The sequence below is a fragment of the Acinetobacter sp. B-6 genome, from assembly GCF_056930735.1.
In genome coordinates, this window is record NZ_JBXPBY010000017.1 from 1 (window position 1) to 57671 (window position 57671).

Below are 57671 nucleotides of genomic sequence, written 5' to 3' on the forward strand. Positions count from 1 at the left end.
GCAGCAGTCAGTAAGGTTTTTTATAGTGTAGCAAACTTTATATATTTAGCTATACTGGATTACTTGCGCCTTTTTTGCGATAGATTTCAGGAATTCTTTTACCTAAATAATATTGTTGTAATTCAAGTGAAGCTTCTTTTCCAATGAAACCATATCTATTATTTCTTTTGGATTTATCATCTGAGTTTTCATCGATTAGCTTGAAATTTGGAAAATTTTCATCGGTAGCTTCTAACCATTTTTCAGCGGTAAAAACACCTTTTATAATTCCCTGAACAGTTGCTAAAATAATTTCAGCATTTTCAGCTTCGGTTTTACTTAATCTCCATGCAAATCTAACAGCATCATAAACATCTCTCTCAGCAGAACTTTTATTTACTGAAATAATTAAAGCTTTATGCTTAATATCAACAGTTTCAGTTTTATACATATTTATAATTTCCTGAACATGAGCTATACCATATTCGTTGCTTCCTTCGCCATTAACAATATTAGTTAACCCAGGATAAGCATCAATTAATGCAGCTTCAATTTGAGCAGCGATATCTTGGTTTTCTAAACCATGTCTATGTATCACATGAATTATGTCAAGATTTGCTAATTTAATGTCTCTAATTTGCTTCATTTTAAGACTTAAAAATTCGTCATATTGTTCTTCTATTAATCCATTAATATGATCAAATACACGATTTCCTCTTCCTCTGCCAACATAGAAGGTTAGACCATCACGAGGATCAATTAAGCGATAAACATACCATTTTAGTTGTTCAATAATTTCTGAAGAAAATTTTTTTATTGTCATCTATGCCTCTTATAAAAAACCTCACTTAATGTGAGGTTTTTTATAACATAAAATCAATTAATTATCGAATAAATCAACCAATCAATTTCTTCATCAATTCATTGACTTGAGCAGGGTTGGCTTTACCACGAGAAGCTTTCATCACTTGACCGACTAGACCGTTAAATGCTTTCTCTTTACCAGATTTATACTCTTCAACCATTTTTTCATTGGCAGCAAGTACTTCTTTGATAATAGCTTCAATGGCACCTGTATCAGTTTCCTGTTTCAAGCCTTTTTCAGCAATAATGGCATCGGCAGTTTTGCCTTCTTCCCACATAAAGCCAAAGACTTGCTTGGCAATCTTACCGCTAATCGTGTTGTCGACAATACGTGCGATCATACCGCCTAACTGTTCAGCAGAAACAGGAGAGTCAGCTAACTCTAAGCCAGCTTTATTTAAAGCACCTGAGAACTCACCCATCACCCAGTTTGCAGCAACTTTACCTTGAGCGGCGCCACCAGAAGCTGCAACAACCGCTTCATAGAAGTCTGCTAATTCACGAGAAAGTGTTAATACATGTGCATCATATTCAGTCACAGCGAAATCTGCGATAAAACGTGCACGACGTGCTTTCGGTAACTCAGGAAGAGCCGCACGTGCCGCTTCAATCTGTTCATCCGCAATGATCACAGGCAACAAATCAGGGTCAGGGAAGTAACGATAGTCGTTGGCTTCTTCCTTAGAACGCATTGAACGTGTTTCCATTTTATTTGGATCGAACAAACGCGTTTCCTGATCAATTGAACCACCTTCTTCCAAGATGTCCATTTGACGTTGGATTTCAACATTGATGGCTTGTTCGATAAAACGGAATGAGTTGAGGTTTTTTAACTCACAACGTGTACCAAATGGTTGTCCTGGACGACGTAATGACACGTTACAGTCAGCACGGAATGAACCTTCAGCCATGTTACCGTCAGAAATTCCTAACCAACGCACCAAAGTATGAATAGATTTGATATAGGCAACAGCCTCTTCCACAGAGCGCATATCAGGTTCAGACACGATTTCAAGTAAAGGTGTACCAGCACGGTTTAAGTCGATACCAGACATGCCTTCAAATTGATCGTGGATTGATTTACCAGCATCCTCTTCCAAATGTGCACGAGTTACGCCTATACGCTTGACTGTGCCATCTTCAAGCTGGATGTCGATATGACCTAGCCCAACGATAGGATTGTCCATCTGGCTGATTTGGTAGCCTTTTGGAGAGTCTGGGTAAAAGTAGTTCTTTCGTGCAAATACCGATGCTTGATCGATATAGGCATCAATACCCAAACCAAAACGAATCGCAAGATCAACCACTGCTTGGTTGAGTACTGGCAATACACCCGGCATCGCCAAATCAACAAGGCTGGCTTGGGTATTTGGATCTTGACCAAATTCAGTCGAAGAACCTGAGAAAATTTTAGACTGAGTTGCAAGCTGAGTATGAATCTCAATCCCGATAACAACTTCCCATCCGTCAATCAACTTTGAAGGTGCTAATTTTTGAGCTTCAGTCATTATGCATTCTCCTCAGCAATTGCCGCACGTTTGGTATGCCAGTCCGTGTTTTGTTGATATTGATGAACAATCGACAACAGTTGTGATTCTGACCAGTAGTTACCAATGAGCTGTAAGCCTACAGGTAAGCTGTCTTTGTCAAAACCAACAGGTGCATTGATAGCTGGTAAACCTGCCAAGTTTACAGCAAGCGTATAAATATCGCCTAAATACATTTCTGTAGGGCTGAGGTTTGCGCCAATTTTGTAGGCTGTGGTTGGTGCAGAAGGTGCAGCAATTACATCAACATTTTCAAATGCAGTTAAGAAGTCTTGTTGAATGAGACGACGTACTTTTTGTGCTTTTACATAATAAGCATCGTAATAACCCGCTGAAAGGGCATAAGTCCCAATCAAAATACGACGTTGCACTTCAGCACCAAATGCTTCAGAGCGAGAGCGTTTATGTAAATCTAAAATATCTTTTGGATTTTCACAACGATAGCCATAACGAACACCATCATAACGTGACAAGTTTGAAGATGCTTCAGCAGGCGCAATCAAATAATAGGTCGGTACATAAGCTTCAGTCATGTTGAGATCAATCTCAACCAAAATGGCGCCCATGCTTTCCAATGTTTTTAACGACTCTTCAACACGTGCTTTGACCTCAGCATCTAAACCTTGAACATTGAAGTATTGTTTTGGAATACCAATACGCAAGCCTTTCACTGCTGTTGCATTTAAGTTTGCAACATAGTCATCTACTTCTTTGTTGATTGATGTTGAATCTTTTGCATCATGACCTGCGATGGTGTTCATGAGAAAGGCACAGTCTTCAGCAGAACGTGCCATAGGTCCACCTTGATCTAATGATGATGCGAAAGCAATCATCCCGAAACGAGAGACACGACCATAAGTTGGTTTTAGACCTGTCAAACCACAGAATGATGCAGGTTGACGAATAGATCCCCCTGTATCTGTGCCCGTTGCAAAAGGTGCAAGATCAGCGGCAACAACTGCAGCAGAACCACCAGAAGAACCACCCGGAACATGTTCTAAATTCCATGGGTTTTTCGTCGCACCATAAAATGAACTTTCAGAGGTAGAGCCCATGGCAAACTCGTCCATGTTCACTTTACCCAACGTCACTAAACCAGCGGCTTTTGCTTTGGCTACAACCGTCGCATCATAAGGTGAAATAAAATTATCCAACATTTTTGAACCCGCAGAAGTTTTAATTCCTTGAGTACAGAAAATATCTTTATGTGCCAGCGGAACTCCAGCCAAAGTACCCGCCGTGCCATTTTTTAATAAATTGTCAGCAGCATCAGCCTGAGCCAAAGCATATTCCGGAGTAACCGTTACATACGAATTAACACGATCATCAAGTTTCGCAATACGGTCTAAATAATGTTGAGTCAACTCGCGAGATGAAAATTGTGCAGATTTTAAACCTTCTGCCATTTCACGAATCGATAAACGGTGTAAATCAGTCATGAGTACAATTCTTTACGATTAATTTTTAAAAATAAGTTTAATTGATCAAATATTATTCAATCACTCTCGGAACAAGGTACAAACCATCCTGAACTGCAGGAGCAATGGCTTGATATTCTTCACGATGGTTGCTTTCCGATACAACATCTGGACGAAGTGGTTGTGGATGATCGAATGGGCTCTTAAGTGGCTCAACACCATCGGTATTGATTGCTTTTAAGGTCTCCATCATCCCTAAGATTTTATTTAAACTTTGAGCATATTCAGCAGATTGCGTATCATTCAGCGACAATCGAGCAAGATTGGCGATTTGTGATACAGTTTGTGCATTTAATTCTGCAGAATGCTGAACATCTGAACTTGACATGATGTCTCACCTAATCAGTTTTAAAAAAATTCAAAATATCGTGCGTTATAATAAGCGATTGACTTGTTCAAATCATCACATTTAGTTAAAGTTGCCATCTTGCGTCCATATAAAGTTTAAACTGAGAACGACCCGTGATTCTAAAACGACTAATTGGCTTGTTTTCGCCAGATCTAGCCATTGATTTAGGTACTGCAAATACACTTATTTATGCACCAGGAAGGGGCATTATATTAAACGAACCGACAGTTGTGGCGATTCGTCACAGTGGTTCGCAGAAAATTGTTGCAGCTGTGGGTTTAGATGCTAAGCAAATGCTTGGTCGTACCCCAGCCAATATTTCTGCAATCCGTCCGATGAAGGATGGTGTTATTGCTGATTTCGAAGTCACTGAAACCATGTTAAATCAATTTATTGGTAAAGTGCATGAAAAACGCCTATTCCCACCTGCGCCTCGTGTTGTGGTTTGTGTACCGTGTAAATCAACTTTGGTAGAGCGCCGTGCGATTCGTGAAGCTGTATTCAATGCTGGTGCCCGTGATGTACGTTTGATTGAAGAGCCTATGGCTGCTGCGATCGGTGCGGGTATGCCTGTAGAGCAAGCATGCGGTTCTATGGTCGTTGATGTTGGTGGCGGTACAACTGAAATTGCCATCATTTCCCTACAAGGGTGTGTATACGCAGATTCTTTACGTATCGGCGGTGATGTGTTTGATGAACAAATTATTAATTATGTACGTAAAGCACATGGTTGTGTAATTGGTGAAACGACTGCTGAGACCATCAAAAAAGAAGTTGGAATGGCAGTAGCAGACGGCAAGACTTTAGAAATTGAAGTTCGTGGTCGTAACCTTGCTGAAGGTGTTCCACGCGCGATTACAGTGACTTCTGATGAAATCACGCAAGCGATAGCTGATCCATTACAAAGTATTGTATCTGCTGTGAAATCTGCACTTGAACAAACTCCACCAGAATTATCTTCAGATATTGCTGAACGTGGAATAGTTTTAACAGGTGGTGGAGCATTATTGCGTAATCTGGATAAATTACTTGCCCAAGAGACAGGTTTACCTGTTGTTGTTGCTGAAGATCCTTTAACTTGTGTGACTCGTGGCGGTGGAAAAGTCTTAGAATTCTTTGACAATCCAAACCATGATATGCTTTTTGTAGGCTAAACTATACTCGATTAAGTTTAAGGATGAGGCGGTGCAACCGAATCTCTTTTCAAGACAACCGCCATCTTTTCGCTCTTTTATCATTGCGGTCATCACTTGCTTGGTAGTGTTGTTCTTTAACTGGCGCATGCCTCAAGTGATTCAACCTGCAAGAGAGGTCTTGTATGCGGCATATAATCCAATTTATGCCTTAGCAAGTTATCCTGTATTGTCGAAAGAATGGCTGAATCAACAAACAAAATCTGAAGCTCAGTTGCGTCGCGAAAACACTGCGATGCAAGCTGAATTGCTTCAGGCTCAGGTTCGTCTGCAAAAACTCTCAGAACTTTCTGCTGAAAATACCCGTTTACGAGGATTACTCGATACACCGTTAATTATTGATGGACGTATGGAGATTGCGGAAGTGATTGGAACAGATGCTGATCCATTACGTCATATCATTATCATCAACCGTGGTTCAGCCAATCATCTTAAAGTCGGTCAAACTGTTTTAGATGATAAAGGGATCATGGGGCAGATCATCAACGTTTATCCTCATAGTAGTCGTGTAATGCTGCTTTCTGATAAAGAACATTCTTTATCTGTACGACTTGAAAGCTCAGGTATGCGAGCCATCGTGACAGGTACAGGTGATTTAGGGCATTTGAAAATGGAATATGTTCCAACGAGTGCCAACATCAAAGTGGGTGATAAGGTTTATAGTTCTGGTTTAGGTCAGCATTTTCCAGCGGGCTATTTGGTCGGTGCTGTGTCTAAAGTGATGCGACATAATACTGGAGAGTTTGCACAAATTGATGTTGTTCCAGCTGCACAGTTAGCCGGTGGGCATCACGTTGTAGTACTTTTCTCGGATTCATTAGCGATGGAGCAGCCAAATGTTGATCGCTAAAAAGTTACCATCAGAAAAACAACGTAAAGATCCGCTATGGATTATCATTGTTTCAATCGTAATTGCTTCGATTTTGGTGGTCTATCCGATGTCCTATGCAATAGCAGGATGGCGTCCACTTTATATGTTTTTAATCATGCTATTTTGGGTGCTGTGTCAGCCAACTTGGTGTGGTATCTGGTTTGCATTTACGCTGGGTCTGTTTACTGATCTTTTGCTAGATGCACCTTTGGGCATGAATGCATTAAGTTATGTGCTGATTGCTTTTTTAACACGTTATTTTATTCGAGAGAGACGCGTGCTGACATTTAGTAACCTTTGGGTGATCACTATGTTGGCGATTCTTGCACATTTAACCTTTACCTTTATGGCGCAAGTGATGGCAGGAACGCATTTTTCGATAACACGTCATTGGCAAACTTTGATTTCCAGTATTTTTTGCTGGCCAATTCTTTATTATTTATTAAAAAGATGGCGCATTTAATTCTTGCTTCAAGCTCGCCAAGGCGTCAAGAACTGTTGTTACAACTGGGCTTGGCGTTTGACGTGCATAGCCCGGATGTTGATGAATCTGTAAATGAACATGAGCAGATTGATCACTATGTGTCGCGTTTGGCAAAAAGTAAAGCGCAAGCAGTTCTAAGCTTGTATCCTGAGGCGACCATCGTTGCTGCGGATACCAGTTTGGTTGTTGCTGATCAAATTATAGGTAAGCCAGCATCCAAACAGCATGCTTTCGAAATTTGGGGAGTATTGTCAGGGCGGAAACATGAGGTGCTGACAGGAGTTTGTGTTGCAAATGCCAATCAATTATTGAGTACCGTGGTTCGCACAGAAGTTGAGTTTCAAGCGTTAAGTCTCAAAGATATGGAAGACTATTGGGCAACAGGTGAACCTCTAGGCAAAGCGGGTGGATATGCAATTCAAGGCATTGCTGCGAAATATGTGACACGGATAAATGGTAGTTATAGCAATGTGGTTGGGCTACCATTACATGAAACGATACAATTACTTGATCGTCTAGATCAATGCAGTTGAGGCACGAAATTAACTGCAAAAAAGAATTTTTATAATGTTTTGAGTTGAGTTATGTCTGACGAGTTACTGATTAACGTCACACCTATGGAGTGTCGTGTGGCGTTAATTCAAAATGGTACGGTCAATGAACTGTTTGTTGAGCGTACTGTTAAAAGAGGGTTGGTCGGTAATATTTACAAAGGAAAGGTCGTGCGTGTCCTACCTGGGATGCAAGCTGCTTTTGTGGATATTGGCTTGTCTCGTACTGCATTTTTACATATCAATGATATGATTTGGCCACGTCATCAGCCCACGCCGAATGTTTTTGAACTCTTACAACCCGGTCAGATTCTAACAGTACAAGTGATGAAAGATATGTTAGGCACGAAAGGTGCACGACTGAGTACGGATCTTTCTATTCCTTCACGTTATCTGGTTTTGATGCCTTATGGTAGTCATATTGGTGTATCACAACGGATTGAATCTGAAGAAGAACGTGACCGTTTGCGTTCAATGATTGAAAGGATTCAAGAAGAGCATAAGCTTCCTGGTTCAGTCATTGTCCGTACTGCAGCTGATGGAATTGATGAAGCATCTATCGCGCAGGATATGGCTTATTTAGCGAAGCTTTGGGAATTTATTCAGAAAAAGCAAAAAATTATTGCGGTTCCCTCACTGATTTTTGAAGAACTTCCATTACCTCAACGTGTGATTCGTGATTTGGCAAATGAAGATACTGCCACGATCTATGTTGACTCTCGTGAAATACATGCCAAGTTACAAGAGTTTGTCGCTGAGTTTGTTCCGAGTATGGGTAGTCGTTTACAACATTATCCAGGAGAGCGCCCACTTTTTGATTTGTACAATGTTGAAGAAGACATTCAAAAAGCATTACAAACTCGGGTTGCATTAAAGTCTGGTGGTTATTTGATGATTGACCAGACGGAGGCAATGACCACGATTGATGTCAACACAGGTTCTTATGTGGGTGGTCGTACGCTTGAAGATACAGTCTTCAAAACCAATATGGAAGCCACCCAAGTCATCGCTCGACAGTTACGTTTACGCAATTTAGGCGGCATTATCATTATTGATTTCATCGATATGCAGGAAGCTGTACATCGTGAAGAAGTCATGAACCAGTTTGAGAAGATGCTTGAGCGTGATCATGCCAAGACAAAAATTACCCAAGTGTCTGAACTTGGTTTGGTGGAAATGACACGTAAACGTACACGTGAATCACTGGAACATTTGTTATGTGAATCATGTCCAACCTGTCAGGGGCGTGGATTTGTGAAAACAGCAGAGACAGTGTGTTACGAAATTTTTCGAGAAATCCTTAGATATACACGAGCTTATGAATCTCAGAGTGGCTTTACTGTTATCGGTCATCCATCTGTGATTGATCGGCTGTTAACTGCAGAAGCCCCAGCTGTCGCGGATTTGGAGCATTTTATTAATCGTGTGATTAAATTCCAAGTTGAAAATTTATACACGCAAGAGCAATACGATATCATTTTAAGTTGAAATTGTAACAGGATGTCGTTAAACAGTTGTTACATCTGAAATTTTACTTTTTGAGCTGATTTCACAATACTAGATTACAAAGGTAGCCAAAGACTCTCTCCCTACCAGTCTTAGCAAGTGAGGTCATAAAATGAGCGTAAGTGAACAATTAATAAGTCGCGGTATCAAACATGTATTAGAAAACCAACCAAAGAATACATGTGTAATGTTGGATGACAATGGTCAAGAAGTGAAAATTACCAAAGACATGGTTGTAAACGTCTGTCACCAATTACTCAATAAGTGTCGTAACGTAAAAGATTAAGGGGCATTAATAAGCCCCTTAATTTTTTTAGCATTAAATTTTCGTGAATTGAATCTAAGAACAAAAATAAATCTAAATAGAAGATTGAGTAGATAAGCCTAAGCAGGCTTTTCTACTGTGTTGGACTCAACAATCAGATCTTGTGCATAGACTTGTGTATCTTCGGTTTTTTCAACTGTCTTTTCAGTAGCTTTTTGCGTGACATTTTTCTGAGTAATCAGCTGTTCAAACTTTTGAATCTCATTCTCTAAATGTGTCAATAGGTTTTGCAACTTCGGTAAAGATTTACGGCAGCCAGTTAAACCCACTTCCAACTTATCTAGATAACTGGTCATAGTAATATTTAATGCCTGACCATCTAGCACGATTGATGCTGGGTAGAGGGCATCCAGTTTAGCACCATTCCAATATAGTGGTTCTCTTGGACCAGGTACGTTAGAAATAATCACATTAAACGCCTGGCGCTTAGGCATAAGCCCTGATGCAATGTTGATTCCTGCAGCACCAAAAACAAAAGCACTATAGTTCAGAATTTGGTCTGAACTCATACGTTTAAAGCGATTCTTTGCATTTTGCACACTACGTCGAATGATGTCTAAACGTTCTAATGGATCTTCTTTATGCGTGCCTAAATTCGCTAAAATCATGGTGATACGATTACTCATATCTGAATCATCATCACGAAGAGAAGCAGGCACCATCGCAATGAGCGGTTTCTTAGGAAGTGCGTCTTGAGTAATTAAATAATCACGGATTGCGCCAGAGCAAACTGCGAGTACGACATCATTGATGGTTACACCCAGTGCTTTTGAAATATTTCTAAAACGATCTAGTTCAAAAGATTGGGCTGCAAAACGACGAGAAGAGCTTACTCGTTGATTAAATAAACTGCTCGGGGCTTGAAAGCTTGAAACATAATCAGGATTTTTCCCCATTTCTTTAAAGACTGTTTGAAATAATTCCTGAGTTACTTTTGGTGCTGCTTCGACTTGTCCCTTTAATGCAGCAAAAACTTTTTTGACTCGTCCAAGTTTGGTTTCTTTAAGACGTTTGGCACGTTTGCCTTCAACACACCAAGGGGGAACAATGGTTTTGGAATGCTCATCTTTAGAGAAAGACTTTTCTAAAAGACGCATACCTGCTACACCGTCAATCATTGCATGGTGGATCTTAAAGTACATGGCAAAACGATTGCCTTCGATCCCTTCAATGATATGACAGGTCCAAAGCGGTTTTGCACGATCAATCAGTGCGCTATGTTCTTGTGAAATATAAACCAATAATTCACGGATACGCCCGGGATGAGGTAAGGCGATATGACGGAAATGGTGGTCGATATCAAATTCTTCATCTTCGTCCCAAAATAAGCCATTGAGACGATTGTTAAATGGTGGAACCGGAATAGACTTTGAATTGCGAATATCAGCGACAAGGTCTTGTATAAACGTCGATGGTGCATGTTCAGGTATTTGGAATAAGAACAATCCACCAACATGCATCGGTTGTTGTCTTTTTTCTAAATTTAAAAAAATGAAATCAATGGGGTGTAATGGGCGCATGGTCTTGGATTGCCTCACTGCAATTTCTACAACAACTCATTTATGAGTGTTAGATTGTTAGAATTATAGAACCGAGTAAATAGTATAAAACTTTTTCAGGGATAAAATCCAAGCATTTCGATGAATGTAAAGTTTACAAAAAGTCATTAAATTTAATGACTTTTTTTTTACCATTATTTTTTTAAGTTACCCGCATGTAAACCGCATTCTTTATGCGTTGCTTCTTCCCACCACCAACGACCTTCACGTTCATGCTGATTCGGAAGCACTGGGCGAGTACATGGCTCACAACCGATTGAAATAAAACCTTTTTCATGTAAAGGATTATAAGGAATTTCCATCATGCGAATATAGTTCCATACATCTGCACTGGACCAGTTCGCCAAAGGATTGTATTTGATCAGCTGTTTTCCTTCACCTGAAAAACCTGCATCAGCTTGAATGACAGGAATCTCTGTACGTGTTCCTGGGCTTTGATCTTTACGTTGACCTGTAATCCAACCATCTAAAGTTGCCAGTTTTTTACGTAAAGGTTGTACCTTTCGGATACCACAGCATTCTTTATGATCGTCTTGGTAAAAACTGAATAAGCCTTTTTCATTGACCAATTGCTGAACAGCTTCTGATTCAGGAAAGCAAATCTCAATTTTAATATCGTAGTGCTTACGCACAGTATCGATAAACTGATAAGTTTCAGGATGCAAGCGTCCAGTATCTAAACTAAATACACGAAATGGCTTGCCTAAATTATGTGCCATATCAATCAGAACAACATCTTCTGCGCCAGAAAATGAAATTGCGATTTCACCCTCTTGAGAAAGTGCAAGTTCTAAAATTTCAGAAGGGGATTTATCTGCATACTCTGTTGCTAGCGCGTCAACAAGATCTATGGTGGGAATGGCGGTCATATCTGCTCCTGGCAGTTAGCTTGAAGCTATGTTGTTCATCAACATTCTTAAAAGATATTTTAATTTAAGCATTTTAGCAAAAATTAAAGCAATTCAACTTTGTGTGAATGTTATCTTTGAGATGTGCAGATATTTTAAAGTAAATGAAATATCGTGCTTAGCAGATTAATTAAAATACTTATGAATAAAAAAGATTTAATCGATGGATTCATCTGAAGGATAAAGTACCAAAGATACTTAATCGGATATGGATAAAAGCAGCATAATGCTCTCACCAACACATGCTGTCATTGATCAATGATTCGCTATCTCATTCTACAGCAAGGTTTTTATTAATCAGTGCCTTGTTAAGCTGTTTCACAGTCTTATTTTATAAGTATTTGAATATTCTTTTAGGAATCTGATCAGATAATCCAGATTTTTTCATTTTATTGGCATAAATCAAATAATTTGACCGAGCTTGGCTTTGATTTTTTAAAGCCAAATAAACATCAGCTAAATTTAGATAAGCGACTGTCCTGTTTGGGGCGAGCTGTATAACTTTTTTCAAAATTTCTAAAGATACTTTAGGATGACCCAATTGATTTAAATAGAAAGCAGCATCATTGAGTTCAACCACATCATCAATGTTATAGAAGGAAAGTTGGCATTGTAGTGTTGTAATTTGTTGTTCTATCTCGTGTATGTTGTTTTTGTTGAGATTTTTTAAACTATTTGAGGTGTTGTAATGAAAATATGTGACTAAACCTCTACCCCCAGCAATATCATCAACCCAAACAGGTGTGTTTTCTTTCTTATCCCACATTCCACCGCAAGTGTTTGAAAGCATTTTAGGAATAGCGTCAACAATGACCTGATTTTTATCATTGATAATTAGACAGTAATTTTCATTGCCTTTTGCTATAGGTAGACTGAGAAAGGAGTAGTGCTGTGTGCGATATATATAATCCTTTGGAATATCTTTTAATGAGAGACTGACTTGAGCATGGTCGAGATCTAAAGCACTACAATTTGTATAGCTCAGAAAACTATCATTCGCATATACGTAAGTACATATGCTACTCAAGAGAAACGGTGCTATTTTTTTCATAGTATTGTTTGCCTAAATTAATTTTTACATGACTCAATGATGCGGTGCTTTTGTTCCCCTTTTTATAAGTGTAACAATAACAGTTAAAGCTGAGAGAGTCTCTACATGCAGTTGTTGTACTAAGGATGAATTGTGCTGGTACGATGATCTATGACTATTCAAAATGAATTGAGTTTAAAAAACTTTCAGCATTTTTTTTAAACTTTAGTGCTATGATAAGCCCAAAATTTTTAACCGACATTGGGAGAACCCATGGAAATCGTATGTCTTGATCTTGAGGGTGTATTGGTTCCAGAAATCTGGATCAATTTTGCAAAGAAAACAGGGATCAAAGAATTAGAAGCAACAACGCGTGATATTCCTGACTACGATGTGTTGATGACTCAGCGTTTAAACATCTTGAAGCAACATGGTTTAGGTTTAAATGACATTCAAGCTGTGATCGCAGATATGGGACCATTTCCGGGGGCAAAAGAATTTGTTGAATGGATTCGTACACACTTCCAATTGATCATTCTTTCAGACACATTCTATGAGTTTGCACATCCGTTGATGCAGCAACTAGGTTGGCCAACAATTTTCTGCCATAAATTAGAAACTGATGAAAATGGCATGATTACAGCATATAAATTGCGCCAACCAGACCAAAAGCGTCAAGCTGTAAAAGCATTGCATGGTTTAAACTTCCGTGTGATTGCAGCAGGTGACTCTTATAATGATACAACGATGTTGGGTGAGGCGGATCATGGCTTCTTATTCGACGCACCTGAAAATGTGATTCGTGAGTTTCCTCAATTCCCACCAATTCACGGTTATGAAGCTTTAAAAGAAGCGATTCGTAATGCGTCAATTCGCGATATCCCGGCTTAATTTTAAGTAAAATCAAAAGGCGCTTAATGCGCCTTTTGATTTTTTTAATGTGTCTCGTCCTGAAATAAGTGTCAACCTATCTCAGGACTAGACAAACATGAACAAAGCCAAAGAGTTAAACGTACTCAGAGGGATTATTCTTTTGCCTGTAAAATGATGGTGATACAGGAAGTTGAAAAAGAGCAACTTACTTACAAGCAAGTTTAGGCAAAATATGGTATTCAAAGAAGATCAACAGTTCTTGTCTGGCTTCGTAAGTTTGAACAACAAGATTGGATTTCGAAGACCACGCCAAAATCCTCTAAATGTCAGTTGACTCCACAGTAAATAATCTGTCAATTAGAAAAACAATTGGTTGAAGAGAAATTGAAGACTGAATTAGTAGATGATGCCATTTGCCATCTAGATAAAGAATGTAGGACTGACTTTCAAAAAAGTATATCGAGCACGTTTCGAAGATTGGAAAAGCAAAAGACGATTAAGTGTTACTCGTTTATGCCAATGGCTTAAGATTTCAACACAAGCTTGCTATCAATCTGAAAAAATGAGCTCAAGTTAGGGCACCACACTTGGAGAAGTATTCGAACGACGCATTAACGAATATTCAGGAATGGCAAAATTGCTAATGAACATACAGCTGATGCAGAAAGATTGAGTGAAACATGTCCTTCAAGTTATGAGCAATTCAGATAACCACTGAAATGTTATGTAGAGGTATCTTCATGATATATTCTTCTAGCCGTAGTCTTAATAACTTGTTCTATTGTTCGGACATTTGATACGCCTCATACTCAATTTGTAAATGGTCAAGTGTTGGTTTTCCTGCTTCACGGAAGTTAAAAAGTATTATTCAGGTGTACCGATGATTGTTTGCAAAATGTTAGAGAAAAAATGGCTTTATAGAAAATTTTTGCTCACCATAGATGGAAATTCTTATTGTATAGAATATCATGGGCGAGGAGCAGGATATGAATATGTTACGCTTGATGGAAGTGCTGTAGCTGGTGGAACAAGTCAGCCTTGGTTTATTCCATCATTCACTTTTGAGATTGAACAGCATAGAATCGTATTAAATATTCGTGTTTGGGCGTGGCTTGCGATTAGGAGTATAAAGATTACTCTCGATGGAATAGAGGTTTTTTCCATTTAACGTTAGGTCAATAATTTTGAAAGTCTAAAATTAAAATAATAAAGCTTGTGTGAAAATTTAGATAATTTTTCAAAACTCAAAACCCTTAAAACTTGAGTCAGGGAAAGGTAAAGAAATCACACTTTGGATTATTGGTATTGCCTAAGTACAATGAATGCGGTGTTTTGAATGATGCGAAGAGTAGAGCGCTTAGCTGAGGACTATGATTAATATAACAACATCAATCTAAAAACTTATTTTCATCGGTTTTTTATCCTTTGCTTATTTTTTTATTCTATATTTTAACTTCACAATTAAAAGGAAATTAGAATGAAAAAACTAACAATAGCTTTATTAACAGGGTTAATATGTGAGAGTGGATGGAGTGCCTGTACTTATGATTTAGATGTTACACAGGCTACACTAGATTCAAAACAATCAGGATCAACAGTTTTTCCAAACGTAAATGGGCAGACAGCTTCATTTAATATTAGCTCAACTACAACCTCTACAAATAATCAAAAGTATTACGTTATTTCAAATAATAAAGATATGTTGGGTGTAAGAAAAGGTATAAATGTTCCTCAAAATTCCATTTTTGCATACGAATTTAAGTTTAAATTACCAACGAATCAATTTACTGGTACTGAGCAAATCATTTTTTTCCCTATAGTTAGCACTGGACTCAATTCAAGTGGTTCTCAAAATACCATGATTAGTAATTTAGGTTATTTGAATTCAAGTATATTGGCTCCATCCCCAGTAAACACGATTTCAATTAGTAATGGGGAGGCATCTGAAATTTTGGTAAATCATAATGTAACAAATACACCTGATGGCTATCAACATATTGGAGTATATGTAAATCCTACATCAAAACAGGTTGGGTATATTATAAATGGAGTAAATAAAGGGTATTTAGCTAATTATGACTTTCAAATAGCAACATCAGCATTTGTATTTGGTGCTTCAATTCTGGGCATTTCTCAAACCTCACCCAACATAGGCAAAGAAATTTCAATTGAACTAATCACAGATGCCGCAAAAATGACACAAACCTATCCAACAGGTACCAAAGACATCTGTGGTAATACTATTTGACGAAACACCCTTTTACTAACTCTCCAAGTGGGAGTTAGTTTTTTTATATCAGGTTCTTAAAATGAATTCAAAATACTTTTACTCTTGCTGTTAAGCTCTTACACTTATGCAAATCAAGCCGATGAATGCAAAATCATTAAAGAAACCGCAGACATGATCATGCAACCTAGACAGGGAGGATTGACTTAAAAAGCGCAATCAATCTTAAAGACCAATTAAGTCAACTTCTAAATAACTTACTGCAAATCATTATTCTTGATGCTGAGGCGGTACCAATCTAGGTAAACAAAATGCAATAGATGAGTTTGTTGCGGATTGGAAAAAGTCATGTGTTGAATCGACAGATGGAACACTTTGAATGTTATAAAGAAAAAATTCTTGGACGTATCACTTACATTCCAAATTTTCAACAATCACTATTAGTAAAATTTTTAACCTTTAGATAGTTTTTCAATAATAAGTCAAATAAACTAGCTGAAAATAAGGGGAAATAAATGAAAAAATTATTATTTTTAGCAGTTCTATTTGGTTTGACAGGTTGTGGTGAAGCAGACCAAAACAATTCATCTCAAACATCATTACAAAGTTCACCAGCATCTTTTAATTATTATAAGGTTGCAACTGCAAGTACAATGAGTGCTCCTGTAGCATCTTTTGGACAGTGGGTTATTAATGGTTATGCATCTGAAGGTGCTTCAACAGTTCTAAATGCAAATAGAATTATAGGTGGGGTTGCTACCGAATCTAAAGCATTAATCACTCCAAATGTTTCGCAAGTTTCGAAAATACTTCGAGCTGGTCTTGGTGGGGCGGCTCTAACATTTGCGGTCAACGAGCTATTAGATGGTATTGATTGGGTGATGGATCCTGCGAATAATAGTGTTAAATTCAAAACCGAAATTGAAGGTATAAAACAATATAAAGGGCTTGGTGATTCATTATTTGATACAGCGGAAGAGTATTGTTCATGGCGCTTAAATAAAGTTAAATCTGAAGCATACCCAGATTCATCACTTAGAAATATAACTATTTCTTCAAATGGAACCTATGGAACTTGTTGGATCTATACATATTCTCCTGTGTATGCTGTGGATTTTGGTTTTGATATTATAAAAATTAAAAAAACAGAAGAAAAAACCCTCTCACTAGACACGGTCTCCCAAGAAATCATCAACAATGCTGAATCAGGTAATGCTGATGCTCAAGCTGTTACTTTAGCAGCAGCTCAGGCAATAGTTAGTGAAGCGGAGAATGATGCTACAAAAGCTAAAGAAATAGAGGATGAGTTTGAAAGAAATAGTGATGAAAAATGCAAAAATCATAACTTCAAAATGGACAGTCAAGCTGCCATAGTGCAATCGAGATATTATGAGTTATATGATGATAGATTTAATCTTTTTATGAATCACAAATTAGTATCTAACCCACTTATCTTGAATGGGAAAAATAAAGGCTCGTGGGACGGGCATGTGAGTCAATATAAATATGCTCAAGGAATTCTTAGAAACATTATCAAAACTGCATCTAATGCTGGGTGTCCTGCAACGCCGAATGCAAGCTTATGGGTAAATAAAGAACCGCCTTCTCAACCTGGACTACATTCTTAAAGGTTATTTAAATGATCCAAGTAACTATCAGTGAGTTTTCTAAAGAGTTTTCGATTAAGAAAGTATGTTTTACAGATATAATCGGTCAGTTTCGTATAACTTATCAAGATAAAAATGGTGTACCAATTCTTGAGCGATTAGATGAAAATCCTTCTCAGAGAAATGTTTATTCAACAGTAATATTAGTTGGTGCTGAATATAAAAAGGTAGCATATAGGAACTATATACGAGATTCAGAAAATCAACGTTTAACATTAGAGGATTACAAGTTGGTTGACGATGAGTTCATTCTTATTAATAAGTCTGTTACTGAACTTCGTGATCCTGATAATCCTTATGAATTTAAACAGTCTTGTTATGATGGGAAAGGCAACCTTCATTATGTATCAATTGATAGTGAAAGTGAGTCTAAACGATATGACGCAGAAGGCAGAGAGATAGATGAATCATCATTTAGTTTTAAAGGATTTGAGACAATTGATCATGTAGAGTCTCATTATTTAGAAGAGGCAATTAAAAAATCATCAAATATAAATTTCAATAGATAAAAATATGAAGTGCAACAATTATGTAACTAATTAAATTAAGTTATTGATTTTTATTAAATGTAAAGGCGCTTAATGCGCCTTTTAATTTGCACCAGAAACTGATGATTGTCGTCATTTACAAACTTATAGAGATTGAATTGCTCATTTTTAAATTTTTTAAAATGCTATGCTTTCGCGTTTTTGATAGTTCTTGTAGGTTAGGAAGTGGCAGTTCATGATTTTCTTTTTAGTTATACTGTTTTGCCAAAAACGTCAGTATTTAAAAAATCAGCAGATGATATCAGATCAAAAATTGCTGAGATAAAAGTTTCATCATGGGTAAAATATACGGGTGTAGAAGTATTTTCAGGAGAGCTTGATTTGACTGGGATTGACCAGAATAAAAGAATCCAAGCGATGGATATAATAAAAAATACAATAAATGAAATATTAATTAAAAATCAATGTGTGTCAAAAGTCATGGTCAATGTAATTTTAATGGTTGATCAATTAGGTAAACCAATGCATTTTACTATTTGGAATTGATTGTACAAGCTAGGAGGGAATACCTAATTAGTGGTTATTCAGAGAGCCTAAAGTCTGTATTGTCTGACTTGCTATGCGGAAATCAGGTGGAAATTTCATCGATAAAAATAAAGACATCGTTAAAGTTTTTAACAAGAATAATCATGAATTGGTTAAGTTCAAATGAGTTTGTTCTAAAAGTAATATTGTCGAATTTGGAGATATTAATTGCGTTTGGTAAAGAGCAATGAACATATAATAAGTTAGATGAAAGGGTTTTGTGTTTGATGTTCTAGTAGCGAATAATTCAGAAAATGAAGGAATTAGAAGCGATGACCGAATGTAACTTTTCTTTGATAAGATCTTTATTTTTAAATGGATGTAGCAAATTGATAAGGATGTTGTTATGAAAAAAATATTATTTTTGGGTTTAATTTCATGTTTAACACAAGTTAGCGCATTAACGCCGAAAAGTGCAAAAGCACCAAGTTACTGTGAGCAGATTGTTTATGCGCATGGCATATTATTAAAAGCACAAATCGAATGTGGGTACCGTAAAAATAACAATAAACTAATTTCTAGTTCTGCACAGTGTGTCAAAGATCAACTTGGTGAAGAATATGGTAAACAAGTGCTTAATTCTGGTATGAAAGAGTTTGATCGACATGTCAATAAAGACGGGAAAGAATCAAGTTGTAAATATGTTCTAGAAAAATTTCCAGATTATGTATGGAAATAAATGTTTATAAGGTATTGATTAATATGTAAATATAATTTTAACGTGTCAATGGTTTGACTACAGCAAAAACTAAACCAAGTGGTAACAGGTATGATGAGCAGTTTCATTTAAAGGATCAAATTATTGCTAAATCTTATTTGCGAAAAGCTTGTTTGAATAAATCAAATACTAAACTAAATGATATTTTTTCGATGTTTAAATGCAAACATAAGAGCCAAAGAAGCTAATAAAATAATCATGAGAATATAAATATCAGCAGTAAAAGTAAGACCGACATGGCTGACAAAATATCCAGCAATAATGGCAGGTATACTAAATGCTAAATAACTTTCAACATAAAATGTTGCCATTAACCCAGCACGTTGTTCAGGTAAAGCCAAGGGCATCACAGTGCGGATTGCGCCCATAAATCCTGTACCAAATCCGACACCAGTGACAACCGAACCAATAAATAGTAAGAGTGTAAGAGAGAAGTGAATGCCAGATAGAATTATTGCTGCACCAAATAGAATACTTAGCGAACCAGTAGTTAAGATTTTAAGTGTTTTTGCGCTACGGAGGGCTAAAATTCCGATTGCACCCGAAATGGTCAAAGTAATAAACATCATACCATTGAGCCATGCTGATTGAACTTTAAATGCTTGGGCTAATAGGGAAGGCATTAAGGATAAGAAAAAGCCACTGACCATCCATAAAGAAATATTGATTGGACTAACAATCCAAAGTGCTTTACGTGCTTGTGGTGGAACAGTAAGACGCGGTTTAAGTGATGAAAATGCTCCGGAACGTTTTTCAGCAGTCTCAGGGCTAAAATATGCAATACACAAGGAACAAAAGAAAATAAAAATGAATATTTCAAAAATTAAAGTTAGTGCATGCGTTGATGTCGCCAATACAATACAGGTCATGAGCATGCCGATTGCCATACCCAACATAGGAGAAATACTGTTGATTAATGAACCATGAGTTTTACTTAAATCTAATAAAGCTGCACCAAAGGTTGATGCAGCCAAAGCTGTGGCGATTCCTTGTAAGGCTCGAGCAATAAATAACATTTCAATATTTGAGGCAAACAGAAAGAACCCCATAGAAATGATCTGTAAAAAGAGAGCGGTAAAAATAACTGGTTTACGCCCAATATAATCTGACAAAGAACCCATTACCAATAATGTTGCGAGTAAAGCAAAGGCATAAGTTGCAAAAATTAAGGTCAATAAAACGGGTGAAAAGTGAAACTGTTGTTGGTAGAGACGATACAAGGGGGTAGGTGCGCTTGAAGCCGCCAAAAATGCCATCAAAGTAAAGGTATGTGTAAAAAGTGCAGTTTGAGGGCTAAATTTAAATGAAGTCATTTGATGATTGAGATTATTAGAATTACTCATCATTTAAAACGCATATAAAAGAAAGGATAGATTCTGTTATACCTGATTTTAGTTGAAAGGCAAGAAGTGATTAAGGTTTTATTTGTGATAATTGACCATATGTTATATTTAATATAATGAATATTATGATTATTTTAATCTTGTAAGGATGTGGTTCTTCAGCTTATATCAAAGGCTTCCATGCCTAAAGCTAATTGGAATGTATTGGTGTTAAAGTGCGCCTTGAATCAAAGGATAGGCATTATCAAGTAAGATTTTTTGTGCCACCGCATTAGGATGGATTAAGTCTTTTTGCATGAGGTTTTTATTGCCTGCAATGCCATTCATAAAAAAGGGGTACAGTTTTACTTTGTACTGTTGGCTTAAGGTTTGGTAATTTTTTTCGAAAGCTTGGCTATATGCTGCGCCGTAGTTGGGAGGAATCTTCATACCCAACAATACTACTTTGGCTTGGCTTTTTTGACTTTGTTGAATCAATTGAGCAAGATTTTTTTGAATCATTTGTGGTGGTTGACCACGTAAACCATCATTCCCACCCAACTCAATCACAACCACATCAGGTTTATGAGTTTGTAATAATTTAGGTAAACGCGCTAAAGCACCACTGGTGGTTTCTCCGCTGACACTGGCATTTACCACTTGGTGTTGTTTGGGAAATTGCTGATTTAAGCGTTGCTGAAGTAATGCGACCCAACCCTGTTGTGGGTTTAAACCATAGCCCGCACTTAAGCTGTCGCCTAAAATCATGATCGTTTTTGCAAAACTACTAACGGGCAACAGACAGATCATGCTAAAAAATAAACAATGAAAAGCGCTTTTCATTATTTTCAAATTTAACAACGTTTTGATTTGCATATTTAAGGTACTTTACAATGTCTAAGGTTCAGGATGCTTTAACTCCTCCCATCATGCCACAAGTGATAATTTCTGCACAGCAACTTACACAAAAGATAGAATTACCTCATCAAACGCTTACAATTTTTGAAAATTTAAATCTCGACATTTATGCAGGCGAACAGGTTGCAGTTACAGGGCGCTCTGGTTCGGGTAAGTCAACCTTATTGGGTATTCTGGCAACTTTAGATCAGGCGAGTGCAGGTCAACTCAATGTATGTGGCGAGCGTATTGAACATTTAAATGAAGAGCAACGGGCGTTGGTGCGACTTAAACACATTGGTTTTGTTTTCCAGTCTTTTCAATTGTTACCGCATTTGTCGGCTTTAGAAAATGTCATGTTACCTTTACGTTTACATTCTGATTTTAATTATGCACACGCAGAGCAAAAAGCACTCGATTTATTGGAAAAAGTCGGTTTAGCACGCCAAAGTCAACAAACACCCAAAGTATTATCTGGCGGAGAGCAACAACGTGTTGCGATCGCACGTGCGCTTATTTCAGATCCACAGATTATTTTTGCTGATGAACCAACAGGTAATTTAGATGAGCATACTGCGTATGAGATTGAGCAGTTATTATTTAGTTTGAATCAAGCATTAGGTACAACCTTAGTTTTAGTCACACATAACCCACAATTGGCAGCGCAATGTCAGCGTCATTATGAGTTAAAAGATGGTCATTTGATTGAACATTTACGATCCCCAAAGAGAAGTGAGGTTGTTTAAATGTTGAATCTTTTTAAACCTTTATTTCGGCAAAGTTTTGCTAGCTCAGGTATTTATTTACTGATCATTGCTTTGAGTTTAGCCATTAGTGCGACCACGGCTTTAAAGTTCAGTAACGATCAGGTTAAGCAAGCAGTTACTTTACAAGCCGCTAAAATGCAAGCTGCTGATTTAGTGCTGAGTGATACCAATCCAATTGACCCTCAATGGTTGAAAAAAGCTGAACAACTCAAGTTAAAACAGTCACATGTCACGATGTTCAGTTCTATGGCGTCGACTCGTGATCAATTTGTGATGGTCAATGTCAAAGCCATTGATCCATCATTTCCTTTACGTGGTGAGTTAAGGATTCGCCCTCAACAGTCCTTACAAAATGGCGGAATTTGGCTGAGTAAACGAGCCCAAGAATTATTAAAGCTCAATATCGGTGATCAAGTTCAAATTGCAAATGGTCAATTTAAAGTCACGGGCATCATTGAACATGATTCTAATCAAGAATTAGGTTTTTCTGCATTTTCACCGACAGTGATTATTGCTCAAGCTGATGTTGCAAAAACTGGGGCAATCCAAATCGGCAGTCGCATTGAGTATCGGCTGTTAATGGCGGGTGAAAAACAGTCGATTGAAGCTTATCAAGCCTTCTTTAAAACATTCAAAGCGCAAGAAAAGAAAAATTTTGCCCAGCAGTTTACACAGGATCAGCAGAAAAATTCTACGACTTCAGAAACAGGGCAGTCAGCGTCTGAAACGCAACTCATTCATACCCCATCTGAACCATCTCCTCAAGACTTGCAAACAGCGGATCAAGCTTTAGATGCCCAGAGCAACTTAAGACTACGTAATGCGGATGAAGGAAACTCACGTTTACTGAAACCGATTGAAAATCTTGATACGTTTTTACAATTGGCAAATATTCTGACGATTCTACTCTGTGGTTTAGCGATTGCTTTAACCAGCCAACGTTATGTGCAACAGAATCAAGATCATATTGCCTTGATGCGTTGCATGGGCGCAACCAGGCAACAGATTTTTCAAGCTTATTTGAGTTTATTGACTGTGGTGATTTTGATTGCGATCGTGATTGGAAGTTTGTTGGGACTGGTTTTAGGTTATTCATTGCTACAACTCATGTTGCAAATGATTCCAAACCTAGAATTACAATTTTCAATATGGCAGATATTTTTAGGTCCATTACCGATCGCTATTTTCACCAGTGCAATTGTACTGATTGGATTTATTCTGCCGAGTTTATGGCAATTGCTCAATACCCCTCCGATACGTGTTATTCGCCAACAGGAAAAATCAGCAGGCTCTATATTATGGATGATGGCGACAGGTTTAATCAGTCTGATTATTTTTAGCTTGGTATTGACTGAGAATCTAACGCTGACAGCAGTGATCATGGGTGCAGTCATTGTCCTGACTGGATTATTGTATGCGATGGTTTGGTCAGTCTTAAAGACGCTGAAAGCGATGAAAAGTCGTTTCTCTGCTTATATTCGAACACCTTCTCAAACAGCTTTGCAAATTACAGCTTTGGCACTAGGTTTGAGTTTAATTACGGTATTGGCTGTATTACGTACTGATTTATTGGAGCGTTGGCAGCAACAGTTGCCTGAAGGTACTCCAAATCAATTTATTTATGGTTTACCTCCATTTGAACTTGAAGCATTTAAACAACAGTTGGCGCAACATCACTGGGAAAGTACACCACTATATCCCAATGTTAAAGGGCGTTTGCTGGCTAAAAATGGTCAGGCTTTTCCTGATTCGTTGGTAAAAAGTAATAATTCATTACGCCGTGAGTTAAATTTAACTCAAGCAGATCATTATCCACAGGACAATATCATTGTTGCTGGTCAGTCTAAATTGACAGAAGTTGGACAAGTTTCGGTTGAAGCAAAATTGGCTGAAGAGTTGGGGATTAAGATAGGGGATCGTTTAACCTTTAGTTTGCCAGAAGGAAACTTACAAGCTCAGGTGGTAAATTTACGTACTGTTCAATGGCAAAGTTTTAGCCCAAATTTCTTCTTTATTTTTACGCCTAAGACATTGGATGAAAATGCGGGAAGCTATTTAGGGAGCTTTTATGTGTCACCTGCGGACAAAGATAAAATGATTAATTTAATCCAACAATTTTCAAATACAGTGTTTATCGATGTGTCTTTAATTTTTGATGAAATTAAACAACTGGTTTCTGTCTTGGTGAAAATTATTACAGTATTGGCTGTCTTGGTCAGTTTGTCGGGTTTTCTTGTTTTGATTGCTTGTATTAATTTGTTGATGGATGAGCGCAAAAGAGAAGTCGCGCTATTACGTTCATTCGGTAGCTCAAAACGACAGTTAAAAAACATGATGAGCATGGAAATAGGTTTTATTGGGCTGTTGGCAGGGATTGTGTCGTGTTTCTTTGCTGAAGTAATTAGTGCGATTGCCAGTTATCGTATGGAGATGCCTTTACAATTTCACTGGGAAATTTGGTTTATTCTGCCTATTTTGATGGCGGTCTTATGTGCAGTAATCGGAAGGTACCGTTTAAGCTATTTGTCCGATATTCCACCTTTACAGAGCTTAAGAGAACTGAATTAAAACAAGATGATTGAACAACAATCATTGCGCTATTCTGACGATTCCAGTTTATGGATATTATGAAGTGATGGCAATAAAGAGGCTCACTTTTTGGTGAGCTTCTTTGAATTACAACTTTAGATGTAAAGTGTGACATTGAATGCGTTATATCGCCAAACAATGATCCATAGTAGTAATTTTATGAATCAAGAAAACTTATATTTTGCTGTATGCATTTTTCAACAGATTGACTATAAATCCTCGACTGAAATACTTTAATTTTTAGGGATGATTTAAATTTTGCACATACACTGCTGATCAAAATTGTAATTGCGCTCGCATTTGTGAAACTGCTTCTTGCCAAAGTGGTGTAATTGGACCCACCAAATGTTGGCAATACAGATATGTCGCATATGTAACAGCGATGCCTAAAATCACAATGATCATATTTACAGCAATCGGTGCTTTCATACGTTGCATGACATACCAAGCTAAAGCCATCACAGCTCCCATTAACATGCCTCCAATATGCGCAGCATTGTTGATTCCAGAAGCAAGGAAGCCGAATGCTAAGTTGATTGCAAGCACCGTTAAGAGTGATCTTTTATCCAGAACAAATCTCTGGTTTGGAGTAGGTGGGAACAAAGAAAGTAGGGTTAAAGCACCACCTAAGCCCATTACTGCCCCAGATGCTCCAGCGGATACATGAGGAATCAGTTTTTGGTCAAAGTGCTGTAAAAATTCATAACTATTCCGAATATCCAAGTAGCCACTGAGTAGACTTCCCATCAACCCCGCTAATAAATACAGTCCCAGGAAATAAAATTTCCCAAAGGTTTTTTCAGCGACATCACCAAAAATATACAGTGCCCACATATTCATCAACAGATGCAAAATGCCAAAATGAAAAAACATACTGCTGAATAAACGATAAGGTTCCTCTAGAAAGGTTAAAGGTGCATAATCAGCACCCCAACGCAAAGCATCCAATGTGGTGGGGTCAGTAATATTAACGCCTGACAAAACTTGGATGGCGAATAAACCTACATTGATTGCAATTAACAATAAGGTGATTTTGCCAATCGTGTTGGGTGAGTTATAGATGGATGAGTCTTGATAATTCGACATGCTATTTCTTAGCTTTTTATTGATAGATTCAGCTTAACATGAAATGTCAGCATTTTCGGAGTAAACAGCTGAGATGAAAGCTTTTATTGTTCGTGCTTTGTTAATCATAATCAGTATTTTGATTTTGATTCAGCTATGGATTTTCTCCAGTTTAGTGTATTGGCGTACCCATGATGTAGAAACCACAATGTTTATGCGCTGGACATATTTCTCAGATTTTAAACCGATTGAACATCAATGGCGCAATTATGATGAGATAAGTGACAACATTAAGCATGCAATTGTTGCGGCTGAAGATGCCAAGTTTTTAGATCATCATGGTTTCGATTGGGATGGGATCGAAGATGCTTTGCAACGTAATCTAAAGAAAGACAAAGTTGTCGCTGGGGGTTCAACCATTTCGCAACAACTGGCTAAAAATTTATTTTTCTATAACCGTCGTTCAGTGATTCGTAAAGGGCAGGAAGCCATTGCAACGACCATGATGGAGCGTATGTGGACCAAGCAGCGTATTCTTGAAGTGTATTTGAATTCTGTTGAGTTTGGCGATCATATCTATGGAGTAGAAGCAGCCTCACGTTATTATTTTGGTAAAAGTGCAAAAAGTTTAAACCGAGAGCAAGCTGCCTTTTTAGCGGTGATTTTGACCAATCCCAAATACTATCAAGAAAATCGCAATGATCCTAAATTGCTCTATCGAAAAAAACTGGTATTAAAATATATGCGTTATACCCGTATCCCAAAATAATCTGCAATATTTAAAAAGTGAAATTATCATGTTAGGGTCTGTGGACAATTCGTCTATGTTTGCGACTAGGTGTGTTTTTTAGACGATTCTAGGCATGAAATACGAAATTTAGTCATTCTAAATGAGTAGTTCGTAACGACGAAGCGACAAAAAACACACTAGTCCCGAAGGGTTGTGGCTAAAATTATCTCAGGCTACGTTATGAAACTTGAAAATAGTCTCGCTATTCTCTTCATTTCATGCCTTGCCTGCTCAATTTTAACCTACAACGCAAGTCATTTATGAAATGTCCACAGCCCCTAAGAAAAGCACAAAAAAAATGTGCTTTTTTTATATCGTGATGCTTTTTTTATGAAATTGTCATAAATTTGAAGCATACTAGAATAATGACATTTTCTTGATGCAGGTTTATTGCATGAATACCGCAGTGACTCCAACAACACCGACAGAATATTCTTATAATGAACGATATATCAATCGTGAACTTTCTATCTTAGATTTCCATTTGCGTGTTTTAGAGCAAGCTGTTGATCCTCTGCATCCGCTACTAGAGCGTATGAATTTTTTGCTGATTTTTTCTCGCAACATGGACGAGTTTTTTGAGATTCGTGTCGCTGGAATGATGGAGCAATTAACGCTGGGGAATGAAAGTCGTTCACCTGATGGGCTTACACCTAAGCAAATTCTAGATCAAATCTCTAAAACAGCCCATGAAGCCATTGAACGCCAATACCGTATCTTAAATGAAGAGATATTCCCGAAACTCCGTGAAGAAGATATTTGTTTCTTACGTCGTGGAGAACTGACACCTGCTCAGTCGGTGTGGATTAAAAAATATTTTCAAGAACAAGTTGCGCCTGTATTGACGCCAATTAGTCTTGATCCTGCGCACCCATTCCCACGCTTAGTAAATAAAAGCTTAAACTTTATTGTCACTTTAGAAGGTAAAGATGCTTTTGGTCGACAAATTGATTTAGCGGTTGTTCCAGCACCTCGTTCTTTACCGCGTGTGGTACGTTTACCTGATGAATTGACGGGCGGTAAAGAACATTTTGTAATGTTGTCTGCGATTATTCATGAACATGTCTCTGATTTATTCCCAGGGATGACTGCAACAGGTTGCTATCAGTTCCGTGTGACACGTAATGCAGATTTAGCGCTGAACGAAGATGTTGAAGACTTGGCGAAAGCACTTAAAGGTGAATTGAGTTCACGTCGTTTTGGTCGTGCGGTGCGTTTAGAAGTCACTGAAAACTGTCCAAAACATATTTATGAATATTTGTTGGATGAATTTGATTTAGAAGAAGAGCAACTTTATAAAGTCGATGGACCAGTAAATCTCGCACGTTTAGTATCGAATTTTAAACGTCCACATATGCGCTATGATTCACATGTGCCTGCAATTCCAAAAGTATTGAAAAAGTCTGAAAATATTTTTTCAGCCATGCAGAAGCAAGATATTCTTTTGCACCATCCCTTCGAATCTTTTGCACCAGTAATCAATTTGTTGCGTGAAGCAGCACGAGATCCTCAAGTTCTTGCGATCAAACAAACCTTGTATCGTAGTGGAGCGGATTCAGAAATCGTACAGGTGTTAGCCGAAGCGGCGCGAAATGGTAAAGAAGTCACAGCAGTGATTGAACTGCGTGCTCGTTTTGATGAAGAATCAAACATTGCTGTCGCCAATGTATTGCAAGAAGCAGGTGCCGTGGTGGTGTATGGTATTGTGGGTTATAAGACACATGCCAAAATGATTTTGGTGGTTCGCCGTGAGAATAATAAACTTGTTCGTTATGTTCATTTAGGAACAGGCAACTATCATGCAACCAATGCACGCATATATACCGATTATGGTTTATTAACCACAGACAAAGAACTCTGTGAAGATGTGCATCGTATTTTTCAAGAGTTGACGGGCATGGGTAAAATGGCGAAGTTGAAAAAACTTCTACATGCACCGTTTACCTTACATGCACAGTTAATCGCTTATATTGATGATGAAATTGCCAATGCCAAAGCGGGTAAACCAGCTCAAATCATTGTGAAGGTGAATGCTTTAACAGAGGTTCAGTTAATCAATAAGTTGTATGAGGCTTCGCAAGCAGGTGTACAAGTCGATTTGATTATTCGTTCAATCTGCTGTTTACGTCCTGGTTTAGCAAATCTCTCGGAAAATATTCGTGTACGTTCAATTGTTGGACGTTTCTTGGAACATACCCGTGTTTATTATTTTGGTAATAACGGAAATGCCCGTATTTATTGCTCAAGTGCGGACTGGATGGATCGAAACTTATTTAATCGTGTCGAAGTATGTTTCCCAATCGAAGATCCTGCACTGAAAAAGCGTATTTATCAGCAAGGTTTGGTGAATTATCTTAAAGATAATACTCAAGCTTGGTTGTTACAAGGTGATGGGACATGGGTTCGTGCTCAACCTAAAGAAGGTGAAACTGTACACAATGCACAAAAAACCTTATTAGAGCATTTTAACGGCTAAACTTAATATTTCACGATTTAAACCCGATTGATTTCAATCGGGTTTTAACAACTGATTATGAATGCCTTTACTTGTATTTTTTGATAAAGTTAATACGTTCTTTAGTCATATCAATTTCACATTGTAAAGCGTCAAAGTGACTTTCACGATCATAGTTGGCTTCATCTACTACACATTGAGTTTCTCTCTCTTTAATCCAAATGTGTTGTAATCGTTGAAGTTCTTCCTTACTACTTTTTTTTAAGTTAGCCATTTTTTGTTTATAAGTAGTATTGAGCTTATTATCTACAACTTTATATTCATCAATATAGCAACCCACAATATCATTGTGATTTGTACTGTTTGGAACACATTTAACTTGATAGCTAGTATCAGCAAACGCCAATGTGTTACCAAACAGTATGATTAAAATGAATAAATAAATTTTTCTATTCATAACAATTATACTTAAGCCCCTTTTCAAATATATCAGCTTCCTCTCTGCGTTGTTTTCCTAACCCCTATTATTTTTATTAAATTAAATATTCTTTTTCCTTTTATAGATTAATCGAATTATAAGAGTTATTGTTGAAATCAATGATATTGTTGGTAATACAGCACCTCGAAATAGGCTATTTTGATACCCTTTATAGATAAATGTAGATAAAAAATCTTGTTCAGCATAACCAATAGATGCATAATTAAAAAAATATCCCATTATGGATGCATATATTCCAGAAAATACAAAAAAAGAAAGGATTTTGTTAACTTTATCTTTAATGAAAAAAATAGAGTTTAGACTTAATGAAGCAATTAATAATGTAAGAATTACACTATAGACAGTAATATAATAATTGTAACTTTCCATTTAACCTCCAAGTGCATTTTTAATAAAATCTGCTGAAATACGACCTTCCTTTCGTGTTTTAGCAATTACTTTTCCATTATTATAAATTACTCGTGTCTCATGTCGATAATCTTGTTTAGAAATATCCTTAGTTCCACCTCTATTAGGGCTTGCAAAATCAGTATGCCCAATAACTACACTTCTCTTTTTACCAACTTTGAATAAAGCAATTGATATTAATGCACTAAGAGTATCTGATTCTCCATCAAATGCAGTATTACAACCATGTATTTCTATTTTTGATTCATTTGTAAAAACATTAAATTTAATATCAGAAACAGTATATAGATTGCTCCAATTACTGTTTCCAAAAAGACTCCATTCACTATATTTTGTTGCCCAATCTTTATATAAGTTTGAAGCCAAATTATATGTATCTACTGTATCCTTTGTTAGATTTTTTTTAAGAGATGCTCCAATTACAGAATAAAGACCCAGATCGGAACCATGTGCAAAAACATCTAAAGATTGAATTGAGTTTTCGGTCTGAGAATTAATTAAGTCTATGAATTGTTTCATACCATTTGAGATAAAATAAGATTTAATTGGTAAATCATTTTTATAATCAGCAATTACATTCTTTGAAGCATGGAAAAAAGCTCCATTATCTCCAAGTGATTTAGCACCACCATATAAAACCAATCGTATTGGAGATCCCAACTTTACAATTTCAACTTTTGCATTTTTTGTCGTTTTGGTTGAATGTCGATCTACCATGAATCAGCCTCAAAAAGTTTAATTTCAATATCTTGTTCCTTTTCTGCAAATTCTAATTTTTCTGTCATTCCATTTTCATCAGTTATGCCTTCAACAGCACGCCCATCGGCATAAGTAATAACATATTTAACATTTTTATATGGTTGATTATTTAAATTATTTACTAACTGATAGTGACCTGAATATAGCATTAAGCTTTTAGCTATAAAGCTTGATGAATTTGAGTTTCTTCTATAATTTTCCCCTTGACTAGTTCCAACAACATGATCTTGTTTCGGTAAAATTTTTGCTCCACAACTTAATAGATCATCGGCATAAGCGACTGGTTTACCATCCATAATAATATGATTATGACTAGCTTGTATTGTTGACCAACATTTACATTTAGGGCAAAAGTGACCATCTCCTGCGCGCAAAAATAAATTTCCCATTTGAGATGTTCTGTGTTGTGTTGCTTGAATAATCCCACCATGGTTGGTCATCGAATTATTGATTGCGAAACCTTTAGCCATTATTAACTCCTTCTTTTTGAGTTAAAAAACCTACAGGAACTTTATCTCCTTTGAAAATATTAATAACAACGGATTTATTTGGACTATCAATAATTTCATCACCATTTTCTAAATGACTCCCCACAAAAGCAACAGACTTTCCATTTATCATACAAGCTTGACCTGTACCTGAAACAATTTTAGAGATTGTTCCATCAGCATAAATTACTTCATCACCGACTAAAGCTATAGCTAAGCCACAAATTTTGTATTCAACAGCACTAGCATTTACTAATCCACCATTTCTAGTTTTAGCCCCATTTACGGCAAAGTGATAAAGTGTTTTTGGTTTATGTTGAAAATAAAGCTGTCCAGCTTTTATAGTTTGCTCAATATCTTCTTGAGACATTTGCTTTAATTGCTCTATAGGCAATTCATGTAAAAATTTCGGACTCGACATTTTTATATCCTTAAAATTATTTAGACTGTAATAAAGTTTGCTGAAAAAGCTAACATTATAAAATAATTGATGTTTTTTATATTTTAGAGTTTTTAAGCAAATTAAAACCGCAAACAATTACGATTTAATATGATTATTGCGAAAGTAAAATTTTGAACAAAAAAAGTTAAAGCGCTTAAAATATAACATAAAAATACAGTTAAGAAATATTAAATAATAAATATTTATAAATGTATGCTAATCTAGCTATTAATCTATGTTAATAAATATGGTCTAAAATCCCCCTAGATAGCTGGGATTTAAAGCGGTTTAGCTTTGAGTTGAAACAGTATCAAAGGGAGGACAAACAAATAAATAATTGCAACTATTAACCAGATTGCACCTGACCATTGAGTATGAAAGTGAAAATAAATACTCGAAAAAAATAAGGGGGCAATGACTGAGGCTAGACTCACGGTAGATGCAATCAAGCCCTGAAATTGACCTTGTTGATCAGCAGAAACTTTTGTAGATGCTAACGCTTGTAAGGATGGTGTTCCAATACTGCCTAAGGCAAAAATTGGCATAATGACAAAGATGATCCAACCTTGTTGAGCAAAAGCCATGATATTTAGAGCAACAAAGAGACAGCCTAATCCAATGAGTACGGTATTTCGTTCACCCCAAAATTTGACAGCATGTTGAGGGAGCAAGGATTGAACCAGAACTTGGCATAATCCAAAAGTACCTAAAGAGAGCCCGACCCAAAAACTGTTCCAATGAAAGGTATCATGTCCCCAAAGTGCCCAGCAAACCCCATAAGCCTCACCACAGGCACTGAATATAAAAAATATTACCATTAGAGGAATTAGGTTTCTTTGACTAAGTGCAACTTTAAATATTTTAAATGGATTTAAACTGGCATGCTTTTGAATGGTGGCATGTTGGGGGCGAGATTCAGCTAAAGCAAAGAGAGCAATTAAAAAATTCAATCCCGTCAAAAATGCGGCGATCAGAAAGGGGAGTTTGAGTCCGTATTGTCCTAATAGTCCACCGAGTACAGGACCTATAATGAAGCCCAAACCAAACATGGCATTGAATCTACCAAAGTACTTGGCGCGATTTTCTGTTGATGAAATATCAACGATATAAGCTGAAGCGACAGCCATATTGGCACTGGTCATTCCAGCAATGACTCTTCCGATGAACAACCAACTTAAATGCGAAGAGAAGGCCAATAATAGATAGCTGATCGTTGAGCCAGCTAAAGAAATTAACAGTACAGGTCTTCTTCCTATTTTATCGCTTAAACTGCCTAAAATCGGAGAGAAAATGAATTGCATCATTGCATAACAACCGATGAAAAAACCCATCAAGAGTGCTACGTTTTGTTGTTGGCTTAGCGTTTTAAGTAATGAGGGGAGTAATGGGAATACAATTCCGATTCCAATCGAATCTAAAACAATCGTTGAAAAAATAATAAATAAAGGTCGATTCATGGTGCGTCCTATCGAAAATTCAGGCACAGAAAAACTGTGGAAACCTGTTAACGATGCTTGAAATATCCAAGCCCTTGGGAACGCTGACCAATAGAGTGATTGGCTATGTGTCGCTTACAGCATTTTCAATGATTGAAAATAAAATCAAGTAAGTCGATTTTTCGCGATTTTTTATCGTAACAAACCATACAAAGTTAGAAAGCTAACGGTGTAATGTGCAAATATTAACACCTTTAGTTTGAAGAAAACACCATCTTTAAAATTTGGCAAACCCGCTAAACATAAATTCGGTGATTCAATGAATTATTTGCTTAACATTAAGGATTAAAAAAGGAGTCATATTTGACTCCTTTTAGAAATTCGCAGATTAACGTAAATTGGTGGTGATCTTCTGAAGAATTTGCAACAAGACATCAAATTCACTTTGCAGTGGTGTGCTTTTACGTGTGACCAAAGCGAGTGTACGAGATGGTGCATTTTCAATTGGTTTTACCACAATTTGATCATTGTTTTTCAACATATGGGCATGAATCGCAATCTCAGGGAGTAAGGTATAGCCCAAGTTTGAACTCACCATTTCAACCAGTGTTGGTAAAGAACTTGCCTTTAAACGATGATCATTTTTACGTTCACCAATTGGGCAAACACTTAAAGTATGATCTCGCAGGCAATGTCCTTCTTCAAGCAACATCAGATGTGACAAATCTAGGTCATCTAAACTTCTTGCATTCATGGCATTTTGATCTGCTTTATTGCAAACCAAGAATAAATCTTCTTTTGCAATTTCAGCAACTTTTAGACCGCGTGTATCAAAAGGCAATGCCAGCATGATCACATCTAAATTACCATGCTCAAGTTTTTCAACAATTTTTTCACTTTGTGCTTCGTGTAAATGTAGTTGAATCTTAGGAAGTTGTTTATGCACTTCTTCCAAAAGTTGAGACAAAATAAATGGTGCGATGGTGGGAATGATCCCTAAATGTAAATCACCAGTCAAAGGCTCACTCATTTCACGACTTAAACGCATTAAGTCTTGTGCATCGGCGAGTAGAACACGGGCTCGGGCAACAACTTGTTCACCTAAGGGAGTTAAACGTACGTTTTGGCGATCACGTTCTACGAGTACGCCACCCAATAAACGCTCTAACTCCATAATTCCACCCGATAATGTGGATTGAGTTACAAACGAACGGCGCGCTGCTTCAGTAAAGTGCAACGTCTCAGACAATGTCACTAAATATGACAACTGTCTTAGGGATGGTAATGCAGCCATAGTGTCCTAATGCTTATGATTTAAAATGATGTGCAAATAAGCCGCTAAGTTGAGGAACAAAATGCGGTGGGATATCATGCCCCATTCCTTCAATTAATTCAAATTTAGCGCCCGAAATTGCTTTCGCAACTGCCTTACCATGACTTGGAGGTAGTAAACGATCTTTAGAACCATGTAACACCAGCGTTGGCTTATTGATCTGTTTATCCAATTTAAGTAAGGAACCTGTACATAATATTGCTAAAAACTGTTGAAGTACACCCGCAGGATGATAACTACGGCGATATAATTTACGTGCCGTCTGAATTGCTTCAACTTGATTAATATAACCTGGTGACCCAATCATTTGAAAAACCTTGAGTGAATGATTCACAATCCCTTCTTCATCACGAGATTCAGGCTTGCCTATTAGACTAAAGAGTTGCTTTGGAAAAGGCGGGGGCAAGAGCGGTTGGTTGTTACTGGTAAATAAAAGTCCAACTTTCTCAATTTTTTCTGGATATTTTGCCGCTAAAATTTGAGAAATCATTCCACCCATTGAAGCACCGAGAATATGCGGTTTTTCAATTCCTAAGCGATCAATCAATAACGCGACATCATCTGCCATATCAAATAGATTATAGGGTGCGCCATCATTCGGTAAGCCTAATGCAAAACGCCCCATGAGTTTATACGAGTTTAAACGTGGACCTTTGTGGCGAATTTTTGACGATAAGCCAATATCACGATTGTCAAAACGAATGACATGAAAGCCTTGATCTATGAGGGACTTACAAAAAAAGTCGGGCCAAAATAACATTTGCGCTCCCAACCCCATAATCAAAAGAATCGAAGGGTGTTCGGGGTTTCCTCCTGTTTCGACATGAAGTTGAATACCATTACCTAAATCGACTTTGGTTTCATTCATGAATGAAGCATACGGTGAAATTTGGAATTGAAGTGCGCTATTCATTGTTATTTTCCTAAGCAAGGATATTTTGATTAAAAAATATCCTTGCTATTAAACCCTTAAACTGATGCAGGAATCAAGTCTGGAACCAGTTTTGTTAAAGTAAGTCGTTGTTTACCTGCCGTTGCTCCTAGTAAGACGAAACCACGTAATGTTCCATCAGCATCAGTGGCTTTAGATAACATTCCATCGTCAAACTCTTCATTTTCCCACGTGACTTCAACACCAATTGGCGCAGGTAAGACCGTTAATGGTGCAGCTGGCGTTTTTACCGCAACAGGCATTGCTGGGTAATGAACTGTGGTCGTTTGACCACTTAATGTTTTGGCTAAAGCGCGAGCTTGTTGCATGATTGGCATTACATATGGTAACAGTGTTCCATTTACTTCCGCACAGTCACCAATTGCAAAAATATCCGCTTGATTGGTTTCAAGTAAAGTATTGGTAATCACGCCGCGGCTGGTGTTGATTTCTGCTGTCTTTGCTAACGCGATATTCGGTTGTAGACCAATCGCGGAAAGGACCACATCTGCGACCAATGACTGACCACTTGCCAATGAAACGATATAACCGCGTTCGGTTTTAGATACTTTTTCTACAGTTGTACCTAAAACAAAGTTGATGCCCGATTCTTCAAGATTTTCTTTAAATGCTTGTGCGACATGCTGCGGAAGCAGACGACCTAAGGGTTGTGGTGCCAAATCAATCACTGTGACTTGATGACCTGTATTTTGTAAATCATTGGCAAATTCGCAACCGATCAGACCCGCACCCAAGATCACGACACGTTTATTTCCGCATTCACCTGTCGTGCAATGTTCCAATGTTTCTCGAAATGCACGATAGTCAATCAGCGAGTTCACGACATGGATGTCGTCACTGCCATCACCAGCAATGGCTAAGCGAATTGGGTTTGCACCAACAGCAAGGATGAGTTTCGAGTAGGCTTGAGTTGAAGTCTGACCATCTTTCTCAAGAGTCAACTCATGCTTTTCTGCATCAATGTTTTTTACCCAAGTTTCTTTTTCGATGCGCATGTTTAATTGCGTACTCATTTTTTCAGCATCGCCTAAACCTATTTGCTCAGGTGCTTTTTTGCCAACTAAGGCATTCGACAATGTAGGTTTCGCATAATTGACCGCATCATCTGCGCAAATCATCACTAACGCTTGTTCAGTGTTTAACTTACGGAATTCTCTTGCCAGTGTATAACCTGCCATACCAGAACCGATGATGATGATTGGTTGCATATCTTTCTCCATACATGCCTAAAAGAGTGGGGGATTGAATAATTTTTATGACAAATATACGTAAAAAAGACCATGTAAACATGGTCTTTACGCGATATTTTAGATTTCTACCATTTCAAAGTCTGCTTTAGAAACACCGCAGTCTGGGCAAGTCCAGTCGTCTGGGATATCTTCCCATTTGGTACCTGCTGCGATGCCGTCTTGTGGCCAACCCTCTGCTTCGTCATAAATCCAACCACAAACGATGCATTGATATTTCTTCATCTGATTCTCCGATAACTGACAGGTAGATTGCTTTTCTGCCAGTAAAATTCCATCCGCTGCTTGACTCAAATAATATGCAAATAAAGTGTGTACATATTCCTCTAAATTTTTACGCAGTTCTGTGTCTAAAGTAAAGTAAATATCGGAGTTTATCTCACTCTTGTAAAAGCTGAATGGCAGGTCAGGACAAAAGCAATGTTTATTATGCCAACTGATTGGGTAAAGTTTTTAAGGAAACTGATTTTTAGTAAATGTCAATCTGAGGTCCTAAATTGCTTAAATCATTGAATATAGACTAAGGTCTGAATGATAAATTATAAAAGTATTGTTAAAATAAAATAAGGTTAAACTATAGCTAATATTTTGTATAAAAATGGCTTTAATAAAATCAATAACTTAAATAAGTGCAAGATTTTTCTGGGTTTGGTATCGCTGTCAATTTTGCTTAAAAAGTGTTAAAATTCACGCATTAATTTTCTTTTAAATATCTCCCTAATGATGAACATGTCTACTGCTTTGTGGTCAAGTATTCGTACTGTCCAAGATTTTCCAAAACCAGGTATTTGTTTTTATGATTTAACCCCATTGTTTATGAACAATCTGGGTGAATTGGCTGATGCATTGATTGCAAGTATTCCTGTTGAACAATTGGCAGAGGTGGAGAGTTTTGTTGCGGTAGAAGCGCGTGGTTTTGTTTTAGCGAGCTTATTGGCACAACGTACAGGCAAGGGGTTATTGCTGGTGCGTAAAGCAGGAAAATTGCCACCACCGGTTGTTGGCGTGGGCTATAGTCTGGAATATGGTTTAGATCGTTTGGAAATGTCCGCTAACATTGCACCACAAAAAGTGATTATTGTGGATGATGTATTGGCAACAGGTGGAACACTCAAAGCAGTCAACCAATTGATGCACAAATGTCATCATACAGTATTGGGTGCGAGTATTTTTCTTGATTTGCCTGACTTACATCAAGACTTGGGTTTAAAGATTTGGTCTGTCTTAGATGAACGATCAAAACCCGTAGAAAAAGCAGTCGCTTAATCTGTTTAAAAGCCTTGTTTTAACAAGGCTTTTTTATATATGCATCGACAAGTTTAGCCTGTTCATAGAAATCAATAAATAAAAGTCTGTTCCATATAGCGAATTAAGCGATTTAGATTTTCGGGTTGAGCCAATCGATGATGTCCCCCTTCAACAGTTTCAATCTGCATATATGGGTCTAATTGTTCAAAAACTTTGTACATATCCAAGACTTCATCACCCAATTCAATATATGCAATTTGAGGAATATCATGCTCAAGATCAGCTTCATTGATCTCAGGATAATCGTCACGAAAGTCAGGTTTTAAACTTGGATTGGCAATCACAGTCGGGATACGATGTTTCTGAGACATTTTTAATGACCAATAGCCACCTAAACTATGTCCTACCAATAAATCTGGCTTAATTTTTTCAATGATATCGTGATAAAAACGTTCAACAGTTTGATAGTTTAAATTGCGATAATCCACATTAATGCAATATTTTTTAATTGCATTGATGGCATGGAACTTGGTTGATTCTTTAGATGAATCCAAGCCATGTAAAAATAAAATTTTAGTATTGCTCATTGTTATCACTTGCATATTGTCTTTATATCTATAGACAGAAACAATAATTCATGGATTTAAAAACTTTCCATTTCAACTATTTTTGGTATGAAGCTAGTGTACTGAGCAAGATATTTTTTATAACTTAGCTTTTGGTCTAAGAACTTTTATTTTTTCCATCAAATAAATTAGATTATTTTGTAATGTATTGAAAAATAAATATTAAAATTATTTCTATTTAAATGCCTTGTTAACAAAAATTAATCATTTCTATCCGTGATTATACTAAGCTATATGCAACACAATTAAAAAAGAGATTGGGATGATCACATTAAAATACGATATCAAAATCCATGCAACTGCACAGAAAGTATGGAATATTCTTTGGGATACACATACTTATTCTCAATGGACACAATCCTTTTGTGAAACGTCACAAATGCAATCGGATTGGAAAATTGGTGGTGAGACATTATTTCAAGATGCCAATGGTGATGGAATGGTTGCTACCATTGTCGAGTTAGAGCAATTTAAAAAAGTGGTTTTCAAACATTTAGGCATATTAAGAAATGGTATAGCGGATACCACAAGTGCCGAAACCCAAGAATGGAATGGCACATTTGAGCAATACCATCTAGATGAACAAGACGGTATAACCACTTTACACGCTGAGGTTGAAACTGCGGAAGAATATCAAGAAATGATGGATCGTGGGTTTCAACAAGGCTTTGCTGTTGTCAAATCATTGGCAGAACAACCTTAGTTAAATCAGACCTTTTTATTGATTTAGTAGGTTTAAGATAAATTGATGTTGTTTCGTTTTTGGGTGCATGACATTGAATAATGATCGGTTGTTCGATAGAAAAGGATGTTAATACACCTGAAATATTGCGTGGGTAAAAGCGAATTTTTTTAAGTAAGGGCTCTAATATCATTTTAATGTCGTGATTTATTTTAGGGACATATTCCATTTTTCGAATTTGTCCTTCTGTGCCAACGAGAAATTTGACATTCAATGCGATATTTCCCTGTGAATCAAATTGTATTTTAGGGTTCGAGTTTGTATCTACAGGTTGGCAAAACGGTTCTAACACACTTTGTAATTGGGAAAAATGAGGCTTGATTGCATAGCCAATTGTCTTTGGAAATTTGATAAATAAGCTGTATTTTCCATAATAATATGTTGTTCTTGCAATATTTTCTTCATCAAGATTGAGGGGTTTATTTTTAAAATCATTACTGACCTGAGGAAGTTGTGCCAATGTTATTGTGTTGGCGATTTCTAAAGCTCTTTTGTTGAGTGTTTTTTGTGTGGGGTGTGGATTCATCAATTTAATTTGAATCTTTTGAGTCTGCTGATTTGGGCTGATTTCCAATTGCCAAATATAATCTTGATTTGCAATATTTGTCGTTTCAATTTTTATTGGAAGATCTTTGCGAGTATTACTCATGACAATGATTTGCTCTGCGGCAATTTCGCCTGAAAACAACAAAACATTGAAAAGAATGATACTTTGGGCGAATCCTTGCCAGTATTTATTCATGATTTTTAATTTTTACAGGGTTCATTGAGTTATATTCATACGCATTATGTTGTAAATCTGCTATGCTATGCAACTTCCGTTTTTTAATATAATCGAGGCAGAGATGACGCAACAAAACGCTCAATCGACTTCTGAACAACCCATTTCCGAAAACGATTTAATCGCACAGCGTCATGCCAAGTTAAAGCAAATTCAAGATCATGCCAAGGAAACTGGTGTTAGCCCGTGGCCAAATACTTTTAAGCGTGAGCATTACGCACAGGATTTACAAGATCAATTTGCAGATCAAACGAAAGAACAAATTGAAGCTGGTGAACAAGTCCACGTTTCTGTCGCAGGTCGTGTGATGTTGAACCGTGGATCATTTATTGTGATCCAAGACATGACAGGTCGTATTCAGCTCTATGTTCCTCGTAAAGAACTTGCTCCTGAAGTATTGGAAACTGTAAAAAGTTTAGATCTAGGCGATATTATCGCTGTTCAAGGCTATATTGGTCGTTCTGGTAAGGGCGATTTATATGTGCATATCGAACATTTTGAATTATTGACCAAATCTTTGCGTCCACTTCCTGATAAGTTTCATGGTTTAACTGATACTGAAGTGAAGTATCGTAAACGTTATTTAGATTTAATTGTGAATGAAGAAACACGTAAAACTTTTGAAATTCGTGCAAAAGTAGTCTCTGGTATTCGTAATTACTTAACCAATGAACGTTTTATGGAAGTTGAAACTCCGATGATGCATGTGATTCCAGGAGGTGCGTCAGCGCGTCCATTTGAAACACATCATAATGCATTGGACATGCCATTATTCTTACGTATCGCACCTGAACTATATTTAAAACGTTTAGTTGTTGGTGGTTTTGAACGTGTATTTGAGATTAACCGTAACTTCCGTAATGAAGGGGTATCAACACGTCATAACCCAGAATTCACCATGATTGAGTTCTACCAAGCTTATGCTGACTACAAAGATCTTATGGCTTTGACTGAAGGTATGTTGGAAAAACTGGCGATTGATATTCTAGGGTCAACGGATGTGCCTTATGGGGATGAAGTATATAGCTTCAAAGGTCCATTTAAGAAAATCTCAATGTTCGATGCAATTTTAGAGCATAACCCAAGTTTGACTGCAGAAAATGTATCTGATCGTGAGTTCTTGGCGACATTTGTACGCGAAGAGCTTAAAGAGCAAGTGAAGCCTGGTTTTGGTTTAGGTCGACTACAAACGATCGTATTTGAAGAAACTGTTGAAACTCAATTACGTCAGCCGACATTCATTACTGAATATCCTGCTGAAACTTCACCTTTGGCACGTCGTAATGATGACAATCCACATATTACGGATCGTTTCGAGTTCTTTATTGGTGGTCGTGAGCTTGCAAATGGTTTCTCAGAGTTAAACGATCCAATTGACCAAGCTGAGCGTTTCCAAGCACAAGTTGCTGAAAAAGATGCTGGTGATGATGAAGCAATGCACTTCGATGCGGACTTTATTGAAGCATTAGAATACGGCTTACCTCCAACAGCAGGTGAAGGCATCGGTATTGACCGTTTGGTGATGTTGTTTGCTAATGCACCAAGTATTCGTGATGTGATTTTATTCCCACATATGCGCCATAAAAATTAATTGATGCGATTAAAAAAGCCACTGAATTCAGTGGCTTTTTTTATTTTTAAATAGATTTAAGCAGATTAGAAATGGAATACACCTAAACCATTTTTGATTTCATCTAAGGTATCTTGGGTAATAACACGGCATTTTTCAGTGCCTGTTTTTAAGATGTCCATGATGTAATCTGGGTCTTTTGCAAGTTCCATACGACGTTCACGAATTGGTGTGATCAACTCTTTTAAAACACCTTCAAGACGCTTTTTCACTGTGCCATCGCCTAAACCACCGCGACGATAATGTGCTTTCAGTTCTTCAACTTCTTCTTTGTTTGGATCGAAAGCATCTAAGTAGGTAAATACAATATTACCTTCTACTTGACCTGGATCTTCGATACGCAAGTGATTTGGATCGGTATACATTGCATTGACTGCTTTTTTGATGTCTTTATCTGTCGCATCTAAGACAATGGTATTGCCCAAAGATTTTGACATTTTAGCTTTACCATCAAAACCAGGTAAACGACTCATATTGGATAAAAGTGCTTTACACTCAGGTAAAACCTCTTGACCAATTTGACGATTTAAACGACGAACAATTTCGTTGGTTTGTTCGATCATTGGAATCTGGTCTTCACCTACAGGAACGACTGTCGCTTTAAATGCAGTAATGTCAGCAGCTTGAGCAACGGGGTAGCACAAGAAACCTGCTGGAATATCTCGTTCGAAGCCACGCAATTGAATTTCAGCTTTAATTGTTGGATTACGCTCTAAACGTGACACAGTGACAAAGTTTAAATATAACATGGTCAGTTCATTTAATGCTGGCAAGCATGATTGAACACAGATCGTGGTTTTGGTTGGGTCAATACCAACAGCTAAATAGTCTGTAGCGACTTCAATAATATTGCGGCGAACTTTTTCAAAGTTATCAGCATTATCAGTTAAAGCCTGAGCATCAGCGAGAAGTAGATGCTGATGATGAGAATCCTGTAAGCCTACTCGTGAGCGCAAAGAACCTACAAAATGTCCCAAATGTAGTTGTCCAGTAGGACGGTCGCCTGTCAAAATCACAGGACGATTATCTTGATTCGTCATTATCGCTTCCAAAGTCTTTATAGAGACAGTCGTGTTTTGTGAATGGGCACTATTGTACGAGATAATTTATTTTAATGTCAGCGAAAAATAGCCCAGAACCAATTTTTATGGATAAATGTGAAAATCTACAAAATTTTATATAGAAAAATGAAATTTCACTTTAAAATAGTGTGATAACTAAAATTTTGGATAAAAAATGGCAAGTAGTTTATTAATATTATTAGATGATATTGCAGCAGTGCTTGATGATGTTGCGGTCATGAGTAAAATGGCAGCAAAAAAAACAGCAGGCGTTTTAGGTGATGACTTAGCACTCAATGCACAACAAGTCAGTGGTGTTCGAGCTGAACGTGAACTTCCCGTCGTTTGGGGTGTTGCGAAAGGTTCATTTATCAATAAACTCATTTTAGTACCATTAGCTCTATTGATTAGTGTGGTTGCCCCTTGGCTGATTAATCCTTTATTAATGATTGGTGGTTTGTTTCTATGTTATGAAGGTGTAGAAAAAGTACTGCACAGTTTGAAGCATAAAAAAGCCACAACTGAAGAGGGTGCTCAACAAGAGCTTGAGCAGATTGAAACTGATTTAGCAACTTTTGAAAAAGAGAAAATTAAAGGTGCGATACGCACTGACTTTATTCTTTCTGCTGAAATTGTGGTGATTTCTTTAGGTACGGTTGCAACCGCTGCTTTTGGTACAAAAGTCATGGTGCTGTCCGTGATTGCCGTGATTATGACTGTAGGGGTCTATGGCTTTGTTGCGATGATTGTCAAAATTGATGATTTAGGTTTGTACTTGACGCAACAAGCATCGAATGTAAAACAAAGTATTGGTCGCGGCTTATTGGCATTTGCACCGAAACTCATGAAAACATTAACTATTGTTGGAACAGTTGCGATGTTCCTTGTGGGAGGAGGGATTATCAGTCATGCGGTATCTACTTTGCACCACTTGACTGAAGAAGCTGTCGATCATATTGAACACATTCCAACAGTGGGAAATATCATTGGTGCACTCACACCAACACTGATCAATCTGGTCATTGGTATTGTTGCTGGTTTGGCTGTGGTATTGGTGGTTGGACTGATTCAAAAATTACGTGGTCAATCTAAAACTGCTTCATAAAACAATCTTTGTAAAACTGATTCCAATTTAAAAATAAAAGGACAAATCTATGCGTTGGAAAGGACGTAGAGAAAGCGATAATGTCGAAGATCGCCGTGGTGGTGGCGGTGTGAAAGCGGGTGGTATTAGCATTTTAGGATTGGTTGTTGCTTTTATTGCTTGGAAATTTTTTGGTGTTGACCCGCAGCAGGCATATCAAGCAACCAAGCAAGTCACCTCAGGTAATGTGAGCCAGAATACTGCACCTGCCAATGCGACGCCTGAACAGCAAGAAACAGCTTCTTTTGTTAAAACAGTCTTAGCAGATACGGAAGATACTTGGAAACAAGTGTTTATTCAACAAGGTGCCCAATATACACCACCAAAACTGGTGATGTTCAGTGGCGCTGTGCAATCAGGTTGTGGAACAGCTGAGTCTGCGATGGGACCGTTTTATTGTCCAGCAGACCAAAAAGTTTATATTGATACTCAATTCTTCAAAGATATGCGCCAACAAATGGGTATTTCAGGTGAAAAAAACCAATCTGAGTTATCTGCACAAGATGAAGCAGGTGATTTCGCACAAGCTTATGTAATTGCACATGAAGTTGGTCATCATATTCAAAATTTATTGGGTATTTCTTCGCAAGTTCAACAGGCTCGTCAACGTGCCAATCAAGCTCAGGGTAACCAACTTTCAGTGCGTTTGGAATTACAGGCAGATTGTTTAGCAGGTGTATGGGCGAATCGTACACAACAGCGTACACAATTTCTTGAGCAAGGCGATATCGAAGAGGCAATGGATGCCGCTGAGAAAATTGGTGATGACTATTTGCAGAAAAAGGCACGTGGTTATGCTGTTCCAGATAGCTTTACCCATGGTACCAGTCAACAACGTATGCAGTGGTTCAATACAGGGATGAAATCAGGCGATATCAATAGTTGTGATACGTTTAAATAAGTTGTTTAAGTTCAATGGTTTAAAAAAGAGCACAAGATATGCTCTTTTTTTCTAAATAGATTTTCCAAGCCAATTTTTTATGTTAAAAAATATAACGAAAAAAGTCAGACTGTACTTTTTTTTGTAAAATTATATTGATTGTTAAATGGTCTTTTATTCTATATTTAATAAAGAAATGATTGAGTGTTTGATGTGCATTTAAATTAAAAATCGAAAATAGGGTTCGAATGGGTAATTATTTCTTTCTCCAAGTTTTTACAGTAGTTTTTGCGCTTTCTATTGCGACGACCATATTTAATAAACGTATACTCGGTTTTCCTCAAGCGATTGGTGTACCTATCGTTTCTGCAATTTTTGTCTTTATCTTGCAATGGGGTGCCAGTTTACTGAATGGTAACCAATTTATCTCGATTAATATTCATAATATTGAAGAGGCAGTGCGCCATGTCGATTTTTATGATTTTTTAGTCAATGGTGTGATTTGTTTCATTCTGACATCATCCGCATTGAAATTTAAAGTTTCTGATTTAAAAGTCTATTGGAAGCCGATCAGTATCTTAGCCACAATTGCACTATTGTTGTGTGCAGTATTTTTTGCAGGATTGGTGTTTGGCTTCCAGTTCTTGATTGGCAATCCTGTGCCTATTTTAGTGTTGTTATTACTTGGTTCAGCACTCGGAGCAACGGATCCAATTGGGATTAAAGGCGTACTGAGTTCAGTACGTGCACCACATCATTTGATGGTCAAATTAGAAGGTGAATCCTTATTTAATGACGCAATGTGTATTGCCGTGTTTATGACCTTATTGAATGTTCTTGAAGGTGAACATTTCAGTCTGATTGCAACCCTACAAACCCTATTATATGAAATTGTAGTGGCTGTGATCATTGGTTGGGCATTCGGTTTAGGGATTTTACGTTTATTACGTGGTAAACATGAGATGGAATCTCTCATCTTAACTACGGCATTGTTGGCGTGTGGTTCGTATCTTGTGGCATTGTTTGCGCACGCATCTGCACCAATTGCTTGTGTTATTGGTGGTTTGATTGTCGGGAATAAATGGAAAGAAATTCTACAAGACCGTGAAATTCGTGAGGTCAATCACTTCTGGCACACGGTAGAAGGGATTATTAATTCATTCTTATTCACTCTGATTGGTCTAGAAATCTTTATTTTGGATCTTAGTACCAGTCTTATTCTGGGTGGTATTTTTGCATTCTTTGCCCTGCATTTATCACGTTTTGCGGCAAATTTCCTTGCTTTTGCATTCTTCCCATCATTTCGAAAAAAGAGCTATAACGGTAGTCTTGCCATTTTGTCATGGGGAGGGGTTCGAGGAGGTATTTCACTCGCATTGATTCTTGCCGTGGCAAACGTACCAGAGTTACGTGATTACAGCAGTATTTTGATTGGTTATACTTTTATCAGTGTATTACTTTCAGGCGTGGTCTGTGGTCTGGGCTTACCTGCGGTAATGAATGCTTTTTATTACAATCCCAACGAAGAAACTCAAGGTTTCAAAGGCTGGTATCAACGCATGTGCAATAAAATGAATCGCAAAGGATTTAAATATATTGTGGGTGAGGATGCTGAAGGTCACGAAACAATTACGATTTATAATCCGGAAGCATTGGTTGATAAAAAATCTGATGATGGCGTTGCAACCGTTCATCACCCAGAAAAGGCTCAAGAAGTGAAGCGCTTGGAAAATCCAGCAAATTTCTGATTCAAAAAGTCACATTCAAATGTTGAACTTTAATGTCATACCAGCTTAAAAAATACCCTTCAACATGAAGGGTATTTTTTAAGGTCTCATAGATTAGCGAATCATTATTTCGCATTTTTTGCCAAGAAATCCAAATACGGCTTAATCAACAATTGCTCTTGTTCAAGAAGTGGTAAATGTCCTACACCTTTTAAGATTACAGGTTCTTGAGCATTTTTTAATAAACCCTTCAATTCAGCAGCAGCTTCAACATTGATAATTTGATCCTTATCACCCCATGCAATTAATACAGGCTGATCAATAGAGCGTGCTGCAATCGCAAATGAGTCAGGGGTAAACAATTTAGACATTACAATCAATTGTTCAACCAATTTTGTTGTGTTCGCAGATTGACTGATCATCAGTTTTTCTTGAGAGTCTTTTAATTCTTTTGGAATAAATGGTGGAAGGCTAGTCGCTATCTTCATTAAGCGATCAAAGTCGCCAGGTTTACTGACGATCATATTGCGTAAAGTGGTTGGATCTTTAAGATATGGCGTATTGGCAGATTTAAATACGCCTGCACTGTCGATTAAGAACAGTGACTTGGTATCGACAGGATACTGAGCAGCATATAGTAACGAAATCGAACCGCCCATTGAATGTCCTGCAATATTCAGACCATTCTCAACTTTGATTGCTTCTGCAAAACGACGTAACTTTTCAGTCAAATTCGGGAGTGAGTAATCAAAATCATTTGGAACTTTACTGTCACCTTGACCCGGTAAATCAGGAATAATGACATGATAATATGGCGTTAAATAACGTGCCACACGGTTCCAGTTGTCTCGGCTACCTGCAAGCCCATGTACAAGCATAAGCGTCGGTTTTCCTGCGGGTCCACCTTCACTGTATGCCCAGTCAATATCACCAACTTTGACACGTTTGGTTTCCATTCCAGCCCAAGCGCGTTCTTGTTGAAGAACACTTTGAATATCAATACTTGGAGCAGCATAGGTATTGGACAAACCGAGTGATGTCACAGTGCCCATGACCAATGCGGTAGATAAAAGCAGTTTATTGAAGATTCCTTTCATTTTTGCATACTCTTGTTGTTGTATTTGAGGTAGGGTTTAAGATTAGAATATGTACTATTAAATTACATTTGCCTAAAATGTCGGAAGCTTATTTTCTAAGTCAATTTTGTTGAGTTATTTTCAACATTTTTTAATTATTTAAATGTAAAGGTCTAATGCAGAATCATGAACTGGCGCAGATGATTTTAAATGTCATCGTGCAGATTCCAAAAGGCAAAGTGGCAAGTTATGGTCAAGTCGCAAAGTTTGCTGGCTTACCAAAACATGCACGGCTTGTCGGGCGTGTACTGGGACAACTTCCAGAAGATCATGATATTCCGTGGTATCGGGTCGTCAACTCACAAGGTCGTATCAGTCTGAATAAATTGGATGAACATGGTATGTGTATACAGACGGCAAAATTACGCGAGGAAGATGTGGTCGTTGTTGATGGCAAAATTAATTTAAAAAAATACCAATGGGCACCTTAAAATTAAAAACCTCACGATAATTCTAGCGTGAGGTTTTTAGACATAGAGTCAATTTATTTAATGACTAAAACAGGAATTTGTAATTCAGTTAACAAATTTTGTGCAACACTTCCCATGATAATTTTTTTCAATCCTGTACGCCCATGTGAGCTAAGGATGACTAAATCAGTTTTTAAATCTTGCACGGCTTGATTTAATGTATGCGCAATATTTTCACCTTCAAGTAAGCGAGTTTCTACTTGGACGCCTTCTGCAGCGAATTGTGCTTTGGCTTCGTTGATATTGGCTTGAATAAATTCACGGGCACGTTCAATGAGCATATTACTTTGACCGTTTGCCAAATATTCTGATGCAATATATGGGTCCAATGTCATGACTTGTACAACTGTAATTTTACTCTTAAATGCTTTTGCAAATTCCACAGCATGTTTAACAACAGATAAAGATGTTTCTGAGCCATCTACAGGCACGAGAATGTTTTGATAAGCCATGACTATTTTCCTTATTTTAACAAAAAGCTGAATTGAATATTTATACGCATCACCAGTCTATAACATGATCATAACGCGAATATGAAATGAATAAAACCTAGTAAAAGCATAGGGATAATTAATATAAATATCATAAATTTAAATCAATGCATTAGCATAAACTCTCATTAGTTATGCGAGGGCTCCTGGTGATACTGTGCTGAGACAGGAATCCGCCAAAAATGAATTTAATCCACGCTATAATTAATATGTATTTTATTGTTTTTAAAGATTAAATTACTTTGATTTATAAAACATATACAGAATAAAGTACGGATAAAAAATCAATTGAGACAATTGGTAAATTGTAAATCAAAAACATGCTTTAGAATGAACTTGAAACAAACTCAAAGGGAATAAGACTGCTCCACATCATTTATACAAAAACATTGAGGAAATGATCATGGAATATCAAACAGTTATTATAGAAAAGAAAAATGGGGTAGGTTATTTAAAGCTTAACCGTCCAGAACAATTGAATAGCTTAACGCCTGAGATGAGTCTAGAAATTATAGCGATACTCAGGCAATGGAAAGAGGATGTTGAAGTTCGTGTAATTGTCATTGCAGCAGTTGGCAAAGCATTTTGTGCAGGTCAAGCAATAAGTCCAGAAGTTCTCAATAGTGGAGTCATTGACTTAGGTGAGGTGTTGGAAAAATACTTTAATCCACTCTTAGACATTATCAATGATATGCCCAAAGTCATCATCTGTGCGGTGAACGGCATCGCTGTTGGGGCGGGGGCGAGTTTACCATTGTTATGTGATATTACACTTGCAGCAAAATCAGCAAGTTTCTCGCAAATCTTTAGTAAAATTGGTCTTATTCCTGATTGCGGTGCAACATGGTTACTTCCACGCTTGATTGGCTTTGCTAAAGCCAAAGCATTGATGTTGACAGCAGAAAAGATCAGTGCAGAAGAAGCTGAACGAATCGGAATGATTTATAAAGTCGTGGCAGATGATCAGTTGGCTTTAGAAGTTGTACGTTTAGCTGAGTATTTTGCTACGCAAGCCAGTTTGAGTTTTGCATTGATCAAACAAGCGATGCGGGTCACCATGCACAATGATTTTTATACTCAAATTAAAGTTGAACAGGATTTACAAAGAAGGGCGGGGCAGTCGGAAGATTTTTTAGAAGGAGTCCGTGCTTTTTTAATGAAAGATCAAGCCCATTTTAAAGGACGATAAATCATAATGCCTATCTTTAAAAGCCAATCTAACAGCATTGTTCAATGGATAATATTGACATGGGTGTTCTTGCTCTCTCATGCTGCTGTTGCCGATCAAATTAAAGCCATTCCTTGGATAAAGCTAAAAACAGAAAGCTCACAAGCTAAACAAATTTGTCAGGCATTAAAAGTCAATTGTGGAAAGGATGTAGAAGTTTGGAAAAAGCCATCAGGGGCTGACACTCATTTATATTTAACTGACGATACACCGCAATTAATCGAATTTATAAAAGAAAACAATCAGTATGTTGTACTGAATTCTTGGAGTTTTCAGCAGTATCAGCATCATGGTCGTAACAGTGATTTTGATAAGGAATTAAACAATGATGGATTGAGTATTTATCCTGCATTTTATCCTTTAAATCGTCAAAAGCTTGCTATTGCTGTAGTTAAGCGCTGGAGCACGACTTACTCTGGAGGTGGACGAGCAGAAGAGATCGCTGATTTTGTCATGTTAGAACCGAATCATGCCTATAAACTGGCGTTGGCTGATGTTGCTTTTCATTCATATGAGATGATTCGAGCCTGTTTTTCTCAAGAGGAATATCAATCTTCTCCACACTGTCATGATGAAAGTGGTTCTAATTTATCCATTCAATTTAAAGATATTGGCAAAGAGTATTATCAATGGCGGTTAAATTTTACTGATTTTAATTGGGAAGCGTTCAAACCTGAATCATCAAAAGTTGTAGAAAAGTCGTATAACATTGTGGTGCCTTTTCAGCAAAAATAGTGACCTGATATTTTGAGTAAATAATCAACAGGATTACACAATACATAATTTAATTATGTATTGCATAAATTATAGATTTCTTATAGGATGAATTTAGAGTAAAAGTTCACTGTCACCAAACTGATATTTTTGGCTTTAGACAGGCTGAATGATGGAATGAAAAGGACCAGCTTTTATGGTGCTTTGATCAATGAATCAAAGTAACGATAAGCTGTTCTCAGCATTAAAAAACGGATGAATTTATCTAAATAAGGGAAACTAGATGGATATTTTAGATAACCCATTAGAATTATGTGGTTTTGCTTTTATTGAATTTGTATCGACGGAAAATGGATTAGATCAAATTTTTGAAACCATTGGTTTTAGCAAAGTTGCAAAACATAAATCTAAAAAAGTGTATTTGTGGCGTCAAGGTAATATCAATATTATTTTGAACTATCAACCAGAGTCTTATGCTTCATTCTTTTTCAAAGAGCATGGACCTTCTGCTTGTGCAATGGGATTTAGAACCCGTGATGCAGCTAAAGCTTTTAAAAATGCTATAGCACTAGGCGCTGAACCTATGTATTCACAAGCAGGACCGATGGAATTGAATATTCCAGCGATTAAGGGAATTGGAGGAATGCCAATTTTCCTTGTAGATCGTGATATTTACGAAAATGATTTTGTTTTCTTTGATGATGTAGAAAAAAATCCGCGTGGCGCAGGGCTTAATGAAATTGATCATTTAACCCATAATGTGTACAAAGGTCGCATGGAATATTGGGCGAATTTCTATGAAAAAATCTTTAATTTTCAGGAAATTCGTTACTTTGACATTAAAGGTGAATATACCGGTTTGACCTCTAAAGCATTGACTGCGCCAGATGGTATGATCCGTATTCCATTGAATGAAGACTCAGACAAAGGGAATGGTCAAATTGCAGAATTTCTGGCTGATTTCAATGGTGAAGGTATTCAGCATATTGCCTTTATCACAGACGATTTAATTTCAACCTGGGATAAGTTGAAAGGTTTAGGTTTGAAGTTTATGACCGCGCCACCAGAAACTTATTATGAAATGTTAAAAGATCGTTTACCTGGTCACGGTGAGCCAACTGAAGAGTTACAAAAACGTGGTATTTTGTTAGATGGAAATACCAAAGAAGGCGAGAAAAAGCTGTTATTACAGATTTTCTCTGAAAACATGCTTGGACCAGTTTTCTTTGAGTTTATTCAACGTAAAGATGATGATGGCTTCGGTGAAGGAAACTTTAAAGCATTGTTTGAATCTATTGAACGTGATCAAATCCGTCGTGGTGTATTAGAAGCCAAATAAAGTGATTGGTATCAGCAGAAAAAGCCAAGAAAGTATTTTCTTGGCTTTTTTATTTGGGAGATAAAGCTATAACTTAACGCGTTTGAATGTATTGATTAATTGCAGCCACTTCATGTTTAAATAGTTCAAGTTTTTCACTGCCATTATGCACAGGTAGAAATACTTCACTATCCAGAGCCACAATGCAGAATTCCATAGCTTGATGTGCATTAAAAATAGGTAAACCAATAGCATTGATGCCTGTAAGAAGATCACCTTGAGCAATTGCCATACCTTGTTCTAAAGTGGTTTCTTTAAGTTGAATAAATTCATCCCAATGACTCGGTTTAATCTGATAATGATTGATTGCGGCTTTTTCCCATTCCGCAAATATCAATGGTTTAATGATTGGCTCAGGTAAATATGCTGCAAAAACTCGCCCAGCAGCTGAGTTGACCAATGGCATAATTGAACCGACTTTGGTGACTATTGAAATTGGGTGATTAGATTCAATCGATTGTACAACCAAAGGACCTTTAGGTGACCATTTACTGATTTGAATACCACAGCCAATTTTATTTTGTAATTCATAAATTCGATGCTGTACCAACTGTAGGGCATCGGTATGTTGAATGCAGTTTAAACCTAAACGCCAAGCCTGATCACCCAGTGCATATTGACCATCTTCCAGTTGCTTTGCATAGTTCATGCGTATGAGGCTGACTAAATAACGATGTACTTTGGCAGGATGCATATCCAGCTTGCTTGATAGTTCTTTTAATATAATCGGTTTGTTATGTTCCAAAAGGGCATTGAGAACGGCTAAGCCCACTTCAAGTGATTGAACGCCACCAGATAACTTTTCTTCAATCATTCAACAACCCTTGATCGCATTTAATCTTGCAGCTTTGATTTGCTGTCGATATTTGATTTTACATTCAGCACATAATGCCTGAGCATGCTACAAAATAGAAATCATCTTTTTAAATGAGATAAATAGATGAATAGCATAAGCATACTATGCATTGAGCATTTTAGTGTGACTTTACCACGTATTGTATATCAACATGCTCAAGTTAAAATAACAGACCTTGCTGAAATTTAGGCAATAAAAATCGGGATCGAAGCCATTGATCTTCCATCCCGGTCAGATTGTGCTTTATGCAGCTTGAATATTTTTAATCCTGACTGCTGTCGCCGCTTGAATGTCATCAAAACTGACATTATCTGCTAACTCAACCAGTTCTAAACCATTTTGAGTTACATCGAGTACACCTAAGTCGCTGATAATACGATGAACCACTCGGCGACCATTCAATGGTAGGGTGCATTGAGGTAAAATTTTAGCTTGACCCTCTTTGGTTGTATGCTCCATTAAGATCACGACTTTTCGAACACCTGCAACAAGATCCATTGCACCGCCCATGCCTTTGACTTTTTTACCCGGAATCATCCAATTGGCGAGATCGCCATGTTCAGAAACTTCCATAGCACCTAAAATAGCAAGGTCAACCCGACCACCGCGAATCATGGCAAATGATTCTGAACTTGAAAAAAATGCACCACCTTTTTTAACGGTGACAGTTTGTTTACCAGCATTGATCAAGTCCGCATCTACGTTGTCTTCAGTTGGAAATTCATCAATGCCCAATAAACCATTTTCGGATTGTAACCATACATCCATTCCTTCGGGGATGTAATTGGCAACCAAAGTCGGTAAGCCAATGCCGAGATTGACATAGAAACCGTCTTGCAACTCTTTGGCAGCACGTTGAGCCATTTGTTGTTTTGTCCAAGCCATTCTGTCACTCCTTATACTGCAACTTTTAATGTACGCTGTTCGATACGCTTTTCAGGCTGAGCATTGAGTACAATGGCATTGACATAGATTCCTGCTAAATGAATGTCATCAGGATCAATTTCACCAAGTTCAACAATATGCTCAACTTCAACAATCGTATAACGACCTGCCATTGCACACTCAGGATTGAAATTACGTGCAGTTTTTCGGAATACCAGATTACCAGCTTTGTCCGCTTTATAAGCTTTGATTAATGCAATATCTGCACAAAGTGAAGTCTCTAGGAGAAAAGACTGACCATTAAACTCACGAAGCTCTTTACCTTCAGCAATACTGGTACCAACACCAGTTGCAGTATAGAACGCTGGGATTCCAGCTCCGCCTGCACGAAGTTTTTCTGCCAATGTGCCTTGAGGTGTCAATTCAACTTCAAGTTCACCATTTAAAAACTGTCGTTCAAACACTTTATTTTCCCCAACGTAGGATGAAATCATTTTTTTGATTTGTTTAGACTGCAATAACAGCCCTAAACCATAATCATCCACGCCTGCATTATTACTGATGCAGGTTAGTTGCTTTACTCCACTTTGTTTAAGCGCTTTGATCAAAGCTTCAGGAATACCACAAAGTCCGAATCCGCCCACAGCAATGGTTTGTCCATCTTGCACGATACTTTGCAGGGCTGCTTCGGCACTCGTTGATACTTTATTGACCATAATGATTACCCTAACTCAGCTTCATGTAAGAAATGCGTATGTTGAGGTGCGCGTTTGGTTCTGCTCCATTCATCCAGCATATCGACTTTCATTTCTTCAGTAATTTTTGAAATTTTCGCATCGGCATGAACATCGTTATATGTTAGTTCTAAACGATGTCCATTCGGATCAAAGAAGTAAATCGAGTGGAATATCCCATGATTGGTAATACCGAGCACTTTGACACCATTGGCTTCCAGATGCGATTTTGCAGAAAGAAGTGCATCTAAGTCTTCAACTTCAAATGCGATGTGCTGAACCCATTGAGGCGTATTTTCATCACGTCCCATTTCTGGTTGAGTCGGTAATTCAAAAAATGCCAACACATTGCCTTGACCTGCATCAAGAAATAAATGCATATAGGGATCAAATGCTTTAGTTGATGGAACATGGTCTTCTGCAAAAGCCAGAATAAACTCCATGTTGAGCATTTTTTTATACCATTCCACCGTTTCTTTGGCATCTTTACAACGATAAGCCACGTGATGAATTTTTTTAATTGCAAAGCTCATGATAAAACTCCTTTTTTGTTTATTCCCAATCTGGTTGTTGTTCTGGGGTCGCCCTTAAGAATGCAGGCAGGCTTAGGCAGTGTTGATCAATGGATTGAATCTTTGGAAAGTCGCTTAGATCAACATTGAAACGTTTGGCGTTATACACTTGAGGAATCAAACAACAATCTGCAAATGTGGCTTGAGTGCCGAAGCAGAATTGACCATTTGAATCTTTTAATTGCATCTCTAAGCTTTTAAAACCTTCAATAATCCAGTGTTGGTACCATTGATTTTTCTGTTCATCATTTACAGCGATTTCATGTTTTAAATATTTCAGCACTCTGAGATTATCTAAGGGATGAATATCACAGGCGATGGTTTGTGAAAAAGCACGGACTTTGGCGCGCTCAACAAGATCTGTAGGTAATAAAGGAAGTGATGGGTAACGTTCTTCCAGATATTCCAAAATATTGAATGACTGTATAAAAGACTGATCTTGATCAATCAAACTTGGTACAAGCTGGCTTGGATTGAGTGCGATGTAGCTTTCTTGTTGTTGCTCATTTTTGAGCAAATGGACAGGCTGTATGACATAATCCAATTGCTTCAGGTTTAACGCGATCCGAACTCGATAAGCCGCAGAGCTACGAAAATAACTATACAGTTTCATCACACAATTCCTTGTGTTGCTTAAAGCTAAACTGTTTGGCTGGTAAAATCGTATTTGCCACCTGACCAAAGCCCACTCGAATAGCACCTTTTTCAGCATAGCCTTTCATCACTACACGGTCGCCATCTTCAAGGAAGCCGCGCTTTTCACCATTGGATAAGGTGAGGGGTTTTGTGGTGTTCCACGTGAGTTCGAGTAGGCTTCCATAAGACTTTTCTGTAGGACCTGAAATTGTGCCAGAACCCATTAAATCTCCAACTTGAACATTACAACCTGAAATGGTGTGGTGAGTCAGCTGTTGCGCCATCGACCAGTACATGTATTTAAAGTTGGTTTGACAAATCACTTCACTTTGCTGTGATTGTGAGCTTTGTAGTTCCACACTGAGGTGGATGTCGAAGCTATTTATGCTATTTTCTCTTAAATAATCTAATGGCTCTGGCAGTTGTTGCGGACCTTTGACTTTGAATGGCTCCAAGGCTTGCATCGTTACCACCCAAGGTGAAATTGCACTGGCAAAGGTCTTGGCATTAAATGGACCTAAGGGCACATATTCCCATTGTTGAATATCACGTGCAGACCAATCATTCAGCAAGACCATGCCAAAAATATGATCCCACGCATCTTCAATTGCAATAGGTTCACCCAACTCAGTTGTCTTACCTACGATAAAAGCTGTTTCGAGTTCAAAGTCGAGTTTACGGGTTGCCGAAAAGAGAGGGCGTTCTTCATGAGGAAGTTTAACTTGACCAGAAGGGCGGACAATCTCCCTACCGCTAACAACCACAGAACTGGCACGACCATTATAACCCACAGGTAGCTCACTCCAATTTGGAAGCAAGGCATTTTTAGGATCTCTAAACATAGTTCCAACATTGGTTGCATGTTCTTTAGATGAATAGAAATCCGTATAGCCAGAGATTTGTACCGGTAAATGTAAGGTGACTGTATTTTGTTTGAGTAATACTTTTTGGCGTAATTCTGGATGATCACGAAGGGTTGGATTGTCTGCAGAAAGCAAGTCTTGTAGGGTTTGGCGAATGTAATGCCAATTTTTTTTACCTGTTTCGATGAATTTATTCAGGCTGCTTTGATTAAAACACTGAGTTTTGCAATTTGGAAGTAATCCTAATGTTTCTAAAGCAGCGAGGTCGATTACCCAATCACCAATCGCGACACCGACACGTTTATCTCCCTGAGCGGTTTCACTAAAAATGCCATAAGGTAAATTATGAATACTGAAATCAGATTGAGGTGCGATCTCAAGAAAGGTTGTTAAATGTTGTGTCATGGTGCGCTTTCCTTGTCTCTTATGAATGAGAACTTATTTCGTTTTCTCTTTTTCCACTCAAGCTTATGAAAAACAAATAAATATTATTGTTTTTATCCGTCTTCATTATGCTGACTAGTCCAGAATGATCTACATGATGATTTCTATCATACTGAAAATTAATAATTACGCAATACATAATTTAATTACATAATTCATAATAATTGTTATTTGTTGAAATTTCTGCTTATATGCGCAGTTATGAGAAAAGTAAATCAATTATTTTTCGATTAGATATAGGCATTTTTGATTAACTTATGATATACGTAATTTTGAATATAAAAATTACGCGACAAGGATGAGAATAATCATATGTCAGAACACGAGCAAGGAAACCTGAAACATGGTTTAAGCAATCGCCATATTCAGTTGATTGCACTGGGTGGTGCAATTGGTACTGGATTGTTCCTCGGGATCTCGCAGTCGATCAAACTTGCGGGACCTTCGGTGATCCTCGGTTATGCGATTGCAGGGCTGATTGCGTTTCTTATGATGCGACAGTTAGGTGAGATGGTGGTGCAAGAGCCAGTCAGTGGCTCATTCAGCCATTTTGCTTATAAGTACTGGGGCTCATTTGCAGGGTTTATGTCAGGCTGGAACTATTGGGTACTCAATGTTTTGGTTTGTATGGCTGAACTCAGTGCAATTGGTTTATATATCCAATATTGGTGGCCTGAAATCCCAACATGGATTTCAGCATTGGCGTTTTTTATTTTAATTAACGGCATTAATCTTTTGCATGTAAAATTTTTTGGTGAAATGGAGTTTTGGTTC

General features: G+C 37.4%; 58 protein-coding genes and 1 pseudogene (1 of these 59 running past the window's edge). 29 read left to right on the forward strand and 30 right to left on the reverse strand.

Annotated elements, in window-relative coordinates; genetic code table 11:
• Positions 1–49: 49 nt before the first annotated feature.
• From AC1Z3T_RS17825 to gatC, 4 genes are all read right to left on the reverse strand, one after another.
• Entirely contained in the window at positions 50–802 is a 753-nt protein-coding gene (locus tag AC1Z3T_RS17825) for an LEM-3-like GIY-YIG domain-containing protein (protein ID WP_100885727.1), read from the reverse strand.
• A 73-nt stretch (positions 803–875) separates the two neighbouring features.
• Positions 876–2351, reverse strand: coding sequence for an Asp-tRNA(Asn)/Glu-tRNA(Gln) amidotransferase subunit GatB (gene gatB, locus AC1Z3T_RS17830; protein WP_005033054.1), 1476 nt, complete (start codon positions 2349–2351; stop codon positions 876–878).
• Complete coding sequence (gene gatA, locus AC1Z3T_RS17835; RefSeq protein ID WP_005033053.1) at positions 2351–3829, reverse strand: Asp-tRNA(Asn)/Glu-tRNA(Gln) amidotransferase subunit GatA; 1479 nt, start codon at positions 3827–3829, stop codon at positions 2351–2353. The genes gatB and gatA overlap by 1 nt, the downstream gene beginning before the upstream one ends.
• Positions 3830–3881: 52 nt before the next feature.
• Positions 3882–4196: an Asp-tRNA(Asn)/Glu-tRNA(Gln) amidotransferase subunit GatC gene (gene gatC, locus AC1Z3T_RS17840; protein ID WP_004829513.1), complete on the reverse strand. Its 315-nt coding sequence runs from the start codon at positions 4194–4196 to the stop codon at positions 3882–3884.
• A 134-nt stretch (positions 4197–4330) separates the two neighbouring features.
• On the opposite strand from gatC, the gene AC1Z3T_RS17845 reads away from it, so the two are divergent.
• The 6 genes from AC1Z3T_RS17845 to AC1Z3T_RS17870 all read left to right on the forward strand — a co-directional run bounded on the left by AC1Z3T_RS17845 (position 4331) and on the right by AC1Z3T_RS17870 (position 9108).
• Positions 4331–5371: a rod shape-determining protein gene (locus tag AC1Z3T_RS17845; RefSeq protein ID WP_005033052.1), complete on the forward strand. Its 1041-nt coding sequence runs from the start codon at positions 4331–4333 to the stop codon at positions 5369–5371.
• Between the two features lie 31 nt (positions 5372–5402).
• Positions 5403–6260, forward strand: a complete 858-nt coding sequence (mreC, locus tag AC1Z3T_RS17850; RefSeq protein ID WP_004829512.1) for a rod shape-determining protein MreC — start codon at positions 5403–5405, stop codon at positions 6258–6260.
• On the forward strand, positions 6247–6744 hold the full coding sequence (mreD, locus tag AC1Z3T_RS17855) for a rod shape-determining protein MreD (RefSeq protein ID WP_004829511.1): 498 nt from the start codon (positions 6247–6249) through the stop codon (positions 6742–6744). The genes mreC and mreD overlap by 14 nt, the downstream gene beginning before the upstream one ends.
• Positions 6732–7298 (forward strand): Maf family nucleotide pyrophosphatase, encoded by a 567-nt coding sequence (locus AC1Z3T_RS17860; RefSeq protein WP_058968990.1) that lies wholly within the window; start codon positions 6732–6734, stop codon positions 7296–7298. The genes mreD and AC1Z3T_RS17860 overlap by 13 nt, the downstream gene beginning before the upstream one ends.
• A gap of 51 nt (positions 7299–7349) precedes the next feature.
• Positions 7350–8804: a ribonuclease G gene (rng, locus tag AC1Z3T_RS17865; protein ID WP_004829509.1), complete on the forward strand. Its 1455-nt coding sequence runs from the start codon at positions 7350–7352 to the stop codon at positions 8802–8804.
• Positions 8805–8934: 130 nt separating this feature from the next.
• Positions 8935–9108, forward strand: coding sequence for a PA1571 family protein (locus AC1Z3T_RS17870; RefSeq protein WP_004829508.1), 174 nt, complete (start codon positions 8935–8937; stop codon positions 9106–9108).
• A 98-nt stretch (positions 9109–9206) separates the two neighbouring features.
• On the opposite strand, the gene AC1Z3T_RS17875 is transcribed toward AC1Z3T_RS17870, so the two are convergent.
• The 3 genes from AC1Z3T_RS17875 to AC1Z3T_RS17885 form a co-directional block, all read right to left on the reverse strand.
• Positions 9207–10667: a WS/DGAT/MGAT family O-acyltransferase gene (locus tag AC1Z3T_RS17875; RefSeq protein WP_100885726.1), complete on the reverse strand. Its 1461-nt coding sequence runs from the start codon at positions 10665–10667 to the stop codon at positions 9207–9209.
• Positions 10668–10840: 173 nt separating this feature from the next.
• Positions 10841–11575 carry a phosphoadenylyl-sulfate reductase gene (locus AC1Z3T_RS17880; RefSeq protein ID WP_100885725.1) on the reverse strand — a complete coding sequence of 245 codons (735 nt, stop codon included), beginning with the start codon at positions 11573–11575 and terminating at the stop codon, positions 10841–10843.
• A gap of 370 nt (positions 11576–11945) precedes the next feature.
• On the reverse strand, positions 11946–12665 hold the full coding sequence (locus AC1Z3T_RS17885) for a tetratricopeptide repeat protein (RefSeq protein WP_100885724.1): 720 nt from the start codon (positions 12663–12665) through the stop codon (positions 11946–11948).
• Between the two features lie 252 nt (positions 12666–12917).
• On the opposite strand from AC1Z3T_RS17885, the gene thrH reads away from it, so the two are divergent.
• The 8 genes and pseudogenes from thrH (at position 12918) to AC1Z3T_RS17925 (ending at position 19163) form a co-directional block, all read left to right on the forward strand.
• Entirely contained in the window at positions 12918–13535 is a 618-nt protein-coding gene (gene thrH / locus AC1Z3T_RS17890) for a bifunctional phosphoserine phosphatase/homoserine phosphotransferase ThrH (RefSeq protein WP_004829504.1), read from the forward strand.
• A gap of 153 nt (positions 13536–13688) precedes the next feature.
• A pseudogene (locus AC1Z3T_RS17895) lies at positions 13689–13811 on the forward strand (IS3 family transposase); the annotation flags it as partial.
• A gap of 601 nt (positions 13812–14412) precedes the next feature.
• A complete protein-coding gene (locus AC1Z3T_RS17900) occupies positions 14413–14685 on the forward strand; it encodes a hypothetical protein (protein WP_100886320.1) in 273 nt (90 codons plus the stop codon).
• A gap of 309 nt (positions 14686–14994) precedes the next feature.
• Positions 14995–15765 (forward strand): DUF4882 family protein, encoded by a 771-nt coding sequence (locus AC1Z3T_RS17905; protein ID WP_100885723.1) that lies wholly within the window; start codon positions 14995–14997, stop codon positions 15763–15765.
• 494 nt (positions 15766–16259) lie between these two features.
• The gene (locus tag AC1Z3T_RS17910) at positions 16260–17372 is read left to right on the forward strand and encodes a V-type ATP synthase subunit E family protein (protein ID WP_100885722.1); all 1113 of its coding nucleotides are present in this window, start codon (positions 16260–16262) and stop codon (positions 17370–17372) included.
• 11 nt (positions 17373–17383) lie between these two features.
• Positions 17384–17920 (forward strand): hypothetical protein, encoded by a 537-nt coding sequence (locus AC1Z3T_RS17915; protein ID WP_100885721.1) that lies wholly within the window; start codon positions 17384–17386, stop codon positions 17918–17920.
• Between the two features lie 204 nt (positions 17921–18124).
• Positions 18125–18445, forward strand: a complete 321-nt coding sequence (locus AC1Z3T_RS17920; RefSeq protein ID WP_005033046.1) for a hypothetical protein — start codon at positions 18125–18127, stop codon at positions 18443–18445.
• Between the two features lie 385 nt (positions 18446–18830).
• Positions 18831–19163 (forward strand): hypothetical protein, encoded by a 333-nt coding sequence (locus AC1Z3T_RS17925; protein ID WP_100885720.1) that lies wholly within the window; start codon positions 18831–18833, stop codon positions 19161–19163.
• 173 nt (positions 19164–19336) lie between these two features.
• Here the strand turns inward: AC1Z3T_RS17925 and AC1Z3T_RS17930 are convergent, their stop codons facing one another.
• A complete protein-coding gene (locus AC1Z3T_RS17930) occupies positions 19337–20548 on the reverse strand; it encodes an MFS transporter (RefSeq protein ID WP_100885719.1) in 1212 nt (403 codons plus the stop codon).
• Between the two features lie 207 nt (positions 20549–20755).
• The gene (locus tag AC1Z3T_RS17935; RefSeq protein WP_042066420.1) at positions 20756–21367 is read right to left on the reverse strand and encodes an arylesterase; all 612 of its coding nucleotides are present in this window, start codon (positions 21365–21367) and stop codon (positions 20756–20758) included.
• A gap of 50 nt (positions 21368–21417) precedes the next feature.
• Here AC1Z3T_RS17935 and AC1Z3T_RS17940 point away from each other — a divergent pair, with 50 nt between their 5' ends.
• Both AC1Z3T_RS17940 and AC1Z3T_RS17945 read left to right on the forward strand, forming a co-directional pair.
• Positions 21418–22167 (forward strand): ABC transporter ATP-binding protein, encoded by a 750-nt coding sequence (locus tag AC1Z3T_RS17940; RefSeq protein WP_100885718.1) that lies wholly within the window; start codon positions 21418–21420, stop codon positions 22165–22167.
• Positions 22168–24756, forward strand: a complete 2589-nt coding sequence (locus tag AC1Z3T_RS17945) for an ABC transporter permease (protein WP_100885717.1) — start codon at positions 22168–22170, stop codon at positions 24754–24756.
• Positions 24757–25053: 297 nt separating this feature from the next.
• On the opposite strand, the gene AC1Z3T_RS17950 is transcribed toward AC1Z3T_RS17945, so the two are convergent.
• On the reverse strand, positions 25054–25863 hold the full coding sequence (locus tag AC1Z3T_RS17950; RefSeq protein ID WP_005033035.1) for a rhomboid family intramembrane serine protease: 810 nt from the start codon (positions 25861–25863) through the stop codon (positions 25054–25056).
• A 73-nt stretch (positions 25864–25936) separates the two neighbouring features.
• Between AC1Z3T_RS17950 and mtgA the strand changes: the two genes are divergently transcribed.
• A complete protein-coding gene (mtgA, locus tag AC1Z3T_RS17955; protein ID WP_100885716.1) occupies positions 25937–26611 on the forward strand; it encodes a monofunctional biosynthetic peptidoglycan transglycosylase in 675 nt (224 codons plus the stop codon).
• 415 nt (positions 26612–27026) lie between these two features.
• On the forward strand, positions 27027–29108 hold the full coding sequence (ppk1, locus tag AC1Z3T_RS17960) for a polyphosphate kinase 1 (RefSeq protein WP_100885715.1): 2082 nt from the start codon (positions 27027–27029) through the stop codon (positions 29106–29108).
• Positions 29109–29175: 67 nt separating this feature from the next.
• Here ppk1 and AC1Z3T_RS17965 read toward each other — a convergent pair whose 3' ends face one another.
• The 9 genes from AC1Z3T_RS17965 to rubA all read right to left on the reverse strand — a co-directional run bounded on the left by AC1Z3T_RS17965 (position 29176) and on the right by rubA (position 36876).
• Entirely contained in the window at positions 29176–29544 is a 369-nt protein-coding gene (locus AC1Z3T_RS17965) for a lysozyme inhibitor LprI family protein (protein WP_100885714.1), read from the reverse strand.
• Positions 29545–29955: 411 nt separating this feature from the next.
• Positions 29956–30711, reverse strand: a complete 756-nt coding sequence (locus AC1Z3T_RS17970) for a hypothetical protein (RefSeq protein WP_100885712.1) — start codon at positions 30709–30711, stop codon at positions 29956–29958.
• Positions 30705–31223 (reverse strand): PAAR domain-containing protein, encoded by a 519-nt coding sequence (locus AC1Z3T_RS17975; protein ID WP_100885711.1) that lies wholly within the window; start codon positions 31221–31223, stop codon positions 30705–30707. The genes AC1Z3T_RS17970 and AC1Z3T_RS17975 overlap by 7 nt, the downstream gene beginning before the upstream one ends.
• Positions 31216–31662 carry a PAAR domain-containing protein gene (locus AC1Z3T_RS17980; protein WP_100885710.1) on the reverse strand — a complete coding sequence of 149 codons (447 nt, stop codon included), beginning with the start codon at positions 31660–31662 and terminating at the stop codon, positions 31216–31218. The genes AC1Z3T_RS17975 and AC1Z3T_RS17980 overlap by 8 nt, the downstream gene beginning before the upstream one ends.
• 299 nt (positions 31663–31961) lie before the next feature.
• A complete protein-coding gene (locus tag AC1Z3T_RS17985) occupies positions 31962–33140 on the reverse strand; it encodes a TCR/Tet family MFS transporter (RefSeq protein ID WP_100885709.1) in 1179 nt (392 codons plus the stop codon).
• A 367-nt stretch (positions 33141–33507) separates the two neighbouring features.
• On the reverse strand, positions 33508–34413 hold the full coding sequence (oxyR, locus tag AC1Z3T_RS17990; RefSeq protein WP_004829493.1) for a LysR family transcriptional regulator OxyR: 906 nt from the start codon (positions 34411–34413) through the stop codon (positions 33508–33510).
• Positions 34414–34426: 13 nt separating this feature from the next.
• Positions 34427–35365, reverse strand: a complete 939-nt coding sequence (estB, locus tag AC1Z3T_RS17995; RefSeq protein ID WP_009586324.1) for an esterase EstB — start codon at positions 35363–35365, stop codon at positions 34427–34429.
• Between the two features lie 56 nt (positions 35366–35421).
• Entirely contained in the window at positions 35422–36612 is a 1191-nt protein-coding gene (locus AC1Z3T_RS18000; RefSeq protein ID WP_042090036.1) for an NAD(P)/FAD-dependent oxidoreductase, read from the reverse strand.
• 99 nt (positions 36613–36711) lie between these two features.
• Positions 36712–36876, reverse strand: a complete 165-nt coding sequence (gene rubA, locus AC1Z3T_RS18005; RefSeq protein WP_004678010.1) for a rubredoxin RubA — start codon at positions 36874–36876, stop codon at positions 36712–36714.
• A gap of 495 nt (positions 36877–37371) precedes the next feature.
• Between rubA and AC1Z3T_RS18010 the strand changes: the two genes are divergently transcribed.
• Complete coding sequence (locus tag AC1Z3T_RS18010; protein ID WP_100885708.1) at positions 37372–37917, forward strand: adenine phosphoribosyltransferase; 546 nt, start codon at positions 37372–37374, stop codon at positions 37915–37917.
• 71 nt (positions 37918–37988) lie between these two features.
• Here AC1Z3T_RS18010 and AC1Z3T_RS18015 read toward each other — a convergent pair whose 3' ends face one another.
• Positions 37989–38486 carry a YqiA/YcfP family alpha/beta fold hydrolase gene (locus AC1Z3T_RS18015; RefSeq protein ID WP_004829489.1) on the reverse strand — a complete coding sequence of 166 codons (498 nt, stop codon included), beginning with the start codon at positions 38484–38486 and terminating at the stop codon, positions 37989–37991.
• Between the two features lie 301 nt (positions 38487–38787).
• Between AC1Z3T_RS18015 and AC1Z3T_RS18020 the strand changes: the two genes are divergently transcribed.
• Positions 38788–39228, forward strand: a complete 441-nt coding sequence (locus AC1Z3T_RS18020; protein WP_005033023.1) for an SRPBCC family protein — start codon at positions 38788–38790, stop codon at positions 39226–39228.
• On the opposite strand, the gene AC1Z3T_RS18025 is transcribed toward AC1Z3T_RS18020, so the two are convergent.
• Entirely contained in the window at positions 39203–40009 is an 807-nt protein-coding gene (locus AC1Z3T_RS18025) for a hypothetical protein (RefSeq protein WP_042090040.1), read from the reverse strand. The genes AC1Z3T_RS18020 and AC1Z3T_RS18025 overlap by 26 nt on opposite strands.
• A gap of 103 nt (positions 40010–40112) precedes the next feature.
• Between AC1Z3T_RS18025 and lysS the strand changes: the two genes are divergently transcribed.
• A complete protein-coding gene (gene lysS, locus AC1Z3T_RS18030; protein WP_005033018.1) occupies positions 40113–41639 on the forward strand; it encodes a lysine--tRNA ligase in 1527 nt (508 codons plus the stop codon).
• Between the two features lie 65 nt (positions 41640–41704).
• Here the strand turns inward: lysS and trpS are convergent, their stop codons facing one another.
• On the reverse strand, positions 41705–42718 hold the full coding sequence (gene trpS, locus AC1Z3T_RS18035; protein WP_005033016.1) for a tryptophan--tRNA ligase: 1014 nt from the start codon (positions 42716–42718) through the stop codon (positions 41705–41707).
• A 196-nt stretch (positions 42719–42914) separates the two neighbouring features.
• Between trpS and AC1Z3T_RS18040 the strand changes: the two genes are divergently transcribed.
• The 3 genes from AC1Z3T_RS18040 to AC1Z3T_RS18050 all read left to right on the forward strand — a co-directional run bounded on the left by AC1Z3T_RS18040 (position 42915) and on the right by AC1Z3T_RS18050 (position 46511).
• A complete protein-coding gene (locus tag AC1Z3T_RS18040; RefSeq protein ID WP_009586368.1) occupies positions 42915–43844 on the forward strand; it encodes a DUF808 domain-containing protein in 930 nt (309 codons plus the stop codon).
• Between the two features lie 49 nt (positions 43845–43893).
• Complete coding sequence (gene ypfJ, locus AC1Z3T_RS18045) at positions 43894–44784, forward strand: KPN_02809 family neutral zinc metallopeptidase (RefSeq protein WP_004829483.1); 891 nt, start codon at positions 43894–43896, stop codon at positions 44782–44784.
• A gap of 227 nt (positions 44785–45011) precedes the next feature.
• Positions 45012–46511 carry a cation:proton antiporter gene (locus tag AC1Z3T_RS18050; RefSeq protein WP_005033010.1) on the forward strand — a complete coding sequence of 500 codons (1500 nt, stop codon included), beginning with the start codon at positions 45012–45014 and terminating at the stop codon, positions 46509–46511.
• Between the two features lie 104 nt (positions 46512–46615).
• Here AC1Z3T_RS18050 and AC1Z3T_RS18055 read toward each other — a convergent pair whose 3' ends face one another.
• Positions 46616–47587 carry an alpha/beta fold hydrolase gene (locus AC1Z3T_RS18055; protein ID WP_046760048.1) on the reverse strand — a complete coding sequence of 324 codons (972 nt, stop codon included), beginning with the start codon at positions 47585–47587 and terminating at the stop codon, positions 46616–46618.
• A gap of 155 nt (positions 47588–47742) precedes the next feature.
• Between AC1Z3T_RS18055 and AC1Z3T_RS18060 the strand changes: the two genes are divergently transcribed.
• On the forward strand, positions 47743–48057 hold the full coding sequence (locus tag AC1Z3T_RS18060) for an MGMT family protein (RefSeq protein WP_046760047.1): 315 nt from the start codon (positions 47743–47745) through the stop codon (positions 48055–48057).
• Positions 48058–48110: 53 nt separating this feature from the next.
• Here the strand turns inward: AC1Z3T_RS18060 and AC1Z3T_RS18065 are convergent, their stop codons facing one another.
• The gene (locus tag AC1Z3T_RS18065; RefSeq protein WP_009586320.1) at positions 48111–48548 is read right to left on the reverse strand and encodes a universal stress protein; all 438 of its coding nucleotides are present in this window, start codon (positions 48546–48548) and stop codon (positions 48111–48113) included.
• Positions 48549–48990: 442 nt separating this feature from the next.
• Here AC1Z3T_RS18065 and AC1Z3T_RS18070 point away from each other — a divergent pair, with 442 nt between their 5' ends.
• From AC1Z3T_RS18070 to hppD, 3 genes are all read left to right on the forward strand, one after another.
• Positions 48991–49776 (forward strand): enoyl-CoA hydratase-related protein, encoded by a 786-nt coding sequence (locus AC1Z3T_RS18070; RefSeq protein WP_139420394.1) that lies wholly within the window; start codon positions 48991–48993, stop codon positions 49774–49776.
• 6 nt (positions 49777–49782) lie between these two features.
• Positions 49783–50550: a hypothetical protein gene (locus AC1Z3T_RS18075; protein ID WP_151960789.1), complete on the forward strand. Its 768-nt coding sequence runs from the start codon at positions 49783–49785 to the stop codon at positions 50548–50550.
• Positions 50551–50812: 262 nt separating this feature from the next.
• Positions 50813–51868: a 4-hydroxyphenylpyruvate dioxygenase gene (gene hppD, locus AC1Z3T_RS18080; RefSeq protein ID WP_004829476.1), complete on the forward strand. Its 1056-nt coding sequence runs from the start codon at positions 50813–50815 to the stop codon at positions 51866–51868.
• Between the two features lie 73 nt (positions 51869–51941).
• Here the strand turns inward: hppD and AC1Z3T_RS18085 are convergent, their stop codons facing one another.
• The 6 genes from AC1Z3T_RS18085 to fahA all read right to left on the reverse strand — a co-directional run bounded on the left by AC1Z3T_RS18085 (position 51942) and on the right by fahA (position 56858).
• Positions 51942–52721 carry an IclR family transcriptional regulator gene (locus tag AC1Z3T_RS18085; protein WP_005032993.1) on the reverse strand — a complete coding sequence of 260 codons (780 nt, stop codon included), beginning with the start codon at positions 52719–52721 and terminating at the stop codon, positions 51942–51944.
• Between the two features lie 285 nt (positions 52722–53006).
• The gene (locus tag AC1Z3T_RS18090) at positions 53007–53648 is read right to left on the reverse strand and encodes a CoA transferase subunit B (RefSeq protein WP_100885704.1); all 642 of its coding nucleotides are present in this window, start codon (positions 53646–53648) and stop codon (positions 53007–53009) included.
• Positions 53649–53659: 11 nt separating this feature from the next.
• On the reverse strand, positions 53660–54364 hold the full coding sequence (locus AC1Z3T_RS18095) for a CoA transferase subunit A (RefSeq protein ID WP_005032989.1): 705 nt from the start codon (positions 54362–54364) through the stop codon (positions 53660–53662).
• 5 nt (positions 54365–54369) lie between these two features.
• Positions 54370–54915 (reverse strand): VOC family protein, encoded by a 546-nt coding sequence (locus tag AC1Z3T_RS18100; protein WP_005032987.1) that lies wholly within the window; start codon positions 54913–54915, stop codon positions 54370–54372.
• A gap of 19 nt (positions 54916–54934) precedes the next feature.
• Positions 54935–55567: a maleylacetoacetate isomerase gene (maiA, locus tag AC1Z3T_RS18105; RefSeq protein ID WP_100885702.1), complete on the reverse strand. Its 633-nt coding sequence runs from the start codon at positions 55565–55567 to the stop codon at positions 54935–54937.
• The gene (gene fahA / locus AC1Z3T_RS18110; RefSeq protein WP_100885701.1) at positions 55554–56858 is read right to left on the reverse strand and encodes a fumarylacetoacetase; all 1305 of its coding nucleotides are present in this window, start codon (positions 56856–56858) and stop codon (positions 55554–55556) included. The genes maiA and fahA overlap by 14 nt, the downstream gene beginning before the upstream one ends.
• A gap of 351 nt (positions 56859–57209) precedes the next feature.
• Between fahA and AC1Z3T_RS18115 the strand changes: the two genes are divergently transcribed.
• Positions 57210–57671 carry the beginning of an amino acid permease gene (locus tag AC1Z3T_RS18115; RefSeq protein ID WP_005032980.1) on the forward strand. It continues 927 nt past the right edge of the window, so the window shows 462 of its 1389 coding nt (coding positions 1–462); the start codon lies at positions 57210–57212; its stop codon lies off the right edge, out of view.

Coding starts and splice junctions, on each gene's coding strand:
- AC1Z3T_RS17825 (WP_100885727.1), bottom strand. CDS start 802: ATGACAATAAAAAAATTTTCTTCAGAAATTATTGAACAACTAAAATGG.
- gatB (WP_005033054.1), bottom strand. CDS start 2,351: ATGACTGAAGCTCAAAAATTAGCACCTTCAAAGTTGATTGACGGATGG.
- gatA (WP_005033053.1), bottom strand. CDS start 3,829: ATGACTGATTTACACCGTTTATCGATTCGTGAAATGGCAGAAGGTTTA.
- gatC (WP_004829513.1), bottom strand. CDS start 4,196: ATGTCAAGTTCAGATGTTCAGCATTCTGCAGAATTAAATGCACAAACT.
- mreD (WP_004829511.1), top strand. CDS start 6,247: ATGTTGATCGCTAAAAAGTTACCATCAGAAAAACAACGTAAAGATCCG.
- AC1Z3T_RS17860 (WP_058968990.1), top strand. CDS start 6,732: ATGGCGCATTTAATTCTTGCTTCAAGCTCGCCAAGGCGTCAAGAACTG.
- rng (WP_004829509.1), top strand. CDS start 7,350: ATGTCTGACGAGTTACTGATTAACGTCACACCTATGGAGTGTCGTGTG.
- AC1Z3T_RS17870 (WP_004829508.1), top strand. CDS start 8,935: ATGAGCGTAAGTGAACAATTAATAAGTCGCGGTATCAAACATGTATTA.
- AC1Z3T_RS17875 (WP_100885726.1), bottom strand. CDS start 10,667: ATGCGCCCATTACACCCCATTGATTTCATTTTTTTAAATTTAGAAAAA.
- AC1Z3T_RS17880 (WP_100885725.1), bottom strand. CDS start 11,575: ATGACCGCCATTCCCACCATAGATCTTGTTGACGCGCTAGCAACAGAG.
- AC1Z3T_RS17885 (WP_100885724.1), bottom strand. CDS start 12,665: ATGAAAAAAATAGCACCGTTTCTCTTGAGTAGCATATGTACTTACGTA.
- thrH (WP_004829504.1), top strand. CDS start 12,918: ATGGAAATCGTATGTCTTGATCTTGAGGGTGTATTGGTTCCAGAAATC.
- AC1Z3T_RS17900 (WP_100886320.1), top strand. CDS start 14,413: ATGTTAGAGAAAAAATGGCTTTATAGAAAATTTTTGCTCACCATAGAT.
- AC1Z3T_RS17905 (WP_100885723.1), top strand. CDS start 14,995: ATGAAAAAACTAACAATAGCTTTATTAACAGGGTTAATATGTGAGAGT.
- AC1Z3T_RS17910 (WP_100885722.1), top strand. CDS start 16,260: ATGAAAAAATTATTATTTTTAGCAGTTCTATTTGGTTTGACAGGTTGT.
- AC1Z3T_RS17915 (WP_100885721.1), top strand. CDS start 17,384: ATGATCCAAGTAACTATCAGTGAGTTTTCTAAAGAGTTTTCGATTAAG.
- AC1Z3T_RS17925 (WP_100885720.1), top strand. CDS start 18,831: ATGAAAAAAATATTATTTTTGGGTTTAATTTCATGTTTAACACAAGTT.
- AC1Z3T_RS17930 (WP_100885719.1), bottom strand. CDS start 20,548: ATGATGAGTAATTCTAATAATCTCAATCATCAAATGACTTCATTTAAA.
- AC1Z3T_RS17935 (WP_042066420.1), bottom strand. CDS start 21,367: ATGAAAAGCGCTTTTCATTGTTTATTTTTTAGCATGATCTGTCTGTTG.
- AC1Z3T_RS17940 (WP_100885718.1), top strand. CDS start 21,418: ATGTCTAAGGTTCAGGATGCTTTAACTCCTCCCATCATGCCACAAGTG.
- AC1Z3T_RS17945 (WP_100885717.1), top strand. CDS start 22,168: ATGTTGAATCTTTTTAAACCTTTATTTCGGCAAAGTTTTGCTAGCTCA.
- AC1Z3T_RS17950 (WP_005033035.1), bottom strand. CDS start 25,863: ATGTCGAATTATCAAGACTCATCCATCTATAACTCACCCAACACGATT.
- mtgA (WP_100885716.1), top strand. CDS start 25,937: ATGAAAGCTTTTATTGTTCGTGCTTTGTTAATCATAATCAGTATTTTG.
- ppk1 (WP_100885715.1), top strand. CDS start 27,027: ATGAATACCGCAGTGACTCCAACAACACCGACAGAATATTCTTATAAT.
- AC1Z3T_RS17965 (WP_100885714.1), bottom strand. CDS start 29,544: ATGAATAGAAAAATTTATTTATTCATTTTAATCATACTGTTTGGTAAC.
- AC1Z3T_RS17970 (WP_100885712.1), bottom strand. CDS start 30,711: ATGGTAGATCGACATTCAACCAAAACGACAAAAAATGCAAAAGTTGAA.
- AC1Z3T_RS17975 (WP_100885711.1), bottom strand. CDS start 31,223: ATGGCTAAAGGTTTCGCAATCAATAATTCGATGACCAACCATGGTGGG.
- AC1Z3T_RS17980 (WP_100885710.1), bottom strand. CDS start 31,662: ATGTCGAGTCCGAAATTTTTACATGAATTGCCTATAGAGCAATTAAAG.
- AC1Z3T_RS17985 (WP_100885709.1), bottom strand. CDS start 33,140: ATGAATCGACCTTTATTTATTATTTTTTCAACGATTGTTTTAGATTCG.
- oxyR (WP_004829493.1), bottom strand. CDS start 34,413: ATGGCTGCATTACCATCCCTAAGACAGTTGTCATATTTAGTGACATTG.
- estB (WP_009586324.1), bottom strand. CDS start 35,365: ATGAATAGCGCACTTCAATTCCAAATTTCACCGTATGCTTCATTCATG.
- AC1Z3T_RS18000 (WP_042090036.1), bottom strand. CDS start 36,612: ATGCAACCAATCATCATCATCGGTTCTGGTATGGCAGGTTATACACTG.
- rubA (WP_004678010.1), bottom strand. CDS start 36,876: ATGAAGAAATATCAATGCATCGTTTGTGGTTGGATTTATGACGAAGCA.
- AC1Z3T_RS18010 (WP_100885708.1), top strand. CDS start 37,372: ATGATGAACATGTCTACTGCTTTGTGGTCAAGTATTCGTACTGTCCAA.
- AC1Z3T_RS18015 (WP_004829489.1), bottom strand. CDS start 38,486: ATGAGCAATACTAAAATTTTATTTTTACATGGCTTGGATTCATCTAAA.
- AC1Z3T_RS18020 (WP_005033023.1), top strand. CDS start 38,788: ATGATCACATTAAAATACGATATCAAAATCCATGCAACTGCACAGAAA.
- AC1Z3T_RS18025 (WP_042090040.1), bottom strand. CDS start 40,009: ATGAATAAATACTGGCAAGGATTCGCCCAAAGTATCATTCTTTTCAAT.
- lysS (WP_005033018.1), top strand. CDS start 40,113: ATGACGCAACAAAACGCTCAATCGACTTCTGAACAACCCATTTCCGAA.
- trpS (WP_005033016.1), bottom strand. CDS start 42,718: ATGACGAATCAAGATAATCGTCCTGTGATTTTGACAGGCGACCGTCCT.
- AC1Z3T_RS18040 (WP_009586368.1), top strand. CDS start 42,915: ATGGCAAGTAGTTTATTAATATTATTAGATGATATTGCAGCAGTGCTT.
- ypfJ (WP_004829483.1), top strand. CDS start 43,894: ATGCGTTGGAAAGGACGTAGAGAAAGCGATAATGTCGAAGATCGCCGT.
- AC1Z3T_RS18050 (WP_005033010.1), top strand. CDS start 45,012: ATGGGTAATTATTTCTTTCTCCAAGTTTTTACAGTAGTTTTTGCGCTT.
- AC1Z3T_RS18055 (WP_046760048.1), bottom strand. CDS start 47,587: ATGAAAGGAATCTTCAATAAACTGCTTTTATCTACCGCATTGGTCATG.
- AC1Z3T_RS18060 (WP_046760047.1), top strand. CDS start 47,743: ATGCAGAATCATGAACTGGCGCAGATGATTTTAAATGTCATCGTGCAG.
- AC1Z3T_RS18065 (WP_009586320.1), bottom strand. CDS start 48,548: ATGGCTTATCAAAACATTCTCGTGCCTGTAGATGGCTCAGAAACATCT.
- AC1Z3T_RS18070 (WP_139420394.1), top strand. CDS start 48,991: ATGGAATATCAAACAGTTATTATAGAAAAGAAAAATGGGGTAGGTTAT.
- AC1Z3T_RS18075 (WP_151960789.1), top strand. CDS start 49,783: ATGCCTATCTTTAAAAGCCAATCTAACAGCATTGTTCAATGGATAATA.
- hppD (WP_004829476.1), top strand. CDS start 50,813: ATGGATATTTTAGATAACCCATTAGAATTATGTGGTTTTGCTTTTATT.
- AC1Z3T_RS18085 (WP_005032993.1), bottom strand. CDS start 52,721: ATGATTGAAGAAAAGTTATCTGGTGGCGTTCAATCACTTGAAGTGGGC.
- AC1Z3T_RS18090 (WP_100885704.1), bottom strand. CDS start 53,648: ATGGCTTGGACAAAACAACAAATGGCTCAACGTGCTGCCAAAGAGTTG.
- AC1Z3T_RS18095 (WP_005032989.1), bottom strand. CDS start 54,364: ATGGTCAATAAAGTATCAACGAGTGCCGAAGCAGCCCTGCAAAGTATC.
- AC1Z3T_RS18100 (WP_005032987.1), bottom strand. CDS start 54,915: ATGAGCTTTGCAATTAAAAAAATTCATCACGTGGCTTATCGTTGTAAA.
- maiA (WP_100885702.1), bottom strand. CDS start 55,567: ATGAAACTGTATAGTTATTTTCGTAGCTCTGCGGCTTATCGAGTTCGG.
- fahA (WP_100885701.1), bottom strand. CDS start 56,858: ATGACACAACATTTAACAACCTTTCTTGAGATCGCACCTCAATCTGAT.